The sequence below is a fragment of the Ancalomicrobiaceae bacterium S20 genome (assembly GCA_040269895.1).
GTDB lineage: Bacteria > Pseudomonadota > Alphaproteobacteria > Rhizobiales > Ancalomicrobiaceae > Methyloraptor > Methyloraptor flagellatus.
Window position 1 is genome coordinate 2916393 of the sequence record CP158568.1, and the last position, 56229, is coordinate 2972621.

At 69.3% G+C, this 56229-nt stretch carries 54 protein-coding genes, 3 pseudogenes and 1 riboswitch (2 of these 58 running past the window's edge); of the genes and pseudogenes, 25 read left to right on the forward strand and 32 right to left on the reverse strand.

Features of this window, described 5'->3' with window-relative positions:
• Window positions 1–777, reverse strand: the 5' end (the start) of a protein-coding gene (locus ABS361_13290) for a tetratricopeptide repeat protein (protein ID XBY43077.1). The gene continues 1038 nt to the left of window position 1, outside the view; the window shows 777 of its 1815 coding nt (coding positions 1–777); its start codon is at window positions 775–777; its stop codon lies beyond the left edge, outside the window.
• Between the two features lie 366 nt (window positions 778–1143).
• On the opposite strand from ABS361_13290, the gene ppdK reads away from it, so the two are divergent.
• The 3 genes from ppdK to ABS361_13305 all read left to right on the forward strand — a co-directional run bounded on the left by ppdK (window position 1144) and on the right by ABS361_13305 (window position 6776).
• The gene (gene ppdK / locus ABS361_13295; protein ID XBY43078.1) at window positions 1144–3816 is read left to right on the forward strand and encodes a pyruvate, phosphate dikinase; all 2673 of its coding nucleotides are present in this window, start codon (window positions 1144–1146) and stop codon (window positions 3814–3816) included.
• A gap of 233 nt (window positions 3817–4049) precedes the next feature.
• Entirely contained in the window at window positions 4050–4922 is an 873-nt protein-coding gene (locus tag ABS361_13300; GenBank protein XBY43079.1) for a methylmalonyl Co-A mutase-associated GTPase MeaB, read from the forward strand.
• Between the two features lie 675 nt (window positions 4923–5597).
• On the forward strand, window positions 5598–6776 hold the full coding sequence (locus ABS361_13305) for a cell wall hydrolase (GenBank protein XBY43080.1): 1179 nt from the start codon (window positions 5598–5600) through the stop codon (window positions 6774–6776).
• A gap of 19 nt (window positions 6777–6795) precedes the next feature.
• Here the strand turns inward: ABS361_13305 and ABS361_13310 are convergent, their stop codons facing one another.
• The 5 genes from ABS361_13310 to ABS361_13330 form a co-directional block, all read right to left on the reverse strand.
• Entirely contained in the window at window positions 6796–7791 is a 996-nt protein-coding gene (locus ABS361_13310) for an MDR family oxidoreductase (protein ID XBY43081.1), read from the reverse strand.
• A gap of 70 nt (window positions 7792–7861) precedes the next feature.
• Window positions 7862–8263 carry a hypothetical protein gene (locus tag ABS361_13315; GenBank protein XBY43082.1) on the reverse strand — a complete coding sequence of 134 codons (402 nt, stop codon included), beginning with the start codon at window positions 8261–8263 and terminating at the stop codon, window positions 7862–7864.
• Window positions 8264–8355: 92 nt separating this feature from the next.
• A complete protein-coding gene (locus ABS361_13320) occupies window positions 8356–9615 on the reverse strand; it encodes an MFS transporter (protein XBY43083.1) in 1260 nt (419 codons plus the stop codon).
• 122 nt (window positions 9616–9737) lie between these two features.
• On the reverse strand, window positions 9738–10028 hold the full coding sequence (locus ABS361_13325) for a type II toxin-antitoxin system RelE/ParE family toxin (GenBank protein ID XBY43084.1): 291 nt from the start codon (window positions 10026–10028) through the stop codon (window positions 9738–9740).
• Window positions 10029–10030: 2 nt separating this feature from the next.
• Complete coding sequence (locus ABS361_13330; protein XBY43085.1) at window positions 10031–10306, reverse strand: type II toxin-antitoxin system ParD family antitoxin; 276 nt, start codon at window positions 10304–10306, stop codon at window positions 10031–10033.
• 250 nt (window positions 10307–10556) lie between these two features.
• Between ABS361_13330 and nadA the strand changes: the two genes are divergently transcribed.
• Window positions 10557–11729 carry a quinolinate synthase NadA gene (gene nadA / locus ABS361_13335; GenBank protein ID XBY43086.1) on the forward strand — a complete coding sequence of 391 codons (1173 nt, stop codon included), beginning with the start codon at window positions 10557–10559 and terminating at the stop codon, window positions 11727–11729.
• A 138-nt stretch (window positions 11730–11867) separates the two neighbouring features.
• Window positions 11868–13514, forward strand: a complete 1647-nt coding sequence (locus ABS361_13340) for an L-aspartate oxidase (GenBank protein ID XBY43087.1) — start codon at window positions 11868–11870, stop codon at window positions 13512–13514.
• A gap of 136 nt (window positions 13515–13650) precedes the next feature.
• Here ABS361_13340 and ABS361_13345 read toward each other — a convergent pair whose 3' ends face one another.
• The 5 genes and pseudogenes from ABS361_13345 to ABS361_13365 all read right to left on the reverse strand — a co-directional run bounded on the left by ABS361_13345 (window position 13651) and on the right by ABS361_13365 (window position 15740).
• The gene (locus ABS361_13345) at window positions 13651–14043 is read right to left on the reverse strand and encodes a hypothetical protein (protein XBY43088.1); all 393 of its coding nucleotides are present in this window, start codon (window positions 14041–14043) and stop codon (window positions 13651–13653) included.
• 127 nt (window positions 14044–14170) lie between these two features.
• Window positions 14171–14539: a hypothetical protein gene (locus ABS361_13350; GenBank protein XBY43089.1), complete on the reverse strand. Its 369-nt coding sequence runs from the start codon at window positions 14537–14539 to the stop codon at window positions 14171–14173.
• A 166-nt stretch (window positions 14540–14705) separates the two neighbouring features.
• Entirely contained in the window at window positions 14706–14936 is a 231-nt protein-coding gene (locus tag ABS361_13355) for a hypothetical protein (protein XBY43090.1), read from the reverse strand.
• A 133-nt stretch (window positions 14937–15069) separates the two neighbouring features.
• Window positions 15070–15510, reverse strand: a pseudogene (locus tag ABS361_13360) (methyltransferase).
• Window positions 15507–15740, reverse strand: a complete 234-nt coding sequence (locus ABS361_13365; protein XBY43091.1) for a DUF2007 domain-containing protein — start codon at window positions 15738–15740, stop codon at window positions 15507–15509. Before ABS361_13365 ends, ABS361_13360 begins: the two are co-directional and overlap by 4 nt.
• A 312-nt stretch (window positions 15741–16052) precedes the next feature.
• Here ABS361_13365 and ABS361_13370 point away from each other — a divergent pair, with 312 nt between their 5' ends.
• Window positions 16053–17069, forward strand: a complete 1017-nt coding sequence (locus tag ABS361_13370; protein ID XBY43092.1) for a polyprenyl synthetase family protein — start codon at window positions 16053–16055, stop codon at window positions 17067–17069.
• An 88-nt stretch (window positions 17070–17157) separates the two neighbouring features.
• Here the strand turns inward: ABS361_13370 and ABS361_13375 are convergent, their stop codons facing one another.
• Window positions 17158–18105 carry a glycine--tRNA ligase subunit alpha gene (locus tag ABS361_13375; GenBank protein ID XBY43093.1) on the reverse strand — a complete coding sequence of 316 codons (948 nt, stop codon included), beginning with the start codon at window positions 18103–18105 and terminating at the stop codon, window positions 17158–17160.
• Window positions 18106–18318: 213 nt separating this feature from the next.
• Between ABS361_13375 and ABS361_13380 the strand changes: the two genes are divergently transcribed.
• Window positions 18319–18639 carry a hypothetical protein gene (locus ABS361_13380; protein XBY43094.1) on the forward strand — a complete coding sequence of 107 codons (321 nt, stop codon included), beginning with the start codon at window positions 18319–18321 and terminating at the stop codon, window positions 18637–18639.
• On the opposite strand, the gene ABS361_13385 is transcribed toward ABS361_13380, so the two are convergent.
• From ABS361_13385 to glyS, 6 genes and pseudogenes are all read right to left on the reverse strand, one after another.
• Complete coding sequence (locus ABS361_13385; GenBank protein XBY43095.1) at window positions 18624–19487, reverse strand: aminotransferase class IV; 864 nt, start codon at window positions 19485–19487, stop codon at window positions 18624–18626. The two genes, ABS361_13380 and ABS361_13385, sit on opposite strands and share 16 nt — an antisense overlap.
• Window positions 19484–20093 (reverse strand): annotated as a pseudogene (locus tag ABS361_13390) (aminodeoxychorismate/anthranilate synthase component II). The gene ABS361_13385 and the pseudogene ABS361_13390 overlap by 4 nt, the downstream one beginning before the upstream one ends.
• Window positions 20094–20231: 138 nt before the next feature.
• Window positions 20232–21614, reverse strand: coding sequence for an aminodeoxychorismate synthase component I (gene pabB / locus ABS361_13395; protein ID XBY43096.1), 1383 nt, complete (start codon window positions 21612–21614; stop codon window positions 20232–20234).
• Between the two features lie 149 nt (window positions 21615–21763).
• Window positions 21764–21952 carry a hypothetical protein gene (locus ABS361_13400; GenBank protein XBY43097.1) on the reverse strand — a complete coding sequence of 63 codons (189 nt, stop codon included), beginning with the start codon at window positions 21950–21952 and terminating at the stop codon, window positions 21764–21766.
• A 112-nt stretch (window positions 21953–22064) separates the two neighbouring features.
• Window positions 22065–22652 carry a 4-(cytidine 5'-diphospho)-2-C-methyl-D-erythritol kinase gene (locus ABS361_13405; protein XBY43098.1) on the reverse strand — a complete coding sequence of 196 codons (588 nt, stop codon included), beginning with the start codon at window positions 22650–22652 and terminating at the stop codon, window positions 22065–22067.
• A 285-nt stretch (window positions 22653–22937) separates the two neighbouring features.
• On the reverse strand, window positions 22938–25214 hold the full coding sequence (glyS, locus tag ABS361_13410) for a glycine--tRNA ligase subunit beta (GenBank protein ID XBY43099.1): 2277 nt from the start codon (window positions 25212–25214) through the stop codon (window positions 22938–22940).
• A 298-nt stretch (window positions 25215–25512) separates the two neighbouring features.
• On the opposite strand from glyS, the gene ABS361_13415 reads away from it, so the two are divergent.
• Complete coding sequence (locus ABS361_13415) at window positions 25513–25791, forward strand: hypothetical protein (protein ID XBY43100.1); 279 nt, start codon at window positions 25513–25515, stop codon at window positions 25789–25791.
• A gap of 118 nt (window positions 25792–25909) precedes the next feature.
• A complete protein-coding gene (locus ABS361_13420; GenBank protein XBY43101.1) occupies window positions 25910–26797 on the forward strand; it encodes a S49 family peptidase in 888 nt (295 codons plus the stop codon).
• Between the two features lie 16 nt (window positions 26798–26813).
• On the opposite strand, the gene ABS361_13425 is transcribed toward ABS361_13420, so the two are convergent.
• Window positions 26814–27497, reverse strand: coding sequence for a uracil-DNA glycosylase (locus tag ABS361_13425; protein ID XBY43102.1), 684 nt, complete (start codon window positions 27495–27497; stop codon window positions 26814–26816).
• Between the two features lie 89 nt (window positions 27498–27586).
• Between ABS361_13425 and ABS361_13430 the strand changes: the two genes are divergently transcribed.
• From ABS361_13430 to ABS361_13440, 3 genes are all read left to right on the forward strand, one after another.
• Complete coding sequence (locus tag ABS361_13430; protein XBY43103.1) at window positions 27587–27859, forward strand: hypothetical protein; 273 nt, start codon at window positions 27587–27589, stop codon at window positions 27857–27859.
• 125 nt (window positions 27860–27984) lie between these two features.
• Window positions 27985–29658: an electron transfer flavoprotein-ubiquinone oxidoreductase gene (locus ABS361_13435; protein XBY43104.1), complete on the forward strand. Its 1674-nt coding sequence runs from the start codon at window positions 27985–27987 to the stop codon at window positions 29656–29658.
• Window positions 29659–29868: 210 nt separating this feature from the next.
• A complete protein-coding gene (locus ABS361_13440; protein XBY43105.1) occupies window positions 29869–31365 on the forward strand; it encodes a diguanylate cyclase in 1497 nt (498 codons plus the stop codon).
• Between the two features lie 25 nt (window positions 31366–31390).
• Here ABS361_13440 and ABS361_13445 read toward each other — a convergent pair whose 3' ends face one another.
• Both ABS361_13445 and ABS361_13450 read right to left on the reverse strand, forming a co-directional pair.
• The gene (locus ABS361_13445) at window positions 31391–32338 is read right to left on the reverse strand and encodes an NAD-dependent epimerase/dehydratase family protein (GenBank protein ID XBY43106.1); all 948 of its coding nucleotides are present in this window, start codon (window positions 32336–32338) and stop codon (window positions 31391–31393) included.
• An 80-nt stretch (window positions 32339–32418) separates the two neighbouring features.
• Window positions 32419–33069, reverse strand: a complete 651-nt coding sequence (locus ABS361_13450; GenBank protein XBY43107.1) for a DedA family protein — start codon at window positions 33067–33069, stop codon at window positions 32419–32421.
• A gap of 220 nt (window positions 33070–33289) precedes the next feature.
• Here ABS361_13450 and ABS361_13455 point away from each other — a divergent pair, with 220 nt between their 5' ends.
• The 3 genes from ABS361_13455 to ABS361_13465 all read left to right on the forward strand — a co-directional run bounded on the left by ABS361_13455 (window position 33290) and on the right by ABS361_13465 (window position 35540).
• Complete coding sequence (locus tag ABS361_13455) at window positions 33290–33766, forward strand: type III secretion system chaperone (protein ID XBY43108.1); 477 nt, start codon at window positions 33290–33292, stop codon at window positions 33764–33766.
• A 17-nt stretch (window positions 33767–33783) separates the two neighbouring features.
• Window positions 33784–34974, forward strand: coding sequence for a hypothetical protein (locus ABS361_13460; GenBank protein ID XBY43109.1), 1191 nt, complete (start codon window positions 33784–33786; stop codon window positions 34972–34974).
• A gap of 173 nt (window positions 34975–35147) precedes the next feature.
• Window positions 35148–35540 (forward strand): metalloregulator ArsR/SmtB family transcription factor, encoded by a 393-nt coding sequence (locus ABS361_13465; GenBank protein ID XBY43110.1) that lies wholly within the window; start codon window positions 35148–35150, stop codon window positions 35538–35540.
• Between the two features lie 53 nt (window positions 35541–35593).
• Here ABS361_13465 and ABS361_13470 read toward each other — a convergent pair whose 3' ends face one another.
• On the reverse strand, window positions 35594–36181 hold the full coding sequence (locus tag ABS361_13470) for a hypothetical protein (GenBank protein ID XBY43111.1): 588 nt from the start codon (window positions 36179–36181) through the stop codon (window positions 35594–35596).
• Window positions 36182–36348: 167 nt separating this feature from the next.
• On the opposite strand from ABS361_13470, the gene moaB reads away from it, so the two are divergent.
• Window positions 36349–36912: a molybdenum cofactor biosynthesis protein B gene (gene moaB / locus ABS361_13475; GenBank protein ID XBY43112.1), complete on the forward strand. Its 564-nt coding sequence runs from the start codon at window positions 36349–36351 to the stop codon at window positions 36910–36912.
• Between the two features lie 58 nt (window positions 36913–36970).
• Here moaB and ABS361_13480 read toward each other — a convergent pair whose 3' ends face one another.
• Window positions 36971–37645 carry a glycosyltransferase gene (locus ABS361_13480; GenBank protein XBY43113.1) on the reverse strand — a complete coding sequence of 225 codons (675 nt, stop codon included), beginning with the start codon at window positions 37643–37645 and terminating at the stop codon, window positions 36971–36973.
• 202 nt (window positions 37646–37847) lie between these two features.
• On the opposite strand from ABS361_13480, the gene ABS361_13485 reads away from it, so the two are divergent.
• From ABS361_13485 to ABS361_13495, 3 genes and pseudogenes are all read left to right on the forward strand, one after another.
• Window positions 37848–39077, forward strand: coding sequence for a PA0069 family radical SAM protein (locus ABS361_13485; GenBank protein XBY43114.1), 1230 nt, complete (start codon window positions 37848–37850; stop codon window positions 39075–39077).
• A 48-nt stretch (window positions 39078–39125) separates the two neighbouring features.
• Window positions 39126–39551 (forward strand): VOC family protein, encoded by a 426-nt coding sequence (locus ABS361_13490; protein XBY43115.1) that lies wholly within the window; start codon window positions 39126–39128, stop codon window positions 39549–39551.
• Between the two features lie 116 nt (window positions 39552–39667).
• Window positions 39668–40350, forward strand: a pseudogene (locus ABS361_13495) (ribonuclease HII).
• Window positions 40351–40591: 241 nt separating this feature from the next.
• On the opposite strand, the gene ABS361_13500 reads toward ABS361_13495, so the two are convergent.
• The 8 genes from ABS361_13500 to ABS361_13535 form a co-directional block, all read right to left on the reverse strand.
• Window positions 40592–41083, reverse strand: a complete 492-nt coding sequence (locus ABS361_13500) for an ATP F0F1 synthase subunit B (GenBank protein XBY43116.1) — start codon at window positions 41081–41083, stop codon at window positions 40592–40594.
• Between the two features lie 10 nt (window positions 41084–41093).
• A complete protein-coding gene (locus ABS361_13505) occupies window positions 41094–41645 on the reverse strand; it encodes a F0F1 ATP synthase subunit B (protein ID XBY43117.1) in 552 nt (183 codons plus the stop codon).
• Window positions 41646–42013: 368 nt separating this feature from the next.
• Entirely contained in the window at window positions 42014–42238 is a 225-nt protein-coding gene (locus ABS361_13510; protein XBY43118.1) for a F0F1 ATP synthase subunit C, read from the reverse strand.
• 53 nt (window positions 42239–42291) lie between these two features.
• Window positions 42292–43050 (reverse strand): F0F1 ATP synthase subunit A, encoded by a 759-nt coding sequence (locus tag ABS361_13515; GenBank protein XBY43119.1) that lies wholly within the window; start codon window positions 43048–43050, stop codon window positions 42292–42294.
• A gap of 135 nt (window positions 43051–43185) precedes the next feature.
• A complete protein-coding gene (locus tag ABS361_13520; GenBank protein ID XBY43120.1) occupies window positions 43186–43611 on the reverse strand; it encodes an AtpZ/AtpI family protein in 426 nt (141 codons plus the stop codon).
• 320 nt (window positions 43612–43931) lie between these two features.
• Window positions 43932–47390 carry an AAA family ATPase gene (locus ABS361_13525; GenBank protein XBY43121.1) on the reverse strand — a complete coding sequence of 1153 codons (3459 nt, stop codon included), beginning with the start codon at window positions 47388–47390 and terminating at the stop codon, window positions 43932–43934.
• Window positions 47391–47494: 104 nt separating this feature from the next.
• Window positions 47495–48157, reverse strand: a complete 663-nt coding sequence (locus tag ABS361_13530; protein ID XBY43122.1) for a DsbA family protein — start codon at window positions 48155–48157, stop codon at window positions 47495–47497.
• Between the two features lie 191 nt (window positions 48158–48348).
• A complete protein-coding gene (locus tag ABS361_13535) occupies window positions 48349–48888 on the reverse strand; it encodes a DciA family protein (GenBank protein ID XBY43123.1) in 540 nt (179 codons plus the stop codon).
• A 214-nt stretch (window positions 48889–49102) separates the two neighbouring features.
• Between ABS361_13535 and mutY the strand changes: the two genes are divergently transcribed.
• Together mutY and ABS361_13545 are read left to right on the forward strand one after the other, a co-directional pair.
• The gene (gene mutY / locus ABS361_13540) at window positions 49103–50200 is read left to right on the forward strand and encodes an A/G-specific adenine glycosylase (GenBank protein ID XBY43124.1); all 1098 of its coding nucleotides are present in this window, start codon (window positions 49103–49105) and stop codon (window positions 50198–50200) included.
• A gap of 107 nt (window positions 50201–50307) precedes the next feature.
• Window positions 50308–51309: a hypothetical protein gene (locus tag ABS361_13545; GenBank protein XBY43125.1), complete on the forward strand. Its 1002-nt coding sequence runs from the start codon at window positions 50308–50310 to the stop codon at window positions 51307–51309.
• Window positions 51310–51405: 96 nt separating this feature from the next.
• Here the strand turns inward: ABS361_13545 and ABS361_13550 are convergent, their stop codons facing one another.
• A complete protein-coding gene (locus ABS361_13550; protein ID XBY46896.1) occupies window positions 51406–52470 on the reverse strand; it encodes a site-specific DNA-methyltransferase in 1065 nt (354 codons plus the stop codon).
• 432 nt (window positions 52471–52902) lie between these two features.
• Here ABS361_13550 and ABS361_13555 point away from each other — a divergent pair, with 432 nt between their 5' ends.
• The 4 genes from ABS361_13555 to gcvPA all read left to right on the forward strand — a co-directional run.
• A complete protein-coding gene (locus ABS361_13555; GenBank protein ID XBY43126.1) occupies window positions 52903–53562 on the forward strand; it encodes an HAD family hydrolase in 660 nt (219 codons plus the stop codon).
• 188 nt (window positions 53563–53750) lie between these two features.
• A riboswitch (glycine riboswitch) is annotated at window positions 53751–53852 on the forward strand.
• 184 nt (window positions 53853–54036) lie between these two features.
• Window positions 54037–55233 carry a glycine cleavage system aminomethyltransferase GcvT gene (gene gcvT / locus ABS361_13560; GenBank protein ID XBY43127.1) on the forward strand — a complete coding sequence of 399 codons (1197 nt, stop codon included), beginning with the start codon at window positions 54037–54039 and terminating at the stop codon, window positions 55231–55233.
• A 54-nt stretch (window positions 55234–55287) separates the two neighbouring features.
• Complete coding sequence (gene gcvH / locus ABS361_13565) at window positions 55288–55656, forward strand: glycine cleavage system protein GcvH (protein XBY43128.1); 369 nt, start codon at window positions 55288–55290, stop codon at window positions 55654–55656.
• Between the two features lie 32 nt (window positions 55657–55688).
• Window positions 55689–56229, forward strand: partial view of an aminomethyl-transferring glycine dehydrogenase subunit GcvPA gene (gene gcvPA, locus ABS361_13570; GenBank protein ID XBY43129.1) — the beginning only. It continues 806 nt past the right edge of the window; 541 of the gene's 1347 nt are visible here — the first part of the coding sequence; its start codon is at window positions 55689–55691; the stop codon falls past the right edge of the window.

A 56229-nucleotide genomic window follows, 5' to 3' on the forward strand; every position in this document is an offset into this window, starting at 1 on the left:
CGGATGGTCGGGGATCGTCTTCTCGAAGGTCTCGATGATCTGAACCGCCTCGTCGGGCTTGCCGTTGCGGGCGAGGTCGCGCGCCTGCGCCTCGACCACGCGCAGCGCGCCCTGATCGGCCTGATAGGCGGCGGAGAGCCGCTTGCCGGCTTCGATCTTGCGGTTGGACAGTTCGGCGATCAGGCCGGTGTGGAAGTTCTTGAAGACGCCGTACCACTCGAGCCCCGACAGTTTGTCGATGACCCGGAACGCGGCATCGGCATCGCCCTGGCCGGCGTAGGTCCAGCCGACCAGGATGCCGACGGTCAGGTCGGACAGCGGCCGGGTCTGGGTCGCCTGGAAGTGCGCGCGGGCGCGCTCGAACTGGCCCTTGCGCATCGCCTCGACACCGAGGGTCAGCCGCGCCAGCGCGTTGCCCTTGTCCTTGGCGATCAGCCGTTCGGCGAGCGGCACGGCTTCCTTGATTCGCCCGTCGGCGACGAGGAGCTGGAACGTGCGCTCGAGCAGGAACGGATTGCCCGGATCGGCCGACAGCGCCTCACGATAGAAGGCGGCCGCGCTGCCGATGTCGCTGACGGCGGAGGCCGCGCGGCCGGCGAGGTAGCTGCCGGCGAGCGTCGCCGGGGGCTCGAAGCTGAGCTGGTCCTGTACCTGCTTGGCCTGAAGCGGGGCGGCGCCGCCCAAAAGCGCGAGAGCGAGGGCGCCGAGGACCGCCGGGATGTGGCGGGACGGCCGGCGGCCGGGGCGCTGGCGGGACCATGCGGTACGACGTGTCATCGATCGGAGGCTCCGTTATCGGCCGGGCTCTCGCGATCCCGGCGCCGGCTCCGCCACGCATGGCGGCGCCGGAAATTCGGCCCCTCGGCGGACGGGGGCTCTTGTCTATGGCTGGCCAGCATGGCCGTTTTGCGTCGGGTTGTGAAGGATCGAAATCGGCCGCACAAGCCATCGCACGCCAGATCGCACAGGCTTGTCCATCCGTGATCGACCGGGGTTCCATTCCGGGCCGGATGGCCGCCATGCGATTGACCCCACGAGATTACGATCTTCGCAGCGTTGTGCTTGCAAGCCGCGGCGTGGCATTGCATTGCAGCGTGAACGGGCCGCCGCAGAACGACGCCCGCTGCCCCGGGAGAATGAAGCATGACGAAGTGGGTCTACACCTTCGGCGACGGCAAGGCCGAGGGAACCGCCGACATGAAGGCGCTGCTCGGCGGCAAGGGCGCCAACCTCGCCGAGATGTCCAACCTCGGCCTGCCGGTGCCCCCGGGCTTCACCATCACCACCGAGGTGTGCACCTGGTACACCGCCCATGCCAAGGCCTACCCGGACGAGCTGGCGCCGCAGGTCGACGCCGCGCTCGACCATGTCGCCAAGCTGACCGGCAAGCGCTTCGGTGCCGACCACGATCCGCTGCTCGTCTCGGTCCGCTCGGGCGCGCGCGCCTCGATGCCGGGCATGATGGACACGGTGCTGAACCTCGGCCTCAACGACCGCACGGTGATCGCCCTCGCCGCGGCGGCCGACGACGAGCGCTTCGCCTACGACAGCTACCGCCGCTTCATCCAGATGTACTCGGACGTCGTGATGGGTCTCGACCATCACGCCTTCGAGGAGATCCTCGAGCGGTTCAAGGAGGACAACGGTTACGTCCTCGACACCGATCTCACCGCCGCCGACTGGAAGGGCCTGATCGGTGACTACAAGAAGCTCGTCGAGGACGAGCTCGGCCGGCCGTTCCCGCAGGATCCGCGCGAGCAGCTCTGGGGCGCGATCGGCGCCGTGTTCGGCTCGTGGATGAACGCCCGCGCGATCACCTATCGCCGGCTCCACGACATCCCGGAGAGCTGGGGCACCGCCGTCAACGTCCAGGCCATGGTGTTCGGCAATCGCGGCGAGACCTCGGCGACCGGCGTCGCCTTCACGCGCAATCCCTCGACCGGCGACAAGCGCCTCTACGGCGAATTCCTGGTCAACGCCCAGGGCGAGGACGTCGTCGCCGGCATCCGCACGCCGCAGGATCTGACCGAGGAGGCGCGCATCGAAGCCGGCTCCGACAAGCCCTCGCTCGAGCAGCTGATGCCAGAGGCCTATGCGAGCTTCATCGACATCTGCGCGCGGCTGGAAAACCATTACCGCGACATGCAGGATGTCGAGTTCACCATCGAGCGCGGCAAGCTCTGGATGCTGCAGACCCGCTCGGGCAAGCGCACCACCAAGGCGGCGCTCAAGGTCGCCTGCGACATGGTCGAGGAAGGGCTGATCACGCCGGATGAGGCGGTGCTGCGCATCGATCCGGCCGGCCTCGACCAGCTCCTGCATCCGACTATCGACCCGAAGGCCGAGCGCCGCATTGTCGCCCAGGGCCTGCCGGCCTCGCCCGGCGCCGCCTCGGGCGAGATCGTGTTCACCTCCGACGAGGCCGAGGCCGCCAAGCAGGCCGGCCGCAAGGTGATCCTGGTCCGTATCGAGACGAGCCCGGAGGACATCCACGGCATGCACGCCGCCGAGGGTATCCTCACCACGCGCGGCGGCATGACCAGCCACGCGGCCGTGGTCGCCCGCGGCATGGGCAAGCCCTGCGTCTCCGGCGCCGGCCAGGTCCGCGTCGACGAGCACGCCGGCACGCTGACCGCCAGCGGCGAGGTGCTGAAGCGCGGCGACCGCATCACGATCGACGGCGGCACCGGCCAGGTGCTGCTCGGCGAGGTGCCGATGCTGAAGCCGGAGCTCTCCGGCGATTTCGCCAAGCTGATGGTCTGGGCCGACGCGGCACGGCGCATGAAGGTGCGCACCAATGCCGAGACGCCGGCCGACGCGCGCGCCGCGCGCGAGTTCGGCGCCGAGGGCATCGGCCTCTGCCGCACCGAGCACATGTTCTTCGACGAGGGCCGCATCGTCGCCGTGCGCGAGATGATCCTCGCCGACACCGAGGCCGGCCGGCGCACCGCGCTCGCCAAGCTCTTGCCGATGCAGCGTGCCGACTTCGTCGCGCTGTTCGAGATCATGCACGGTCTGCCCGTGACGATCCGCCTGCTCGACCCGCCGCTGCACGAGTTCCTGCCCAAGACCGAGGAGGAGATCGCCGAGGTCTCCGCAGCCATGGGCGTGCCGGCGTCGCGGCTGCGCGAGCGGACCGAGGCGCTGCACGAGTTCAACCCGATGCTCGGCCATCGCGGCGTCCGGCTCGCGATCTCCTATCCCGAGATCTACGAGATGCAGGCGCGCGCGATCTTCGAGGCGGCCGTCGAGGCCGCCGCCAAGACCGGCGCACCGGTGGTGCCGGAGATCATGATCCCGCTCGTCGGCATCAAGGGCGAGTTCGACTATGCCAAGGCGCGCGTCGATGCGGTCGCCAAGGCGGTCGAAAAGGAGAAGCGCATCCAGATCGCCTACTCGGTCGGCACGATGATCGAACTGCCGCGCGCGGCGCTGATCGCCGACAAGATCGCCGAGAGCGCCGAGTTCTTCTCCTTCGGCACCAACGACCTGACGCAGACCACCTACGGCCTGTCGCGCGACGACGCCGCCCAGTTCCTCGGCGCCTACCTGAAGACCGGCATCCTGGAACAGGATCCGTTCGTCACCCTCGACCAGGCCGGCGTCGGTTCGCTGATCGAGATCGCCGCCGAGCGCGGCCGCAAGACCCGCGCCGGCCTCAAGCTCGGCATCTGCGGCGAACACGGCGGCGACCCGGCCTCGGTCAAGTTCTGCGAGACGGTCGGGCTCGACTACGTGTCCTGCTCGCCGTTCCGCGTGCCGATCGCCCGGCTCTCGGCCGCGCAGGCGGCGCTGGAGGGCGGCAAGAAGGGGTGACGCGGGCCGCGCTTGCCGGCGCTGGCAAGGCCTCGTCCTTCCGCCGCATCGACGGACGCGGCGGGGATCGTTATTGAGAACGGGCGCCTTCGGATCATGCCGGGGCGCCCGTTTGCATTCTGCCTCGTTCGCCCTGCGATCGATCCGAAGACGAGCCTCCAGCCATGACCCGCCCCTCCCTCCCTCGACGACATCCGTGCCGGCGGCAAGCCGGCGGTGGCGCGGGGTTGTCGTTGATCGAGACGGCCGACGGGTCGGAGGCGCTCGCGCGCCTGCTCGACCGCGCGGCGGCCGAGCCGAAGGGCGACGTGCTCGGGCTGACCGGACCGCCGGGCGTTGGCAAATCCACGCTGACCAATGCGCTGATCCGGCGGGCGCGCGAGGCCGGGCGGACCGTCGGCGTGATCGCGATCGATCCGTCGTCGCGGTTCACCGGCGGCGCCCTGCTCGGCGACCGGACGCGGCTCCGGACCGATCCCGACGACCAGGGCGTGTTCGTCCGCTCGATGGCCGCGCGCGACCGGCTCGGCGGGCTGTCGGATCATGCCATCGCGGCGATCGTGCTGATGCGGGCCTTGTTCGACCTGACCATCGTCGAGTCGGTCGGCATCGGCCAGTCCGAGGGCGACATCGCCTTCGTCGCCGACACGGTGGTGCTGTGCATCCAGCCCGGTTCGGGGGACAGCCTGCAATTCATGAAGGCCGGCGTCATGGAATTGCCGGACGTCGTCGCCGTGACCAAGGCCGACATGGGCGAGCCGGCGCGACGCGCACGAGCCGATGTCGAGGGCGCGCTGACGCTGACCAGCATGGCGGCCGAGCAGTGGCGCGCGCCGGTCGTGCTGATCTCGGCCGCGACCGGCGACGGGCTCGACGCCCTCGGCGAGGCGGTCGCGGCGCATGGCGCGCATCTCTCCGCGGGTGGCCGCTCGACCCGACGCGCCGCGCAGGCGCGCGCCTGGATCGAGGACGCAATCCGGGTCCGGTTCGGCACCACGGGCCTCGCGGCGGTCGCGCCGCAGATCGGCGCCCAAGCGGAAACGCAGCCGTTTTCCGCCATTCTGGCCTTTGGTGCGACGCTGAAATCTCGCCTCGCCGGCGCCTGATCGCCGTCGCATTCGCCCCGTACCCAGGCCCGGCTTGCGAGACACGAAATCCCACTCAAGCGGGCGTTCGGGATCGGCACACGGCTTAACCAAGCATCAAGGTTACTGACCCATGATCGCTTCGGGAGCGACCGTGACCGCACGGGCGCGCCCGCGGGCCACCCGTCCCGACCCCGCCGACCGCTTTCGGCGGTGATCGAAGGGCGCTCGTTCGCAGATGGTTCGAGAGTTGCGATCGCGTATGCGCCAGAGTGCCCTGTTCCGGATCTTCCCCGCCGCCTCGCCGCCAAGCGGCTCCGCGCGGCCGACCGGCCGCCGTGCGCGCGCCCGGCTCTCCGCTGCCCTGCTCGCCAGCGCCGCGATGATGCTCGGCGCCGGCGGCGCCGCCGGCCAAGAGCGCCGGCCGGTGTTCGTGACGCAGTCGACCGACGGCTGGATGGCGGCGTTCGATGTGATTCGCCAGCAGGCGCCCACAGGCACGGCCACGACCGAAGCGACGCCGGCGGCCACCGCCCTTATGGAAACCGCCGCTCCGGTCGCCGCTGCACCGCGCCCGTCGTCGCCGTGCCGGCGAGCGTCGAACCCGCGACTGCACCGGTTGCGCCGGTCGCGTTCCGCGAGCCGCCCTCCGGCCCGGATGAGCGCGCGACGGGACGACCGGGCGACCCGATCCCTGTGCCCCCGGCGCGGCTGGCGCTCGATTCCGATGCAGGCGAGCCGCTGCGCGACACGCCGAAGGCCGTGCCCGCCGATAACGGCGCGCCGCCGGAGACGACCGGCACGGTGCCCTCCGGCGACGGTGACAGTGGCCAAGCCGGCCCGAAGGAGGATCGGCTGCTCGCGCCGAGGCCGCTTCAGACCATGAAGGACGCCGCACTGTTCGTCGCGCCGGACCTGACCGAGGCGGGTGCGGAACGCGCGACCGGATACTCGCTGTTCGACGCCTTCGACCTGACCGGCGAATTCGACGAAAAGGAAATGCCGCGGCTGGCCTTCGCGCCGGAAGCGGTCGCCGAGCCGGCGACCATGGTCGCGAGCGCCGATCCCGCGCCGGAACGCGAGCCGAGCATCGCCGCCCGCGCGGCCGTCCTCGTCGCGGAAGCGCGGGCCGCCGAGGCCTCGGGCGCGGCGGTCGCCTCGACGGCCAAGCCCGAGCCCATGCGTTTCGCTGCCCTGCCGCATCCGCGACCGCGTCCGGCGCTGCGCGGCACGATCGAGCCGGTGCGCACCGTCGCGGTCGCGACCTCGGCCGATGCTAGCGCCGTACCGCTCGGCTATGCCGGCGATGCCACGCGCACCGAAGCGCCGTTCAAGGCGCTCTTGGCGCCGAACCCGGGCGCGCCGGACGCCAGCCCGGCGCCGATCGCCCCGGAGGTCAAGCAGCTCCGCCTGCCCGAGCACATGCACGGCTGGGCCTACGATCCGCTGCCGCTGTCGGTCTGGGAGCCGCGCCAGCAGAAATGCTTGGCCGAAGGCATCTATTACGAATCACGCGGCGAGGCGGCCAAGGGCCAGGCGGCGGTTGCGCAGGTGATCCTCAACCGGGTCAAGAACCCGGCCTATCCGAACACGATCTGCGGCGTCGTCTACCAGAACGCCAACTGGCGCAACCGCTGCCAGTTCTCCTTCGCCTGCGACGGCACGCGCCGGGTGATCAAGGAGCCGGACGCGATGAAGCGCGCGGTCGAGATCGCCCGCGAGGTCACCGCCGGTCGCATCTATCTGCCGGAGGTCGCCGACGCGACGCACTACCACGCCTACTGGGTCGCGCCCGGCTGGCGCCGGCAGATGATCCGCCTGACCAAGATCGGCGTGCACAGCTTCTATCGCACCGTCCACGGCGGCTGGAGCTGAGCCGGTCGCGAGGCCGGCGTCATGCCACCTTCACGACCAGCCGCCCGCGCACCTTGCCGGCCAGGATGTCCTCGGCGACCGTGAAGACGTCTGTGAGTGCGATCTCGCGCGTCATCGCCTCGAGCGTTCCGAGGTCGAGATCGGTGACGAGCCTCGCATAGGCCGCTTCGCGCAGCGGCTTCGGCGCCATCACCGAGTCGATGCCGAGGAGCGACACGCCGCGCAGGATGAAGGGCGCGACCGAGGTCGGCAGGTCCATGCCGGCGGCGAGCCCGCAGGCCGCGACGGCGCCGCCGTATCGGGTCATCGACAGCACATTGGCGAGCACATGGCTGCCGGCCGCATCGATGCCCGCGGCCCAGCGCTCCTTGGCGAGCGGCTTCGCCGGGCCGGCGAGCTCGGCGCGATCGAGGATCTCGGCGGCGCCGAGGCTCTTCAGATAGTCGCCCTCGGTCTCGGCCCGCCCGGTCACCGCGATGACGTGCCAGCCGCGCTTCGCCAGCAGCGCGATCGCGACCGAGCCGACGCCGCCGGCCGCGCCCGTCACGACGGCCGGGCCATGCGCCGGCGTCACCCCGGCCTTCTCGAGCGCCAGCACGCTCAGCATGGCGGTGTAGCCGGCCGTGCCGATCGCCATGGCGGCGCGGGCGGAGAGCCCGGCCGGCCGTTTGATCAGCCAATCGCCCTTGACCCGCGCCCGCGCGGCATAGCCGCCGAGATGCGTCTCGCCGACGCCCCAGCCGTTCAGGATCACCGCATCGCCGGACGCGAAATCCGGGTGGGCCGAGGTCAGCACGGTGCCGGCGAAATCGATGCCCGGAATCATGGGGAAACGGCGGACCACCGGCGAACGCCCGGTCACCGCGAGGCCGTCCTTGTAGTTCACCGTCGACCACTCGACTGCGACCGTGACGTCGCCATCCATCAGCTCCGCCTCGGGGAAGTCGACCAGCGCGGCGGCGGTCTTCTTGGTCGCCTCGTCGCGGGTGATCCGGATCGCGGGAAAGGTCGTCATCGTGCACTGCCTCGCTGGGTCGGGACCGCGAAGCTGGCGCAAGGCTCGACCCGTTTCAAGCCACCGCGCGTCACTTGCCCGAGATGAGACCGCTCATCTTGTTGACGCCATAGGGGATGAAGGTCGCCGAGCCGGTCACGAGCGCGTCGAGCAGCCCCTTGATGTTGGTCTCCGCGGGGATGCCCATCGCGACATTGTAGATACCGATCGCCGCCACGAAGACCAACACCGTCGACATGATGGTCGCGCCGATGAAGGCGATGAAGCGGCTCGAACTCGCCACCAGGACCCAGCCTCGCGGGGTGCTCGGATCGGCGACATCCTCCGACAGCGCATCGGGGAAGCTCCAGTTGCTCCCCTTCAGCGCGCCGAGAACCGTGCGCATCACCACCACCATGGCCAGCAGGAAGCCGCCGGTCAGCAACAGCGCCAAGAGCTTCATGAAGCCGGGTTCGTTCAGGATCGCGAGCATGACACCCCTCCGTGTATCTGCGCCGAAAACAACTTGGCGCCGGAGAAGAGGTTATGCAACCAAAAAGCGCTTTCCGACCGGATGCCCGCGCCTCACTCGGCCGGTTGAGCGCGCGGGACGAGCGGCGCCGCCAGCCGCTCGACCGGCGCCTCGCGGATAGGCAGATGGACGATGCCGGCGAAGATGCCGAGCGCCACGCCGAGCCACCAGACCGGCGTGTAGGAGTGGTTGAGGTCGTAGAGCCGCCCGCCGAGCCAGACGCCGAGGAACGAGCCGACCTGATGGGAGAAGAATACGACGCCGCCGAGCATGGCGAGATAGCGCGTGCCGAACATCAGGGCGACCAGGCCGTTGGTCGGCGGCACGGTCGAGAGCCAGAGAATGCCGATGGTCGCGGCGAACAGGACGACGGTCAGCGGCGTCGGCGGGATCAGGATGAAGGCCGTGAACACGACCGAGCGCGCCAGATAGATGAACGACAGCATGTAGCGCTTGGAGAGGCGCATGCCGAGATAGCCCGAGGACAGCGAACCGACGATGTTGAACAGCCCGATCAGCATCAGGGCGATCACGCCCCACCTGGCCTCGAGACCGAGATCCTGAATGTAGGCCGGGAAGTGCGTGGTGATGAAGGCGACCTGGAAGCCGCAGACGAAGAAGCCGGCAACGAGCAGCAGATAGCTCCGGTGCCCGAAGGCTTCCGCCAGCGCGGCGCCGATCGTCTGATCGCGTTCGCCGGCCTGGCGCGGCGTCGGCCGGCCCTGCAGCGGGATCGCCAGCAGCGGGATCAGCATCAGCATGCCGGCGAGCGCGATCAGGCCGTCGTGCCAGCCGAAGTTCTGGATCAACGCCTGGCTGAGCGGAGAGAAGAAGAACTGGCCGAACGAGCCCGCCGCGGTGGCGAAGCCGAAGACCAGCGTGCGCTTCTCGGCCGAGACGACGCGGCCGAGGGCGGCCATGACGATGCCGAAGGACGAGGCCGCGACGCCGAGACCGACGAGCACGCCGCCGCCGACGTGCAGCCAGACCGGCGCCGGCGCCCAGGCCATGACCAGAATGCCGATCGCGTAGACGACCGCGCCGAGCGCCAGCGTCCGCGCCGTTCCGAACCGGTCGGCCGCCGCGCCGAACAGCGCCGCGCCGACGCCCCACATCAGGTTCTGGATCGCCATGGCGAGCGAGAAGGTCTCGCGGCTCCAGCCGTGTTCGCCGATCAGCGGCAGCTGGAAGAAGCCCATCGACGACCGCGGGCCGAAGTTGATCGCCGCCACAAGACAGCCGCAGATCACGATGGTGGCGAGGGAGAAACGCGAGCCCGCGGGACGCGCGGCAGCGGTGGAGGGCGAGGCCATGGCCGGGGCTCCGGAAAACGGTGTTGAAACGGTTCGCTTTCGGTCAGGATTGTCGGAATTTCTGATAGGCACCAGTCAATAGTTTGGAGCGGATCGATCTGGAATGTTGATGGTTGCCGGTCTTACCCGCCGAATTGGCGGCCGCCGTAGAGAATGCGAAGCACGACGACCTCGTCCGCCTCTACAACAAAGGCAACGTTCACACGCCGCTCGAAACCGATGATCCGAAGGCCCGGCCGAACGTCGTCCCGGATCGAGCCTCGTTCCGGCGTGTGGCCCAGACTTTCGAGGAAACCACCGATCCGATCGAGATATCGCCGTGCAATAATCGGTGACGCCCGGCGGGCAATGTAGCGATGAATCGCGAGAAGGTCGTCTTCGGCCTCGCGCCTCAGTCGAACCCGGCGAACCAAGATCAGTTCTCGTCGACTACGCGGTCCATACGTGCACGGAGACGAGCCATGACCGAGCCGATCGGCTCCGCGGCTTCGGGCTCCCGCCGATGTGCGTCATAGGTCGGGCCGACGGTCTCGTGGAGCCAACGCTCGGTCTCATCCTCGCGGTCCTGGAGCGCTCGAAGTCCGGCGACCACGACATCGCTCTCCGACCGGTAGGCACCGCTCGCCACCTTCTCCCGGACCGCGCGCACGACATCTTCCGAAAGATCGAGTTTGTTCAGCTGCTGAGCCATGATGGATGCTCCGATCTGACGGGGTTGGAGTTTAGGTGGACCCCGTCGCCTTTTCCAGCGGCAAGTACCGCGACAGACGCGCCGGCTGTGCCGCAGGGCTCCCCAGCCCTGCGACATCTGTTCATCCGCCCCGGCAGTTGCTATATGCCTCCTCGATCCGGGTGCGCCCGGATCGAACGCCGGCACGGGCCGGTGTTTTTCGGACCCTTCTTATGCTCAAGTTGAGCATAATACCGTCACGGAGGCGACGATGACGACGACGACCGAAACGGGGGCTCGGGCCCCGGCCCGCCGCAAGGCGGCCGGCACCGCAGGCCGGGCCGGGACCGCCTCGGCAGCCAAGCCGCGTCCCTCTCGCGCCCGCAAGGCCGGCCCGACCGCGGCCGGCTCGGTCGCAGCCGCGCGCTTCGCTCCGCTGCCCCGGCCGGACCTCACCTTCACGCCCGAGGTCGAGGCGGCGACGGCGCATCTCTACGAGCGCGTGCGCCACGTCGTGCCCGAGATCGAGTGGCCGTTCCATGCGCCCTATGTGAAGGCGATCCTCGACCTCAAGGCCGAGCGCAATGCCGTGCTGCTGGCGCACAACTACATGACGCCGGAGATCTACCACTGCGTAGCGGATTTCGTCGGCGACAGCCTGCAGCTCGCCAAGGAAGCCGCCAAGTCGACCGCCGACGTGATCGTGCAGGGCGGCGTGCATTTCATGGCCGAGACGTCGAAGATCCTGAGCCCGGACAAGACCGTGCTCATTCCCGACGCCCATGCCGGCTGCTCGCTCGCCAGCTCGCTCACCGGCGCCGACATCCGGCTCCTGCGCGAGCGGTTTCCGGGCCTGCCGATCGTCGCCTACGTCAACACCTCGGCCGACGTGAAGGCCGAGGTCGACATCTGCTGCACCTCGGCCAATGCGGTCGAGGTGGTCGAGAGCTTCGGCGTGCCGCGCGTGATCATGGTGCCGGACGAGTATCTGGCCCGCTATGTCGCCACGCGCACGGACGTGAAGATCATCGCCTGGAAGGGTCATTGCGAGGTGCACGAGCGCTTCACCGGCGACGAGCTCCGGCGCTATCGCGAGGCCGATCCGTCGATCCAGATCATCGCGCATCCGGAATGCCCGCCGGACGTGATCGCGGCGGCCGACTTCACCGGCTCGACCGCCAAGATGATCGACTGGGCGAAGGGCGCGGCGGCCGGATCGCGCGTGGTCATGGTCACGGAGTGTTCCATGGCCGACAACGTCGCGGCGGAGGCGCCTCAGGTCGAATTCGTGCGGCCCTGCAATCTTTGTCCGCACATGAAACGGATCACGCTGCCGAAGATCCTCGACGTGCTCCTCGACATGTCGGGCGAGGTCGTCGTCGATCCGGCGATCGCCGCGCGGGCGCGCCGCTCGGTCGAGCGGATGATCGCGCTGAAGAACTGACGGGAGAGGCGCGCGTCGGCTCGCCCGGCCCGGGCACCGCGCCGGCCCGCGCCCTCCCCGCCTTCCCCGGACAGGCTCCGGCCGCACGGCCGGAGCGCCGGTCGCGACCAGCGGCCGGCAAAGCGCGGAGCCGCGACCATGGCCCGTCTCAATTTGGATACCGCAGCGCCCCGAAGCCGTGACGGCATCGACGACGTGCTGATCGTCGGCGGCGGCCTCGCCGGCATCTTCACCGCGCTCAAGCTCGCCCCCCGGCCGGTCACGATCCTGACCGCCGCTCCGATCGGCGAAGGCGCCTCCTCGGCCTGGGCACAGGGCGGCATGGCGGCGGCGGTCGCGGAAGGCGACACGCCCGAAAAGCACCTCGCCGACACGCTCGCCGCGGGCGCCGGCATCGTCGACGAGGCGATCGCGCGGATCATGACGCGCGAGGCACGCGGGCGCATCGAGGACCTGCTCGGCTACGGCGTCCCATTCGATCGCGACCTGGCGGGCCGGCTGACGGTCGGCCGCGAGGCCGCACATTCCGAGCGGCGCATCGTCCATGTCCGTGGCGACATGGCCGGCCAGGCGATCATGGCCGCGCTGATCGAGACGGCGCGGCAGACGCCGTCGATCCGGCTGGTCGAAGGCTTCGTCGGCGAGACGCTCGTCACCGCCGACGGGCGCGTGACCGGCGTCGTCGCCCGGCCGGCCGTGGGCGGCGCAGCCGTCCTGTTCCCGGCCCGCGCGGTCGTGCTGGCGACCGGCGGCATCGGCCACCTCTATGCGGTGACAACCAATCCGCCGCAGGCGAACGGCCACGGCCTCGCCATGGCGGCGCGGGCCGGCGCCCGGCTCGCCGATCCGGAGTTCGTGCAGTTCCACCCGACCGCCGTCGCGGTCGGCCGCGATCCGGCGCCACTCGCGACCGAGGCGCTGCGCGGCGAAGGCGCGATCCTGATCGACGCCGCCGGCCGGCGCTTCATGCCCGCGATCCACCCGGACGCCGAGCTCGCGCCACGGGACGTCGTGGCACGCGCGATCCATGCCGAGCGCATGGCCGGTCGCGGTGCCTTCCTCGACTGCCGTGCCGCGATTGGCGCGCATTTCGCCGAGCGCTTCCCTACCGTATATGCGGCCTGCCTGTCGGCAGGCATCGATCCGGCGATCATGCCGATCCCGGTCGCGCCGGCCGCGCACTATCACATGGGCGGCGTCTGGACCGATGCGGATGGCCGCACCTCGTTGGAGGGCCTCTGGGCCTGCGGCGAGGTCGCCTCGACCGGCGCGCACGGCGCCAATCGTCTGGCCTCGAACTCGCTGCTGGAAGCGGTCGTGTTCGCCGCGCGCATCGCCGACGACATTCGCGGGCGCGGGCCAGCGCCGCGTGGGCCTGCCGCGGCCCAATCGAGTGGCTTCGATACCGACGCCGTCGGAGCCCTCGAGGCCTCGGCCCCGCGCTCTCCGGCCTCGGAGGTGCACCTCGTCGCCGAGATCCGCGAGGCGATGCAGGCGCATGTCGGCGTCTTGCGCGACGCCGAGGGCATCGCCAGGGCGCTGGCGATCCTGGATGCGGCGGAGCGGCGGGTGCGGACCCAGGCGACGCTCAACATGATCGTCGCGGCGCGGATCGTCGCGGCGGCGGCCTTCGCGCGGACCGAGAGCCGCGGCGGCCACTACCGCTCCGACTTCCCCGAGACCGATCCGGCACAGGCGCACCGGAGCCTGCTGACGCTCGACGACGCGCGCCGGGTCGCCGTGGAGGCGACGGCCGGCCACGGCCGCTCCGTCGCGGTCGCCTGAACCGAGCCGGATGCGGGCCCCGCCCGTCCACGACCCAAGGCGCCCGCCCGCGACAAAAGGCGCCGGAACCTCAAACAAAAGCGCCCCGAGCTCGGCTCGGGGCGTTGCGTTGTCCAGCTTTCCGGATCGAGACGGTTCAAAACGCCTCGGCCATGCCGCTGGCGATGGCGATCGTCTCGGCGCCGTCGCCACAGGTCAGGCGCAGCTTCGAGTTCGCGCCCGTCGGCACGTCGCGGGTCTCGTTGGCGGCGAGGACGACGCGGAACTTGCCCGAGTTGCGGATCATCACGCCGTTGTCGCCGGTGTCGAGCCGGGACAGGCTGGTGACGCAGCGTTGGCCCTCGCGCACGAAGAAGCCGAGCACCTGGGCGCTGCCTTCGGTGTGCACGAAGGACTCGGTCGGCCGGAACACGGCGCCCGCCGCCGGCACGCCGGCCGAACTCGCCGTCGCGTAATTACCGATGGCCGCGAGGCCGAGCACGACGGCTCCGATCGCCGAAAAAACCGCGGCGCGTACGTTGATGCTCATCACCAAGATCCTGGATTTATGCCGACCGGATCGGCCGCCGCGAAAGGTTCGTTCGACGTCGTAACGAACCATCGCATACTGAAGTTTCAGAGATGCTGCGAGGCGCGCAATTTTGCGCGCGGCAGCTTCAGCGCGACTGGAGGCTCAACGTGCCCGTGCAGGCCGGTCCCTTCCAGGTCGCGATCAGGTTCTTGCCCGAGATCTTGCCCGAATAGGCGACCGCGGCGCCGTCCTTGGTCGGCTTCGAGGCTGTGAAGCTGCCATCGGCCTTGACGGTGCCGTGACCGTCGGCGGCGACGCCCTCATAGGCCTGGCCCTGGATCGTGATGGCGTCACCATAGACCGTCGCGCGCGTGTAGGCGTTGCCGGTGCAATAGGCGGCGGTGCCGGTCGCGATCGACGAGGCGCCTTCGTAGGTCCCGTCGAAGGACGCGGCGAGGGCCGGCGCGGCCGAGGCCAGAACAGCGGCCGCGAGGACGAGAGAGCGAACGGACATCGCTGAGCTCCAGCACATTTCGTTGCGGCGCACCCTAGTCCCGGCGCGCCGGGAAAAAAACCGTCCGATCGGCTCCTCCACCGGTTCCGTTGCGCCCTGTGGCAGAGCTGCCGCGCTTCGGCGGCGGTGCGCCGTACGGGCGGCATCCACCTCGCGCAGACGTGATTCAGGCGAGCCCGACCCGGCCGCGCAGGATCGCTTCGGCACGCTCCAGATAGAGGCTCGATCCCGGCGGATGCAGCACCAGTCCGGGCGCGATTCGCGGGCGGCCGCGGGCACCCTTGCGGCCGATGGCGATCAAACGGTGCGCGGTCTGATCGGCGCGCGGATGGATCGGGATCAGCTCGACGCCGCCGACACGGCCCTCGAAGCGCGGCGATGAGTTCGGCGAGGCCATCGCCGTGGAAGATCAGCGCGAGGCGCCCGTCCGGCTTCAGGATCGACACCGCCGACCGGACCCACGCGTCGAGCCCGCCAGCCTCGAGCACGTGCGCCCGCGCCTTGGCGCCTTCAGGGGTCACGCGCACGTCACGCTCGGCCCAGAACGGCGGATTGCAGATCACATGATCAAAGCTCTCGCGCGCCAGGCCCGCCGCCTCGCGGAGGCTCGCCTTGGCCAGTACGTCGGTCTCGATCACCGTCAGGCGGCCATGCAGTCCCGCGTTGGCCGGCCGCGCGGCATTGGCGCGGGCGAGCGCCGCGGCGACGGGATCGTTCTCGACCAGCGCCACCGTGAGGTCAGGGGCCCGGGCCGCGGCGGCCAGACCCGCCGTGCCGACGCCCGCGCCGAGATCGGCCAGCCGGCCGCTCGCGGCCTCCGGGACCGTCGCCGCCAGCAGCAGCGCGTCAAGACCGGCGCGATGCCGGCTGCGCAGCGGCTGCTCGATCTCGATCAGGCCGCCCAACAGGCGATCGACGGAGGTCGCCGACACGATCTCGGCGCTCCCGGCGTCACCGTCCTCGGTCGTCACGGGCCGACCTCGGGCCGGAGTTCGTGACCGAGCCCGGCGTCGGTCAGCAACCGGCGGGCGCGCGGCAGGTCGTCCTCGGTGACGAGCACGCGGCGCGGCAGGATGCCGATCGAGCCTTCGAGCGCACTCATGTGCTGGTCGAGCACGAGACAGTCGATGTCGCGCCCGGCCAGCAGGGCTTCGACGGTGGCGATGACGACGAGATCGTTCGATCGCATCAGCTCTTTCAATCGGTGCTCCTCGCATCCTGCCGCTCGGCGTGCCCACGGCTCAGGCAGGAGTCTAACGCGGAGCGGCGAGATCGGTCCACTGCCGGCGGACAAGGCGCAAAGGGCGGAGACGCGAGGGAAGATCCCCCCGCTTCGGCGAACGAAGCGTCCAACCGAATAGGCTTTTCGCAGGCTTGCCCAGTCGGGACGGCATCCCTATTCTCCCGGCCGAAATCGGGGCATGCCGGGCAGCGCGGTCGCGCGCCGCGCGCGGAGCCGGCACAATCGGGCACGGCCGTCGGCATCGACGGCGCCACAATCAGGAGCATACCCATGGGCGTCGTCGTTCCGCTCGATGACCGGCAGAAGTCCGAACCCTCGGTCGAACCGCTGGTCGCGCTCGTCGCCGCCGACATGGAGCGCGTCAACCGGCTCATCCTGTCGAAGGCCGGATCCGACGTCGCCATGATCCCGGAGGTGGCGAACCACCTGATCTCGTCGGGCGGCAAGCGGCTCCGGCCGATGCTGACGCTCGCCGCCGCGCAGATGTGCGGCTACGAGGGCGAAGGCCACATCCGGCTCGCCACGGCGGTCGAGTTCATGCACACCGCGACGCTGCTCCACGACGACGTCGTCGACGAGAGCGACATGCGCCGCGGCAAGCTCGCCGCGCGCAAGCTCTGGGGCAACCAGGCGAGCGTGCTGGTCGGCGACTTCCTGCTCGGCCAGGCGTTCCGGATGATGGTCGAGGTCGGTTCGATGCAGGCGCTCGGCGTGCTCTCCGACGCGGCCGCGATCATCGCCGAAGGCGAGGTCATGCAGCTCGCCGCTGCCAAGAACATGGCGACCACCGAGGACGAATATCTCGCCGTCATCCGCGCCAAGACCGCGGCGCTGTTCTCGGCCGCGGCCGAGGTCGGCCCGATCGTGGCCGGCCGGCCGCGCGAGGACGAGGCGGCGTTCCGCAGCTACGGCGGCAATCTCGGCATCGCCTTCCAGCTGATCGACGATGCGCTCGACTACGGCGGCTCGTCGGCCAAGCTCGGCAAGAACGTCGGCGACGATTTCCGCGAAGGCAAGATCACGCTGCCGGTCGTGCTCGCCTATCGGCGCGGCTCCGACGAGGAGCGCGCGTTCTGGACCCGCTGCCTGCAGGGCGGCGAGATCCACGACGGCGACCTCGCCCGCGCGATCGAGCTCCTGAAGAAGCACGAAGCGCTCGAGGACACGGTCGAGCGCGCCCGCCACTACGGCAAGATGGCCAAGGACGCGCTCGCCCCGATGAAGGACAGCGCCCACAAGCGCGCACTGATCGAGGTCGTCGACTTCTGCGTGGCGCGCGCGCACTGACCCGACCGGTCCGAATGCGATCCAAAATGCAAAGAGCGGCCGACCGGCCGCTCTTTCGTTATCTGACGCGCATGCGGGAAACGGCCGCTCAGGCGGCGAAGTCGACGCCGCCCGAATCCGTGGCGCGCCACGCCTCGCCGCAGGCCTTGGCCAGTTCGCGGACGCGCAGGATGTAGCTCTGACGCTCGGTGACCGAGATCACGCCGCGCGCGTCGAGTAGATTGAAGACGTGGCTCGCCTTGATGCACTGGTCGTAGGCCGGCTGCGCCATCAGATGGCGCTGCTTGGCATCGCTCTCCCAACCGGCGTCGAGGTACTTCTTGCAGGCGGCCTGCGCCATCTCGAACTGGCGGAACAGCATCTCGGTGTCCGCGTGCTCGAAATTGTGCCGCGAATATTCCTGCTCGGCCTGCAGGAACACCTCACCGTAGGTGATCTTCTGATCGCCGTCGAAGCCGTTGAAGTTCAGGTCGTAGACGTTGTCGACGCCCTGAACGTACATGGCAAGGCGCTCCAGACCGTAGGTCAGCTCGCCCGAAACCGGCGAACATTCCTGACCGGCGACCTGCTGGAAATAGGTGAACTGCGACACTTCCATGCCGTCGCACCAGCATTCCCAGCCGAGCCCCCAGGCGCCGAGCGTCGGGCTCTCCCAGTCGTCCTCGACGAAGCGGATGTCGTGTAGGCCGGGATCGATGCCGATCGCATAGAGGCTCTGGAGATAGAGCTCCTGCAGATTCGGCGGGTTCGGCTTCAGGATGACCTGATACTGGTAATAGTGCTGGAGCCGGTTCGGGTTCTCGCCATAGCGGCCGTCCTTCGGGCGCCGGGACGGCTGCACGTAGGCGGCCTTCCAGGGCTTCGGCCCGAGCGCGCGCAGCGTCGTCGCCGGATGGAACGTGCCGGCGCCGACCTCCATGTCGTAGGGCTGAAGCACCACGCAACCGTAGTTCGCCCAGAACGTCTGCAGGGTCAGGATCAGCCCCTGGAACGAGCGATCGGGGCGGAGATGGGCGGGCGTCTTCGGATCGATCATGGCGGCTACCGACGGTTCGCGCGGCTCAGTTCGTCGCGCTTTGAAAGCGCGCCGGACCCTATCGACCGGGGCCCTGAGGGTCAACCGCGGAAGGCCCGAAGCTGTCGCGGAGCGCAACCGATATTTCAGCTCCCGTTCAGCTAGAGGGGTGCAGTCTGCCGAACATGGACGCCGGGCATTTGAAGCGGCGTCGTTTCGGGAAGGATCCCAGTCATGTCCAAGACGCTTTTCATCACCGCCTTGATCCTGTCGAGCCTGGTCGCGGGCGTCGGCGAGGCTGCCGCGCAGGCCGCGAACAACAGCCGCGGCCAGTCCTCGAACACCCCCGGCGGCGATCCGGGCACCGGCAGCGCGATCGTCCGCTACGGCTCGAACGGCAACTGCCCGCCGACCATCGCCTGCGCGCCGAACGAGCCGCGCCAGCCGAACCGCGAGCGTCATCGCCGCGTCCTGCCGACCAAGTGCCACCATCAGGTCCAGTACTGGGAAGGCGGTGTCCTGGTCCGCGCCTGCCGCGATCAGGTCGTGCGCTGAACCGTCGCCAGCGGATCGAGGCCGCAGTCGGCCTCGACCGCCGTCGCCATGAGATCGAGCGCCGCACGCGCCACCGCGTGATCGGCGAAAGGTCGGCTGTCGCATTCCGCGACCGGCAGCACGAAGCGCACGCTGTTGGTCAGGAACAGGGCCTCGGCGTCGCCGAGATCCTCCGGCGAGAGGTCGGCCTCGACGACCGGCCGCCCGGCGATCGAGCCGGCGCCGAGCACCAGCGCCCGCGCGATGCCGGGTAGCACGCCGGCCTCGACCGGCGGCGTGACGATACGATCGCCGAACACAGCGAAGACACTCGCCATCGCCGTGCAGGCCATACGGTCGGCCGTGTTCAGGAACAGGGGCTCGCTCGCGCCCTTGGCCTCGGCTTCGGCGAGGCCGAGAATCGCGTCGAGATAGCCGAGCGCCTTCAGCCGTGACACCGGCGAGCGGTCGTTGCGCCGGATGCTCACGGTCGCGAGACGGACCGTCTGGAACACGATTGCCGGTGACCAGGGGGCGAGCGTGCCGATCACGGTCGGCCGCGGCTCCGCCGGTGGCTTCACGCCGCGCGGACCGGGGCCGCGCGTCACCGTCAGGCGCACCACCCCACCGGCCGGATCGGCGCTCGCCGCGAGCAACGCGATCGTCTCGGCCCAGCGCGCGCGCTCGACCGGGATGCCGAGCACCGCGCAGGCGCGCGCCAGCCGATCGAGATGATCCTCCAGCCGGAAGGCGATGCCACCGAACACCGGCAGCGTCTCGAACAGGCCATCGCCGAGCAGCAGCCCACGATCGGCCGGGTCGATCGCCGCCTCGCCGGCGGCGAGACGGCGGCCGTTGACGACGATCATGTCGCGGTCTTGCGCAGACCGCCCCAGAACTGGTCGGCGAGCGCGAGGAAGTTGCCGAACAGCGCGTGGCCATGTTCGGTCAGGATCGATTCGGGGTGGAACTGCACGCCGTAGGTCGGGTCGCTGCGATGGGCGAGCGCCATGACCTCGCCCTCGTCGGAGCGCGCGGTCACCACCAGCGGCACCGACGCGTCGGCGTCGTCGAGTTCGACGATCAGCGAATGGTAGCGGCCGACGGCGATGCGCTCCGGCACGCCGGCGAACAGGCCGGAGCCGTCATGGGCAATGCGCGAGGCGCGGCCGTGCATCGGCCGCGCGGCCCGGGGTCACGCGCGCGCCGAACACGTCGCCGATGCACTGGTGGCCGAGGCAGACGCCGAGGATCGGCACGCGGCCGGAGAGTGCTGCGATCGCGGCATTCGACACACCGGCCTCGCGCGGGCCGCAGGGGCCCGGCGACACGACGATCGCCTCCGGCGCCATGCGGCGGATCTCGTCGACCGAGACGGCATCGTTGCGGACGAGCCGGGTCTCGCGGCCGAGTTCGCGCAGGTAGCGCGCCACGTTGGCGACGAAACTGTCGTAATTGTCCAGGATCAGGATCACGCGACCTCCCACGCAGCCTCTGCGGCGCGGTTCATTGTCCCAAGATGTCGGGCGTCCGGACGATGCGTCAAGGGCTTGGGCCCCGGCGATGCTGCGTCGCATCGATGCGGCGCCGAGCGAGACCTCGGCGGCGGTCACTCACCGGTCCGGTTCGAAAGCGCGGAACAGGCGTTCGGCCTTGGCGAGCGTCTCGTCATATTCGGCCGCGGGATCCGACAGCGCCGTGATGCCGCCGCCGGCGTGGAACACCGCTTCGCCGTCCCGGAACGTTACGGTGCGGATCGCGATGTTGAGGTCCATCGCGCCGTCGAAGCCGAGCCAGCCGATCGAGCCGCAATAGACGCCGCGGGCGTTGCCTTCGAGTTCGGTGATGATCTCCATGGCGCGGATCTTCGGCGCGCCGGTGATCGAGCCGCCGGGGAAGCTCGCCGCGATCAGGTCGAGCCCGTCGCGGCCCGGCTGCAGCCGGCCGGTCACGACCGAGACGAGGTGATGGACGCTGGCGTAGGATTCGAGCCCGCACAGCACCGGCACCTCGACGGTGCAGTCGGCGCAGACGCGCGACAGGTCGTTGCGCAGCAGGTCGACGATCATGACGTTCTCGGCGCGGTCCTTCTCCGAGCCTTCGAGCGCGGCCGCGCGGGCCGCATCCTCGGCCGGATCGGGCGAGCGGCGGATCGTGCCCTTGATCGGCCGGCTCTCGACCCGGCCGCCGGCGAGTTCCAGGAAACGCTCGGGCGAGGACGAGGCGATCTGCACGGCGTCGAAATCGAGGAAGGCGGCGAAGGTCGCGGGGTTCGCCTGCCGGAGACGGCCGTAGAAGGCGAAAGGATCGAAGCCGTCGGGCAGTGCGGCGGAGAAGCGCTGCGCCAGATTGGCCTGGAAGATGTCGCCGGCGAGGATGTAGTCGACCACCTTGGCGACCGCCGCCTCATAGGCCGGGCGCTCGAAATTCGACCGGAACGCCAGCTTAGCGGCGCCGCGGCCGCTCGGCGCCGGGGCCTGCGCCAGACGCTCCAGAAACTCATCGGCACGCACGCGGGCGCGGTACATGCGCGCTTCCGGATTGCGTTCCGGCAGGCCGGTCGAGACGAGCCGGGTCACGCCCGTCTCGTGATCGAACACCACGACGACGTCGTAGAAGCCGAGCATCAGATCGGCGATCGCCGGCTCGGGGATCGCGGGCGCCGGCAATTCTTCCAGGCTGCGGCCGAACTCGTAGCCGAACCAGCCGATCGCGCCGCCGGTGAAGGGCGCGATGTCGGGGCGGGGCTCGTGGCGGAACACGTCGAAGGCGCGGCGCAGTGCTTTCAGCGGCTCGCCGGGCACGTCGATACCGTTCCAGGCGGCGCGGCCATCGCGGGCGGAAAACACCGCGAAGGGATCGGCGGCGAGATAGGACCAGCGGCCGAGTCGCGCGTCGCGCATGGCGCTTTCGAGCAGCGCCAGATGCGGCAGATCCTTCAGCCGCGCGGCGAGCGCGTAAGGATTGTCGCCGCCGTGGAGATCGATGACCAGCATGAGTGTCGTTCCGGGCGCCGGCCGGGCCGGCGGACTTGCCTCTCGGTGGCCATCTTACGCGGCGCGGGCGGCAATGGACGTGCGGCGTGGTGGCTCGGCGTCGTGATTGTTTACCCACATGGCGGCTCTGGCGCCGTTCGGGCGGGCGATCAGTCGCGGCGATGGTCGGGCCGATAGACGCCGTCGTCGCCGCGCACGAGGCGGCCGGCCTCGACCGGTTCGCGCACCGCGCGCGCCTCTGCGAGCGTCGCGCCGACGCGGTCCATCTCGCGACGCAGCAGCTTGTAGCCGGCGACGACCGCCGCACCGGCGGCGGCGAGGATCAGGAACTGCGGCATGGGCAAACCCTCCTGGGCCAATCGGAACCGAAGCTTAGCACGGATTGCGGCGATGGCGGGGCGAGACCAGTTCTCGCGCCGTGACCTGCACCGAACGTCGACGCGAGGCCGATCAGAAATCCGCGGCGATCCACCAGTCCGGATGCCGGACCGCCAGCCGGCGGCCGGCTTCGATCGCGGCCTGCCGGCTCGGGAACAGGCCGAAAGAGGTCGCGCCGGAGCCGGACATGCGCGCGAACAGGCAGTCCGCCTCGGCCGCCAGCGCGGCATGGACCGCGGCGACAACCGGCACCAGCCGGATCGCCGGCGGTTCGAGATCGTTGCGGGTGTCGGCGAGCCAACGGGCGAGATGCATACAATCGGCAAAACGCTCCGGCAGCAGTGGCAGGCGCGGATTGTGCCGGCTTTCGAGGATCTTGAACACGGCCGGGGTGGCCAGCGCGACGCCGGGGTTGACCAGCAGCAGGCCGAACTCCGGCAGCGGCGCCAGATGCTGCACGTCCTCACCGATGCCGCCGACGCGCGCGGTCGCGCCGTGCAGGCACATCGGCACGTCGGCGCCGAGCGCCAACCCCAAGCGACAGAGCACCTCGAGCCCGAGATCGAGGCCGAGCAGATCGTCGAGCAGGCGCAGCGTCGCAGCGGCATCGGCCGAGCCGCCGCCGATGCCGGCGGCGACCGGCAGGCGCTTGTCGAGCACGATGCACAGGCCCGGCCGGCCGCGGCCGCGCTCTCGGCCTCGGCCTGCACGAGCTTGGCGGCACGCACGACCAGATTGTCGGCATCCGGGCCGATCACGTCGGCGAAGGGACCCTCGGCCGCGAAGGCGACTTGGCCGGGCGCGTCGATCGTCTCGGCGGTGACGCGGTCGCCGAAATGGGCGAAGGCGACCAGGGTATCGAGCAGGTGATAGCCGTCGCTCCGGCGCCCCACGACGTGGAGCGCCAGGTTCACCTTCGCGGGTGCGACGGCCGAGCGGGACACGTCATCCGCCGATCTTGCCGAAATCGGCGACCGTGTGACAGGCGGCGCGGATTTCCGAGAGCAGCTTCAGGCGGTTCTCGCGCACCGCGGCATCCGGCGCATTGACCAGCACCTTGTCGAAGAACGCGTCGACCGGCGCCCTGAGCCCCGCAAGCGCGGCCATCGCGGCTTCGAAATCCTCGGCCTCGACGGCGCGGGCGGCGGCGATCTTGGCGGTCTCGACCGCGTGGGAGAGCGCCTTTTCCTCCTCAACCTCGAAGAGATGCGCATGCGGCAGACCGGTGTAGGTCTCGCCCGCCTTCTTCTCCTCGGCGCGCAGGATGTTGGCGGCGCGGTTGTAGCCGGCGAGCAGGTTCTTGCCGTCGTCGGAGGCGAGGAATTTGGCCAGCGCATCGACGCGCTTGACGATCAGGACGAGGTCGTCCTGGCCAGAGAATGAAAGTACAGAATCAACAAGGTCGTGCCGAGCGCCGGAGTCCCTTAGTTGAACCTTGAGCCTCTCATGAAAGAAGCTGACGAGGCTGTCGATCGGGTTCGTTAGATGGTTCTCAACGATCCAATTCGGGTTAATTCCATAGTCGGAGAGCTTGCTCATAATGGCCAGTGCAGCCTCCGCCGTAGGAGGCGCCTGCCATAATTGCGATCGAATTGTTCTTGCTTGCTCCGCATTTGTCAGGATCACGTGCCTGTCGAGAACGCGCATGCCGGCAGAGATTAGGCGACGGGTGAGCTTAAGCCGCACCCCATTCTCCAGCACGATCCGGATCACACCCAGCGCCGCACGACGCAGCGCGAACGGGTCTTTCGACCCCGTCGGCTTCTCGTCGATGGCCCAGAAACCCACCAGCGTGTCGAGCTTGTCGGCGAGTGCCACCGCGATCGCGACCGGGTCGGTCGGCACGCGGTCGGACGGGCCCTGCGGCTTGTAGTGATCTTCAATGGCGGTCGCGACCGAGGCGTCTTCGCCCTGGCGCAGCGCATAGGTGCGGCCCATCAGGCCCTGCACTTCCGGGAACTCGCCGACGACTTCGGTCATCAGATCGGCCTTGGCGAGCATCGCGGCGCGCTCGGCCTTGACCGGATCGGCGCCGACGACCGGCGCCAGTTCGACCGCCAGCCGCGCGATGCGCTGGATGCGGTCCCACTGCGTGCCGAGCTTCTCGTGGAAGACGACCTTGAGCGCCTTCAGCTTTTCCAGCCGCTGGTCGAGCGGCTTGGTGGCCCGATGCGCGTAGTCGGGCAGGTCGGCGAGGTCGGTCAGCCAGAAATGGCGCGCGTCGGAGAGACGGGCGCGGATGACGCGGCCGTTGCCGGCGACGATCGCCTTGCCGTCATCCTTGGCGACGATGTTCGAGATCAGGATGAACTTGTTGGCGAGCTTGCCCTCGCCACCGCCCGGCTGGTGGTGATGCGAGCGGAGAACAAAACACTTCTGGTTGGCGCGGATGGTGGCGCGGATCACCTCGCCCGGCACTTCGAGGAATTCCTCCTCGAACGAGCCCATCAGCACCACCGGCCACTCGACGAGGCCGGCGACTTCCTCGAGCAGGCCCTCGTCCTCGATCAGTTCGAGCCCTTGCGCGAAGGCCAGATCCTTGGCGTCGTGCAGGATCATGTCCTTGCGGCGATCGGCGTCGAGCACGACGAAGGCCGACTGGAGCTTCGCCTCGTAATCCTCGAAGCGCTTCACGGTGATCGCCTCGGGCGCCATGAAGCGGTGGCCGTAGGTGACGTTGCCCGAGCGGATGCCTTCGACCTCGAAGGGCACGATCTCCGGCTCCTCGGTCTCCGGACCGAAGGTGCAGACGATCGAATGCAGCGGGCGCACCCAGCGCAGGCTGCCGGTGCCCCAGCGCTGGGACTTCGGCCAGGGGAACGAGCGGATCACCTGCGGCACCAGCTCGGCGATGATCGCGACGGCGTCGCGGCCCGGCTTCGTCACGGTGGCGACGTAGAAGTCACCCTTCTTCGGGTCGGAGACGATCTCGGCCTCGGCGAGCGAGGCGATGCCGGCGCCCTTCAGGAAGCCCTGGATCGCCTGCTCGGGCGCGCCGACGCGCGGGCCCTTCTTCTCTTCCTTGAGATCCGGCGAGCGGACCGGCACGCCGGTCACATGCAGCGTCAGCCGGCGCGGCGTCGCGAAGGCCTTGGCGCCCTCGTAGACGAGACCCGCGCCGACGAGACCGTCCGTGATCATCTTCTTCAGGTCGTCCGCGGCTTTGCGCTGCATGCGCGCGGGGATCTCTTCGGAGAAGAGTTCGAGAAGGAGGTCGGGCATGGCTCTCGGCTCGGGCAAATGAGGTGGGCGAGGGCTTAACAAGCTCGCCCCGGTTTGTCAGCCCTGTTTCCAAACTGGAAACGGCAAAAGGCTGCGATGCCCGCACGGCGGGCGTCCGCCCGCGCGGGCATCGGAGCCGGTATCGTGAGCCGGTATCCGGCCGATCGGTCGAATTCGAACGATCCCATTCAGGCTTCGGCGAGCCGCGTCTGCGACACTGCCCTTGGGACAGGGAAAGGGACGACGATGACACGGCCGGGCGCGACGAGCGCCCGAAGGCACGGAAAGGCGATACCCCATGGCGATCGGATCGATCGGATCCTCCTTCGGCACCATCGCGCCGCAGACCGCGGTTCGCGAGACGGCGCAGTCCGCGCGCGCCGAAGAGGCGAGCGCCGCCACCGACGAGGCCGAGGCGTCGCGTTCGCGCGAGCCCGCGCCAGCCGGCCAGCCGACGCAGTCCGCGCCGGTCGAGCGCCTGTCGAGCGGCGCGGCGCATGCCGCCATCGCCGCGCAGGAAGCCGGTCGGCGCAACACCTCGCACCAGGAAGCCTCGCGCGCCTACAGCCGAGGCTGACGGCCCCCCTTCTCTTGGCTGACCTCGGCACCGGCCCCCGCTTTGCGGGACGGCCGGCGCGTGCCTATGTTCGGTATTCGAACGCTCAGAGCTCGAACACCAGATGGAGGCCGACGGCATGGCGCGCGACACGGCGAAACGGGGCGGCTGGCGGGACTGGATCCCGGCGCGGTTCAGACGCGATCTCGTCACCGTGCCGGTGGTGCTGCTCGACGGCGCGATCGGCGTGCGCCAGCCGTTCCGCGGCTCGCTGTCGATCGAGAGCGTCGCCGACACGCTGGAGACCGCCTTCGAGATGAAGCGGGCGCCGGCGGTGGCGATCGTGATCAATTCGCCCGGCGGCTCGCCGGTGCAGTCGCGGCTGATCTTCGAGCGCATCCGCGCGCTCGCTGAGGAGCACGACAAGAAGGTCCATGTCGTGGTCGAGGATGTCGCGGCCTCGGGCGGCTACATGATCGCCTGCGCCGGCGACGACATCATCGCCGATCCGTCGTCGATCGTCGGCTCGATCGGCGTCGTCTCGGCCGGCTTCGGCTTCGTCGAGCTGATCGCCAAGCTCGGCATCGAGCGGCGCGTCCATACCATCGGCGAGCAGAAGGCGATCCTCGATCCGTTCCGGCCCGAAAAGCCCGAGGAGGTCGCCCATCTCGCGGCGCTGCAGCGCGACGTGCACGAGATCTTCGTCGATCTGGTGCGCGAGCGGCGCGGCCAGCGGCTGAAGCACGACGAGGATCTGTTCGACGGCCTGTTCTGGACCGCCCGGCGCGGGCTCGAACTCGGCCTCGTCGACGAACTCGGCGACCTACGCTCGGCCATGCGCGCCCGCTACGGCGACGACGTGCGGCTGAAGCTCGTCGACGAGAAGAGTGGGTTCTTCCTGTTCCGGGGCAAGAAGCCGGGCATCCGCGGCTTGGGCGCGGCCGGCGGCGCGATCGGGCTGGTCGATCCGGAGGCGGCGATCGCGGCGGTCGAGCGGCGCCTGATGTGGTCGAAGTACGGATTGTGAGCGAGGGCAACTGCCCTCACCCGCCCTTGGCGAGCGCCGCCTTCAGCTGCCGGAAGTCGCGCCAGGCGAACTTCTTCTGCAAGGGCTGGCGCAAGAGATAGGCCGGGTGCAGCGTCGGCAGCGCGTCGATCTCGCGGCCGTTGACCTGGTGCTTGAGCCAGCGGCCGCGCAGCTTGGTGATGCCCTCGGTCGTGCCGACGATGGCGCTCGCCGCCGCGCCGCCGAGGAAGACCAGCACATCCGGGTTGGCGAGTTCGATCTGGCGCAGCACGAAGGGCTTGCAGATCTCGGTCTCCTGCGGCGTCGGCGTGCGGTTGCCCGGCGGGCGCCACGGGATGACGTTGGCGATATAGGCGCCGGTCCGGTCGAGACCGATCGAGGCCAGCATGCGGTCGAGCAACTGGCCGGAGCGGCCGACGAAGGGGACACCCGCCTCGTCCTCGTCGCGGCCGGGTGCCTCGCCGACGAACATCACGCGGGCCTCCGGATTGCCGTCGGCGAAACAGAGCCGCCGCGCGGTCTGGCGCAGGTTGCAGCCCTCGAAGCGCTCCAGAATGGCGCGGAGCTCGTCGAGGCTCGCGGCCGAGCGCGCGGCCTCGCGGGCGGCGACCACCGCCTCCTCGCCGGGCAGGGCGGCCATGCCAGCCGGCCGCGCCGCCGGCTGCGGCGCGGGCTCGAAGCGCGGGCGCTCGGCCGGCATCGGCACGTCGCGGCGCGGGGCGGCGCGGTCGGGCGACGGGTCGACCGGACTTTGATTGTAGGAACGAGCCGCCGGCGGCTGGCCCGGCGATGGGGGAGCCCACGTCCGCGCGGATCGCCGCCTTGCGATGCACCGCCCTGCGGCGCGGCGCCGCGTGCGGCGATCATCGCGGCGCGTGCTTCGGCCGCCCGTTCGAGCTCCAGACGCGATTCCTCGAAGCGATCGACCGGCGTCTCGCCGAGCGCGAGGTCGACGCCGGACGCGGCATACCAGTCGAGGACCGCAGCGAGCGCATCCACGTCCGAAAATCCGCGCGACATCGAACCTTCCGCCACCTTGGCCGAACCCTGGAAGTCGTCTAAGGGACAGTCATCATAAAGGAGATGCGCTAGCGGTGCGACTCCGAAGCCCGCACGGAACCGCCCTTCGAGGGCAGCGTTCCGATTGCGGGCCACGCGCGCCGCAAACCCGAGGAACGGAGCGACCCATGGCCGAGACCGATCTGCCCGAACGCGAGAGCATGGAATTCGACGTCGTCATCGTCGGCGCCGGCCCGGCCGGCCTTGCCGCGGCGATCCGGCTGAAGCAGATCGCCGCCGAGAAGGGCGAGGACATCTCGGTCGTCGTGCTGGAAAAGGGCTCCGAGGTCGGCGCCCACATCCTGTCCGGCGCCGTGGTCGACCCGGTCGGCGTCGACCGGCTGCTGCCGGGCTGGCGCGAGGAGAGCGATCATCCGTTCAAGACGCCGGTGACCGAGGACCGCTTCCTGTTCCTCGGCCCGGCCGGCTCGATCCGGCTGCCGAACTTCGCCATGCCGAAGCTGATGGACAACCACGGCAACTACGTCGTGAGCCTCGGCAATGTCGCGCGCTGGCTCGCGCAGAAGGCCGAGGCGCTCGGCGTCGAGATCTATCCGGGCTTCGCCGCCTCGGAAGTACTCTACGACGATCAGGGCCGGGTCATCGGCGTCGCGACCGGCGACATGGGCGTCGGCCGCGACGGCGCCCCGAAGGACAGCTTCACCCGCGGCATGGCCCTGATGGGCAAGTATGTGCTGATCGGCGAAGGCGCGCGCGGCTCGCTCGCCAAGCAGCTCATCGCCAAGTTCGGCCTCGACAAGGGCCGCGAGCCGGCCAAGTTCGGCATCGGCCTCAAGGAGCTGTGGACCGTCGACCCGGCCAAGCACAAGCCCGGCCTGGTGCAGCATTCGTTCGGCTGGCCGCTCGACGGCAAGACCGGCGGCGGCTCGTTCCTCTACCACCTCGAAGACAACCAGATCGTCGTCGGCTTCGTGGTGCACCTGAACTACAAGAATCCGTGGCTGTCGCCGTTCGAGGAGTTCCAGCGCTTCAAGACGCATCCGGCGATCCGCGACGTGTTCGAGGGCGCCAAGCGCGTCTCCTACGGCGCGCGTGCCATCACCGAGGGCGGCTTCCAGTCGGTGCCGAAGCTGACCTTCCCGGGCGGTGCCCTCATCGGCTGCTCGGCCGGCTTCGTCAACGTGCCGCGCATCAAGGGCTCGCACAACGCCGTGCTCTCCGGCATGCAGGCGGCCGAGGCCGTCGCGGAAGCGCTGGCCGCCGGCCGCGCCAATGACGAGCCGATCGCCTACGACAAGGGCTGGCGCGGTTCGGACATCGGCAAGGACCTGCACAAGGTCCGTAACGTCAAGCCGCTGTGGTCGAAGTTCGGGACGCTCCTCGGTATTCCGCTCGGCGGCCTCGACATGTGGACCAACGAGCTGTTCGGCTTCTCGCTGTTCGGCACGCTGAAGCACGGCAAGCCGGACCATGCGAGCCTGGCGCCGGCCAACCTGATGAAGCCGATCCAGTATCCGAAGCCGGACGGCAAGATCTCGTTCGACCGCCTGTCGTCGGTGTTCCTGTCGAACACCAACCACGAGGAGGATCAGCCGATCCACCTCAAGGTCAAGGACATGTCGACCCAGATCGCCGACGAGTACGGCACCTATGCCGGCCCGTCGCAGCGCTACTGCCCGGCCGGCGTCTACGAGTGGGTGATCAAGGACGAGCGACCGACCTTCGTGATCAACGCGCAGAACTGCGTGCACTGCAAGACCTGCGACATCAAGGATCCGAACCAGAACATCAACTGGACGACGCCCGAGGGCGCCGGCGGTCCGAACTATCCGAACATGTGACGCGATGCAGGGAGCGGCCGGGGCCCGGCAAGGCACCGACCGCTCCCTGCTCACGGCGCCCAATGCCGCTAACGCATCACCGGGCGATCAAAAACTCGGACTTAATCGATGCAGATCGCCGATGCATGCAATGCGATCGGCCATCGTCATCCTTTATTGACCGGCGCCGCGCACATCTTCTCGTGCACCTATTACGCAAGAGGATGACGTATGCGTTGGGGGATCCGCATCCCCGAGAAGCCGAACGGAGCCGCGCTCGCTGCTCTGCTGCTCACGCACGTCACGGCCACTGTGCTGACCTACATGTGCACGGTCACGACGCTCGGCGAGGTCGTGATCTGGCTGCCGAACGCCGTCCTGCTCGCAGCACTCCTGCACTTCAAGGGTGAGCGCGCCTGGACGATGGCGGCGATCACCTTCGCGTCGGACTTCTTCATCGGTGCCGTCCGTTTCACCGTCGTCGAAGGAGGCTTCTACGGCCTGACCAACCTCGTCGAGGTCGCGATCGCCTATCAGCTGATGGCGCGTTTCGGCGCCTCGGCCCGGCTCGACAACATCGCCTCGTTCGGACGCTTCGTGGTCGCCGGCCCGCTGGTCGCGCCGATCGCCAGCTCGATCGCGGCAGCGCTGGCCATCCATTTTTCCGGCCGGGTCGATCTGCCCGTCGCCTCGCTGACGCTGCTGTGGTGGTACGGCGACGCGCTCGGCCTGCTGATCGTCACGCCGCTGCTGCTCGCGGTCCTCGATCCGCCAGAGACCGAGCCGAGCACCACCGCCTTCGATGCGGTGGTGGTGGTCGCGACCTGCGGGGTCGCGGTGCTGATCCTATCGGGTCTACCGACGCGGATCATCGGCGACGTGTCGCCGACCCCGACCGCGCTGCTGCCGGCCGTGCTGTTCATCGCGGCGCGCTACGGGCCGCGCGGCACGGCGCTGCTCGTCGCGGCGCTGTCGGTCGGCACGGCGTGGTCGCAAGCGGCCGGACACGCGCCGTTCGGGCCCGGCGAGACGCATGCGACGGTCCTGCGCATTCAGGAGTTCGTGGTCACGCTGTCGATCGTCGGCATGGGCTTCGCCCTGCTGCTCGCCGAGCAGCGGGGGCACGCACGGGTGCTCGAGGAGCACGTGCGCGAACGCACGGCGGCGCTCGAGGAGACCAACCGCAAGCTCTCCCGGCTGAGTGCGACCGACGGCCTGACCGGCCTCGCCAACCGGCGCCGCTTCGATCAGACGCTGGCCGAGGTCTGCGCGGTCGGCCGCGCCGACGGGGAGCCCGTCGCCGTGGCGCTGATCGACGTCGACCACTTCAAGGCCTACAACGACACCTATGGCCACCTCGCCGGCGACGACTGCCTGCGACGCATCGCGGAGGATCTGGCTGCCGCCGCGCAGATGCACGGGGGGCAGGCGGCGCGTTTCGGCGGCGAGGAGTTCGCCATCGTGTTCAGCGGGCTTTCCGGCGAGACGGCGGCGATGATCGCGGTCGATCTCTGCCGCGACATCCGCGCCCGCGCAGACGTGCATCGGGCCTCGGCCTTCGGCGTCGTGACGGTCAGTATCGGCGTGGCGGCCGCCATCGGCAGTGCGGCGAGCCCGGCGCGGCTGCTCGAGCGCGCCGATGCCGCGCTCTATCGGGCCAAGAGCGCCGGCCGTAGCCGCGTCGAGATCGACCGCGGGGCGCAGCCCATGCTGATCGTCCAGGCGTGAGTGCAGTCGAGACGCTGAACCCGTTTCAGGTCCGCACGCGGTGGCGGAACCACGCGGCCGTGGTCCGCAGCCCGGTCTCGAACGGCGTCGGGTCGTTCCAGAAGTGCCGGGCGAACTTCGATCCGTCGACAATCAGCGGCTCGCGGAACTGGTGTCGCAGTTCCTCGATCTCGGCGAGATCGGGCCTGAACAGACCGGCGATCGGCAGCAGGAAGGCCGGCAGGCTGCGGACCCGCGCGGGCACGCCGAGGATCTCGGCGGTCAGCGCGATCAGTTCGCGCGAGGTGCGGGTCGGCGCGTTGGGCACGTGCCAGGCCTGACCGTAGGCGCTGTCCGGCGCGCCGAGCAGGCTCTCGAGCGCGCGAGCGAAATCGGCGACATAGGCGTAGTCGTGGGGCACGTCGGGCGAGCCGATCCACTGGGCCGCCCTGCCCTGCGCGAGGCGTCCGACGGTCGGGTCGCCGAGCCAGGACGACAGGGCGAACGGGCCATAGAAGTCCGGCGCCCGGACCGCGGTCGCGAGCACCCGGCCCTTGGCATGGGCCTCCTGCCACATCTCGGTGATCTCGGCGCGGACGCGCCCCTTCGGGCCGACCGGCCGCATCGGCAGATCCTCCGTCAGCGGACCGTCGAAGGGGCCGTACATGTAGAGATTGTCGGCGAAGATGAAGCGGGCGCTCGCGGCCTCTGCGGCCTCCAGCATCGCCTCCATGGCCTTCGGCCACTGCGTCTGCCAGATCGCGGTGCGGTACGGCAGGCCGATGGTCGAGATCAGCGTATCGGCACCCTTGGTCGCCGAACGCAGCGATGCCGCGTCGAAGACATCACCCTTGCGATAGGTGACGCCGCGCGGCAGTCCTTCCGGCGAGTGGCGCTGCACCACGGTGACGCGCGCGCCGACCGCCGCGAGTCGTTCGGTCAGCGACCGTCCGACCGGGCCGTAACCGAGCACCACCACGCCGACGCCTTCCATGAATCCTCCGAAAGAACCGCTCTCGCCGATCGCGCCCGCGTCCTATAGCTCCTGCCATAGCACGGCCGACGCGCCGGTGATCAGCGACCGTTCGTCTCGTCTTGTTCTCCACGCGCCAAGGCGGGCGCCTTTCGGCGGATCAGCCACCAGGCAGCGGCGAGGCCGACGAGCAGCAGAATGCCGATCGTGCCGGCCTCCCAGACATGGCCCTCGCCGACCAGCTGGTAGACGATGCTCGCGGCGGCCCCCGGCGCGACCAGCACGGGGATCCACGCGATCGCCGAGAGCGTGTTGAAGAACTGGAACGGCCAATGCGGCATGGCCAATATGCCGGCGGCGAGCGGCACGCTCGCCCTGAGCGGGCCGATGAAGCGGCCGAAGAACACCGCCGCCCAGCCCCAGCGCGAGAATACGCGCTCGCCGGCGGCGAGCAGCTCCGGATGGCGGCGGAACGGCCAGATGTCATGCGCCCGGGGTCCGAGCCAGCGGCCGACCCAGAACGAGATGCCGTCGCCGAGTACCGCGCCAATGGTGCCGCCGACGAAAACGTCGAAGAACGGCAGCACGCCGGTTCCGACCAGCGTGCCGGCGGCGATCATGACGGTGGTCGCGGGGATCAGCACGCCGATGAAGGCGAGCGACTCGCCGAAGGCCATCAGGCCGAACACCACGCCGGCCCACTCGTGATGGGCCTCGATGAACTGCAGAATCGAATCGACGGAGATATCCAAGGTCGGCTCCGGTTCCGGCCGGACGATCGCGCCGACCGCCGCCAACATAGGTGCTCGACGGAAGATCGGACAGGGGCGCGAATGCGGATGGCCTCCCGACAGGCCGACCGCGACGCGCTAGCGCTCGGGACTTGTGCCGTAGGTCACACGGCGGCTGCGGCGGCACGCTAGAGTGCAACGGATGTCGCCGCCGCGACGTCATCACGGTCCCGGGTGTTCCATGAGCAGCAAGAAGCCACGATCGGTCGCTGTCGATCTGCTGATCCAGGACTATGGCGCCTTTCTCGGGATCGACAATCTCGCTTTCGATGACGAGAATCTGCTCGCCTTCAACATCGAAGGCAGCGAGATCACGCTCGATTGCCGATCCGAATCGATCGGCATCTTGCTCAAATCCCTGATGGCGATCCCGACCGACAGGGTCACGCCCGATCTGCTGTTCGCGCTGCACGGCATCAACTACGTGGCAGCGTCGCGGGGCATGGGTTCGGTGCTGCTCGACCAGGACTTCGGCGCCTGGGTCTGGATCGACCGGATCGACCCGCGCAGTCTGACGGCTGCCACTTTGCACGAGGTCCTCAATCGCGCGGCGAGCGCCGTCGCGTTCTGGAACCGCGAGATTCCCGATCTGCTCGGCCGTCTCGAAGCGCAGACGCCATACGAGCCGGCGGCCGACTTTTCAATGATCCGCGTCTGACCGGAGGGGGAACGGCAATGAGTGGGGTGTCCTCGACCAACGTCTCCGGCCTGTCGCGCGGGCTCGATCAGATCCTCAAGTCCTCCGGCGAAGGCACGGTCGGGGCGACCTCCGGCTTCGGCGTCACGGTGCAATCGCCGAACTTCCCCGGGATCTCCAAGGTCGAGAGCCCGTTCAGCCAGGCGTCGCGCGAGCAAGCGCTCGACGCCAAGCTCAATTTCAGCATGGCGCTCAAGGGCGAGTTCGGGCTCAGCGAGAAGGTGATCAAGTACATCGAGACCAAGATCGACATTCACAGCGACGCGCCGCTCAAACTGTCCGACGCCAAGGAGATCCTGTCCGAGCTGCACGTTCTGAACCAGGTCAAGAACGGCACGCTCGACAAGTCGCACATGCAGGGGCTCAAGCACTTCACCCTCGTGCCGAAGCCGAAGGAACAGGTGCAGGAGGCGATGTCCTACACCTCGCGCCGGTTTGCCGAATTCGGTCTCGACGCGTCGAAGGACGACACGCAGATCGATACGTTCGACAGCTCGTCGAGCTTCGGCCTGATCGACGACGAACCCTTGACATCGACGTCCCGGCGCGAGCGGCGTTCCGAGAGCGAGACCATCGTGCCGCAGGGCGGATCGGAGCCCCGGAAGCCGCCGGCCCCGCCGATGCTGAGCGTCGGCAACACCGGCCTGCAGGACTTTCTGAACAAGATCGGCGGCGACGACAAGGAAACCCGTGAGCCGTCGGACCGGCTGCCGGACCTCGGCATCGCGCCGAAGGAAGAGCCGAAGCCGAAAGACGCCGGCCCGGTCGTCGTTCCGACGACCTCGCGCGAAGGTCTGTCGCAGCTGGTCGAGGAACTGCGCAAGCGCGATGGCGAACCGGAGACGAAGACATCACAGCCGGAAACGCCGGACGAGATCCCGCCCAAGTCCGATCCGGTCGCCGAGAAATCCGGCAAGACCTCTGAGCCGCCGCCGATGCTGAGCGTCGGCAACAGCGGCATGCAGGACTTCCTGAACAGGATCGGCAACGAAGACAAGGTACCCCGCGAGCCCACCGACAAGCTGCCGCGCCTCGGCATCGCCCCCAAGGAAGAACCCAAGCCGAAAGACACGGGCCCGGTCACTATTCCGAAGAGCTCGAGCGAAGGCCTGTCGATGCTGGTCGACGAGTTGCGTAAGCGCGACATTGAAACCGGTGGCTCGCGATAGTCGAGTGACGCCCCGGAGCACCGATCACATTTGCTCGAAGTGGCCGGAAGAGGCGCGCTGCGGCGCGGCCGGCCGGGACGTCTCAGCGCTGGATGATTGAATTGGCAGGTGCTATCGCCCACATTAACGTCATCGCCTCGAATGTTCCCAGAGAGCCCAGCCCCCGAAGTGCCATGCGCCCTATCGCCCATCCCACCACAGACGAGATCAGCCTAGCGGGTCTGCTGCATGCGCTCGCGGATCCGATCCGTCTCGATATCGTGCGGCGCCTGTGCACGGCCGGATGCGAGATGAATTGCATCACTTCGGCCGCCGACTTGGCCGGCCTGTCCAAATCGACACTGTCGCACCATTTCCGCATCCTGCGCGAGGCCGGTCTGGTGCGCAGCGAGCGGCGGGGCGTCGAACTGCTCAACAAGTTGCGCCTCGACGAGATCGAGGCCCGTTTTCCGGGCTTGCTGCGCAGCATCCTCGCCGCCCGCGATGCGGAGGCTTGTTGCGGACGGAAGAGCGCAACCGTCGAAGACAGCGTGCAGGTGCGGTCGGAGATCGTGCTGACGACGTGACGGAGCACGGGACGATCGGGCCGGGAAAGCACCCGGATCGGAAGATCCCCGGATCAGGCGACCGCGCGATCGGCACGTCCCGCCTCGACGTGATCGGCGACCTGATCGACTCGCGTCCGGAGCCCGGCGAGCAGACGACGCCCCAAGGCGGGCGCGCGCAGCGACAGATCGTTGATCGCCGTGCGCGGCGCCAGCAGCAAGCGGCTCAGCACTTCAACGCGGACCTCGCATGGCGCGAGCACGTCCAGCATGTCGAGGCCGCCGCCCTGCCACGAGCCGGGTCGATCCTCGACGATCGTCAGAGGCTCGGACGGGTGCTGCGGAAAACGGAACACCGACCAGCGGCCGACCAGCAGGAACACGAAGTGATTCGGCCGGACCACGCGCGAGATCACGACATCGCCGGGATCGACGGTGACGAGGCGCGACCGGTCGAGCAGCCACGCGAGATCGCGATCGGTGACGCCCGCAAAGATCGGGAGTTCGCGGATCTCTTTCACCGTCATCGGCGCGCCTCCTCGTTCGTCCCGAAGCATCGGCCGCGCAAGCGCGCGTTCGACCTCCCCTAGTGTCGGGCTGGTGTGTAGTTTCCGCAATGCACAATTTGGCTCAAGACGAAAAGTTGCGACGTCCACAGGCAAGACCTATTCAATTTCCGCCATCCGTCGGACGCTGATCCATCGCCGCGGTCGCCGCCGCGCGGGACGTCCCGGAGTTTCGCTCGCGCGCCGGTGCGGCTAAGGTCGTCCGACCGCGCCGGGGCCGGCGCCCGTCTCGCTTCTTCCTCACGACCTCGGAGGTTCGCCGCATGTCCCGCATCGACGGATCAAAACCGTTCATTCCGGTCCGGATCGCCGTCCTGACGATTTCCGACAGCCGCACGCTCGCGGAGGACCGCTCCGGTCAGGCTCTCGCGGATCGGATCGCCGAGGCCGGTCACGAGCTGGTCGAACGGGCGATCGTGCCCGACGAGATCGAGGAGATCCGGCTCGTGGTGAAGGCGTGGATCGATGATCCGGCGATCGATGTGGTGATCACCACGGGCGGCACGGGCTTCACCGGGCGCGACGTGACGCCCGAGGCGGTCGAGCCGCTGTTCGAGAAGCGCATGGAGGGTTTTTCGGCGATCTTCCATCGGCTTTCGTTCGAGAAGATCGGCACCTCGACGATCCAGTCGCGCGCCACCGCCGGTGTCGCGCGATCGACCTTCATCTTCGTGCTGCCGGGTTCGCCCGGTGCCTGCAAGGACGCCTGGGACGGCATCCTGAAGGCACAGTTCGACTATCGGCATCAGCCCTGCAATTTCGTAGAGATCATGCCGCGGCTCGACGAGCATCTGAAGCGCGGCAAGCTCAAGCCGACGGCAGGCTGAGAACCCCGCCCCCCGATATCGCCGCGGGATATCGCCCCATCGTCTCCGCGGCGCCCCGTCAGAGCCAGCGCGACCGGACCGGCAGGCCGAGACCGTCGCCGAGCATGGCGAGCACCTCGCGGAAACTCGGCACGACATCGGCCGAGCCGGGACGGGTCAGCACGACCGCGTTGGCGCGGAGCTTCTGGATCGACCGGCGCGCGATGCGCCGCACCAGTTCGCCATGGCTTCGCGGCGTCGCGGCGCCGCGGATGCGATCCCAATGCCGGCGCGAGACGACCAGCGCCTGATCGCGCACGGGCCGACCGAGCAGCCGGCCAACGACGCGGATCGCCCGCTCGACCACGCGCGGGCGCCAGCCGTATTCATCGAAGACGAGTTGGAATGTCGCCGCCTGCCGCTCGGCGCGGCCGCCGCGCTCCGCCCGTTCGATGAAGCCCGCGACCTCGCGGAACCAGTCGCCCTCGAGGATCACGCCCGGCGACAGGATCATCAGCCAGGGCCCGCGCCGCGCCGCCTCGGCACCGGCGGTCGCCAGCGTGCCCCAATCGCGCGCCGCGATCACCACGGTACAGCCGGCCGCCTCCGCCACGACGCGCGTGCCGTCGGTCGAGCCGCCGTCGGCGACCACGACCTCGCGGACAATGCCTTCCGCCGCCGCCGGGACGAGCGCGGCGAGCGTGCGGGCGAGGCCCTCTTCGGAATCGTAGGTCGGAATGACGACGGAGAGCATCCGGGGATCTTGATCCAGGCCTCGGGAGGTCGGAGGCTGCGCTTCGCGCGATGCGCCGATCGCTTTGCCGGGAAACGTCAGATTTCGCCGAAAGCTGCCTCTATCACGGCCCGACGCCGCCACGCCAGCCCAATGGTGCGGCGCTTTGGCAAATGTTCTTGTTTTGTTCGAGGTTTTTGTCTAGCCTGGGGGCATGGCTCAGATGACTCGAACCCCATTTGCCGGACGACACCCCGTCTACGACGGGACGGCCGCCGCGGTCCAGGCCTTCGATCCGATCGCGGCGGAGGCCCCGCCGACGGAGGTCGGCGTCGAGGCCCCATCGACGGAGATCGGTGTCGAGGCACCGCCGACGGAGGTCGGCATCGAGGCCGGGCGGCGGCGCGGGCGCGGCGCGAGTTCGAACCGCAGCGGGCGCTACGAGAGCGAGGCGCGGGTCGCCGTCGACGACGGCTGGGACAGCCTCGACGACCTGCCGCCGCTCGCCACCCATGTGCAGATCGAGAAGCCGAAGAAGATCATCACCCGGAATTCCTCGCCGGACATCTCCTTCGATCGCTCGATCAACCCCTATCGGGGCTGCGAGCACGGCTGCTCCTACTGCTTCGCCCGCCCGACGCATGCCTATATGGGCCTGTCGCCGGGTCTCGATTTCGAGACCAAGCTGTTCGTCAAGCCGAACGCCGCCGACCTGCTGGCGCGCGAGCTCTCGGTCGCAGGCTACGAACCGAAGACGCTGGCGATCGGCACCAACACCGATCCCTATCAGCCGATCGAGCGGCGCTACCGCATCATGCGCGAGGTGCTCGAGGTGCTCGAACGCGCGAACCATCCGGTCGCGATCGTGACCAAGTCGGCGCTGGTCGCGCGCGACCGCGACATTCTCGGCCGCATGGCCGCGAAGGGTCTCGCCAAGGTCGCGCTGTCGGTGACGACGCTCGACCGACATCTGGCGCGGGCGATGGAGCCGCGGGCCTCGACGCCGGACAAGCGGCTCGCGGCGATCCGCGACCTCGCCGAGGCCGGCATTCCGGCCGCGGTGATGGTCGCACCGGTGATCCCGGCGCTCAACGATTCGGAGCTCGAGCGCATTCTCGAAGCCGCCCATGCCCATGGCGCACGCGAGGCCGGCTATGTGCTGCTCAGGCTGCCGCTCGAGGTCTCGGAGCTGTTCAAGGAGTGGCTGCTCGAACATTGCCCGGATCGCTATCGGCACGTGCTGTCGATCCTGCGTTCGATGCGCGACGGCAAGGATTACGACGCGACCTGGGGCAAGCGCATGAGGGGCACCGGCCCTTATGCGCAGACCATCGCCAAGCGGTTCGAGGTCGCGGCGCGGCGGATCGGGCTCAACAAGGGCGGCCGCACCAAGCTGCGCACCGACCTGTTCGAGCCACCGCTGACCACGGGCGTGCAACTGAAGCTGTTTTGACGGCCGGAGCGGAAAGGCCGCCAGTGACCGAAATCGGGGAGACGCGAGATGCGCGGACGTTTGACGGTGGTGACGCTCGGGGTCGGCGATCTGAAGCGCTCGACGGCGTTCTATGCGGGGCTCGGGTTCTCGATTTCGAGCGAGAGCCAGGACGCGGTGACCTTCATCGATGCCGGCGGCGTCGTGCTGTCGCTGTTCGGCCGGGTCGCGCTCGCCGAGGACGCCCACGTTCCGGCCGAGGGCAGCGGCTTCGGCGGCATCACGCTCGCCTGGAACGTCGGCAGCACGGCCGAGGTCGACACGGTGATCGCGGCCGCGGTCGAAGGCGGAGCACGCCTGCTGAAGCAGCCCGGTGAAACGTTCTGGGGCGGCTATTCCGGCTACTTCGCCGATCCGGACGGCTACCCCTGGGAGGTCGCCCACAATCCGTTCTGGCCGCTCGATGCCGACGGCACCGTGGCGCTGCCGGCCTGACGTCGGTCCTGCCCGCGCCCTTGGCGAAGGAGCGCGACCCATGCTGCCTTGGCAGCGACCGTGCCCACCCGATCGCGTGACTTGATTCCGGGCGGCGCGGCGGGCACGGTCCAGCCATGCGCAAAAGCGACTCGACCCTCCTGTTCGATCTCGACGCCGGCCCGGATTTCAGCATGGAGATCCGCGCCGGGGCACGCCGGGCGCCGGTCGCCGGCGTCGACGAGGCCGGCCGCGGCCCCTGGGCCGGGCCAGTGGTGACGGCGGCGGTCGTGCTCGACGAGGCGAAGATCCCGCGCGGCCTCGATGATCTGAAGGCGCTGACCGAAGCGCGGCGCGAGGCGCTCTACGACCTGATCTGCGCCGATCATCTGGTCGCGGTGACCTTCGCCTCGGTCGACCGGATCGACCGCATGAACATTCGCGGCGCGACGCTCTGGGCGATGGGCCGGGCCGTGCGCGCGCTCGGCGTCCTGCCGATCCACGTGCTCGTCGACGGCAGGACGTGCCGCCCGGCCTGCCCTGCCCCGGCGAGGCCGTGGTCAAGGGCGACGCACGGGCGCTGTCGATCGCGGCGGCGTCGATCGTCGCCAAGGTCACGCGCGACCGCATGATGGTGCGGCTCGCGCGCGAGTTCGACGGCTACGGCTTCGACCGTCACAAGGGCTACGGCACGGCCGAACACCAGCAGGCCCTCGACCGGCTCGGCCCCTGCGTGCTGCACAGGCGCTCGTTCGAGCCGATCCGGGTCAAGCTCGGCGACGCCGTGACGGTGCCGGAGCGGCGCCCAGCCCTGCTCTGAATGGCCGCAGATCGACCCGACAAGGCCCAACCCGGCCGACCCCGCCGGCGCACTCGGCCCCGGACCGCAACGAAGCGCCAGGCGCCCTTCCAAGCGCAAGGCTCCCGATCGGGGGCGCCGGTAGCCTGACTGCGTCTTGTCGGTATCCATCCGACCAGCCTCGATAGCAAAAGGCCCGCAGGGATCACCCGCGGGCCTTTGTTTATTGGTCTTGTTCTGGCCGTGCGTTCGGGCCGGACGATCAGTTCAGCTTGGCGCGAACCGTGGCGATGCCCTGGTCGACCAGCGCCGCGGCGGTCGCGCCCGGCACCTTGGCGGCGAGCAGCTTCTCGGTCGCGGACACCGCGACGTCGGCGGCGCGCGCGCGGACCTCGGCGATCGCCTGGGTCTCGGCCTGAGCGATCTTCGCCTCGGCCGCCTTGGTGCGGCGGGCGATCATCTCCTCGAGGGCCTTGTTGGTCTCCTCGGTGAGACGCTCGGCCTGCGCCTTGGCCTCGGTCACGATGGCCGCGGCCTCGCGCTCGGCCTCGCCGGCCTTGGTCTTGTACTCGGCGAGCAGAGCCTGGGCCTCTTCGCGCAGGCGACGGGCCTCGGTCAGCTCGTGCTCGATCTCCGTCGACTTCTTGTCCAGCGCCGCGCCGACCTTGGCCGGAACGCCGATGTAGAAGAGGATGGCGAAGAAGATCAGAAGGGCGACGAAGACCCAGAATGTAGCGAGAGATGTCGCGTCCATGAGAGCCTCCTCACTTCGTCAGGCTGGCGGAGACCGCGGCGGCGACCTCCTCGCGGCTGACGCCGGTGCCGATCAGGGTCGAGACGAGCGTCTCGGCGGTGTCGATCGCGATCTGATCGACGTCGGCCATCGCCTTGGCCTTGATGTCGGCGATCCGCGCCTCGGCGTCCGTGAGCTTCGCGGTCAGCGAGGCTTCGGTCGCCGCACGCTTCGCTTCGGTCGCGGCGGTCAGCTCGGCATGGGTGGCGGCCGCGATGCCCTGCGCCTTGGCGCGGGCCTCGGCGAGCGCCTTCTCATAGGCCGCGACGGCGGCGTCGGTCTCGGCCTTCAGGCGCTCGGCCTCGCCGAGATCGCGGACGATCCGGTCGCGACGGGTCTCGATGATGCCGCCGATGCGCGGGACCAGCAGCTTCGAGACCAGCAGAAAGAACACGCCGAAGGTCAGCGCGAACCACAGGATCTGCGAGGGAAAGGTCGACGGGTCGAAGGGCGGGAAGGCACCGCCGTGCTGGGCGGCCCCACCGTGGGCTTCGGTCGACGTGGTGTGTGCGGTCTCGGCCATGGGGCTACTCGATCTGGCGATCCGATCCGACCGGTCGCCCGTGCCGTCGAGGTTCCGGCTGCCCGAAACGCTCGCCCACACGGAGCCGGTCCGTGATTCGATCTTTCGGCCGGATCGCGGCGAACGGCGGGCCGTTCACCGCTGCGATCCCGACCATCGACAGGGCGACCCGCATCCCCGAAGGGTGCGCGGCGAACGCCCGGTCCCGGCACCCGCCCCTGAAACCGCCGACCGGCCGACCTCTCAACCAGAGAGGCGACCGGCGCCGGATCACGGGATAGCACGGGTGCCCGTGCAGCCGCTGCAGTCGGTCGGCGCCTCGATCGCTCGGGCGCGCCGACCGGACCTTGCGGCCGCTCCTTCGCCGATCAGGTGAACAGGACGATCAGCGCGACGAGGAGCGAGAAGATGCCCAGAGCTTCGGTCACGGCGAAGCCGAGGATCAGGCGGCCGAACTGGCCGTCGGCGGCCGACGGGTTGCGCAGGGCGCCGGCGAGGTAGTTGCCGAAGATGGTGCCGAGGCCAATGCTCGCGCCGGCCATGCCGAGGCAGGCGATACCGGCACCGATGTACTTCGCAGCTTGAGCGTCCATGGGAATTGCTCCTTGGTGGGATGGTTCGAACAGCGTGACCGATCCGCCCCGGCTCAGTGGCCGGGATGGATCGCGTCGTTGAGGTACATGCAGGTCAGCACCGTGAAGACGTAGGCCTGCAGGAAGGCGACGAGGAACTCGAGCGCGGTCATGGCGACCGTCATGCCGAGCGGAAGGATCGAGCCGATCGTGCCGATGCCGCCAGCGGCGCCGAGCATCACGACGAAGCCCGCGAAGACCTTCAGCGTGATGTGACCGGCGAGCATGTTGGCGAACAGACGGACCGAGAGGCTGACCGGACGCGACAGGAACGAGACGATCTCGATCGCCGTCACGAGCGGGATCAGCAGGGCCGGCACGCCGGAGGGCGCGAACAGGCCGAAGAAGTGGAAGCCGTGCTTCCAGACGCCGTAGATCACGACCGTCAGGATCACGATCAGCGCCATCATGAAGGTCACGATGATCTGGCTCGTCACCGTGAAGAAGTACGGGATCAGGCCCAGCATGTTCGCGACGAAGACGAACATGAACAGCGAAAACACGAGCGGGAAGAACACCATGCCCTGCTTGCCGGCGGCGTCGCGCAGCGTGCCGGCGACGAACTCGTAGGCCATTTCGGCAAGGAGCTGGCGCCGGCCCGGCACCAGGGCACGCGGCGAGGCGGCCCAGGTCAGAAACAGCGTCGTCACCGCGACGACCACGACCATGAACAGGGCCGAGTTGGTGAAGGACAGATCGTATTTCCCGATATGAATCGGGATGATCGGATTGATGTGGAACTGATGGATCGGATCGACCTTATCGCCAGCCACCTGTCCGTCTCCGCCGTCCTACGTCGCCGACCATGATGGCCGGACCGTCCCCACACATGATGCCGTCTCAAGGCGTCACCACCCCGACCGCACCCCGAATTCCCTGCCGCCGTCAGGCCATCGAGGCGGAACGCCTCAGATCCCCGGACCGCGACCGTCGCCCGACCCGGATCCAGACTTGGATCCCGGCTGAGTGACCATCCCCTGGGCGCGCAGGACGTTCAGGACGCCAGCCGCAAAGCCCAGGAGCAGAAACACAATCAGCCCCCAAGGGGCCGAACCGAACATCCGATCGATGAACCAACCGAGGCCGGCTCCCACGACCACACCGCCGACGAACTCGGATGCGAGTTTCACCGCCAGGGCGTAACCGGCCTTGGGCTCGTCACCCCGGACCCGCTCCGCTTCCGCGCGCCGCTTGTCCTGGAGCGTCTTCTCCAGTCCTTCGAGGCGCTCGGCCAGTCTTGCTTCATCGGCGGCGGAGCGTTGGGCGGCGCCGCCACCGGCAGCGCTCGACACATCGTTCCGGATCGGCTGCTGGTTGCTGTCGTCGCCGGTCATGACCACGTCCCTCGCTCGAAAACCCCTCGGTCAACTCGGTCTGACGTCCTCGGTTTCCCGAGGGCGTCCCTGATCGATGTCGATCGACGGGAAAACGGCCGGATCGCGGCGAACCGGGACGCGGCGTCCAAACCCCACCCCCCGAAGCCGGGCGCACCATAGTGGCGCGTCAGGAGTGTGTCAAGAAGAGGTGAATTTCGGCCATCGCTTTGAACATAAACGTTTTTCGGCGATTTCGAACACAGGCTGCACGAAGGTCGCAGCCGCGATGCCGCGGTGCAGCGCCGATCGGCCCGACGATGGCCGGTCCGCGGCGGATTTCAGACGGCCTCGAGGATTCGCTCGGCCGCCTCCAGATCGACCGAAACCAGCATCGAGACACCGCGCTCGGCCATGGTCACGCCGAACAGCCGATCCATGCGCGCCATGGTGATCGGATTGTGGGTGATCACCACGAAGCGGGTCGCGGTCTGCCGGGTCATGTCGACCAGCAGATCGCAGTAGCGCTCGACATTGGCGTCGTCGAGCGGCGCGTCGACCTCGTCGAGCACGCAGATCGGCGCCGGATTGGTCAGGAACACCGCAAAGATCAGCGCCATGGCCGTCAACGCCTGCTCGCCGCCGGAGAGCAGCGTCATGGTCGAGGGCTTCTTGCCGGGCGGGCGCGCCATGATCTCCAGACCGGCCTCGAGCGGATCGTCGGAGGCGACGAGCTGGAGTTCGGCGGTGCCGCCGCCGAACAGCAGCGTGAACAGCGCCTGGAAATGGTTGTTGACCGTCTCGAAGGCCGCCATCAGGCGCTCGCGCGCCTCACGGTTCAGATTGTAGATGCCCTGGCGCAGACGCTTGATCGCCTCGATCAGGTCGTCACGCTCGGCGGTCAACGCGCCGCGGCGCTCGTCGATCTCACGCGCCTCGTCCTCGGCGCGCAGGTTGACGGCGCCGAGCCGCTCGCGCTCTTGCCGGACGCGTTCCAGCCGGCGCTCGATGCCGTCTACGTCGGGGAGCGGCGCGCCTTCCTTGAGTTCGGTCAGGCCGACGAGGCCTGGCGGCGCGACGTCGAAGGCCTCGCGGATGCGGGCCTCGATCTCGATTCGGCGGTTGCGCGCGGCCTCGTAGCGCTCCTCGGCGCGGACCTTGGCCTCGCGGGCGCCGGACATGCTCTCGAGCGCGCTGCGCGCCAGCCGGTCGGCCTCGGCCTGGGCGCGCTCGGCGACGGCGAGGGCATCGGCGGCTTCGGCGCGCGCCTTCTCGGCTTCAGCGATGGCATTGACCAAGCGGCGCTGTTCGAGGGCGATCTCGCCCGGCCGCTCCATCAGCGCCGCCCGCTCCTCCTCGGCCTCGAAGGCGCGATCGGCGAGCACGGCCAGTTGTGATTCGGCATTGGTCGAGCGCGACAGCCAGCTCTCGCGTTCGCGGGCGATCGCCTCGATGCGGCGGACGCGCATCTCGGCTTCGCGCGATGCGCCCTGCAGCGCGGCACGGGCCTCGGCGACGCCGGCGCGATCGAGCGCGACCGCGGCGCGAGCATGGGCCAGCGCCTCCTCGAGGCCGACGACCGGCGGCAGGTCCTCGCGCGCCATCTCGGCCTCGACACGGGACGCGGCGATCTCCTCGGCGCTCGCGGCGAGCCGATCGCCGGCCTCGCGCAAGGCCGACAGGCGGGCCGCGACCTGGCCGGCCTCGCGTTCGATCCGGCCGAGCGCTTCGCGCGCATCGGCCTCGCGCTTCTGCGCGGCGCGGTGCGCCTCGCGGGCGAACCGTTCGGCCGCCTCCGCATCGGTCAGCGTCCGGCGCTTCGCCTCCGAATCGGCCCGGCGGTCGGCGACGATCTCGCGCGCCACCTCGACCTGGGTTTCGAGCTCGATCAGGCGGTTGCGGCTGGCGAGGCGCTGGGCGGCGGCGGTCGGCGCCTCGGCGGCGGCGGCGAGGCCGTCCCAGCGCCAGAGGTCGCCTTCGCGCGACACCAGCCGCTGGCCGGCGGCGAGGCGCTTCTGCAGGGCCGGACCGTCGGCGCGTGCGACGAGGCCGATCTGCGCCAGCCGGCGCGCCAGCACCGGCGGCGCCTTCACATAAGTCGCGAGCGGCGCGATGCCGTCGGGCAGCTTCGGGTCGGCATCGGCCGGTCCGGCGTCGCGCCAATGCACGGGCGCGGCCTCGTCGGCCGAGGCTTCCAGATCGTCCCCGAGCGCGGCGCCGAGCGCGGCCTCGAAGCCGGCCGCGACCGTGATGCGGTCGATGACCGGCGGCCACAGGTCCGCGGCACCGACGTTCAGGATCTTGGAAAGCGTCTTCGCCTCGGTCTCCAGCCGCTGCAACTCGCGCTCGGCCTCGGCCAGCGGTCCGCGCGCGGCGTCGGCGGCCGCGCGGGCGTCGCGATGGGTCTCCTCGGCGAGCGTGGCCCGGCTCTCGGCCTCCTCGGTCTCGATCGCGGCATCTTCAACAGCGACGCGCGCCTCTTCGAGTTCGGAGCCCTCGCCGAGCCGTTCGGCGAGCTCGGCCTCCTCGCGGGCGATGGTGGCGCGCTCGACCTCGGTCTTGCGGGCGCGCTCGGCGAGATCGGCCAGCGTGCGGTCGATCGCCTGCCGCGCGGCGATCGTCGAGGCGATCTCCTGCTGACGCTCCGACAGGTCGCGTTCGGAGGCAGCGAGCGCGGCCTCGCGTTCGGCGAGCGTTGTGCGCAGATCCTCGGCCTCGGTCTCGACCTCGGCATTGGCGGCGGCGAGCTCGCGCTCCTCCTCGTCGAGTTTGGCGAGCGCGGCGGCCATGTCGCGGGCGATGTTCTCCTCGCGGACGCGGTCCTGCGCCAATTGGGCGAGCCGGCGTTCGAGCTCGGCGATGCGCTCGCGGATGCGGCGCTCATCGGCCTCCAGCTCGCCGGCGCCGAGCCGCAGCCGCTGCAGGGCGGCGGCGCAGGCGGCCTCCTTGTCACGCAGGCCCGGCAGCGCATGGGCGGCGAGCGCCTGTTCGCGGGCGGTGCGCGCCTGCACCTCGGCCGTCATGGACACCGCCTTGTCGGCGTCGAGCAGTTGCGCCTCGGCCTCCGCGACCTGATCGCGCGCGGCGAGCCAGCGCAGATAGACGATGGTCGCCTCGGCGGAACGGATCTCGGACGACATGATCCGGTAGCGCGTCGCCTGCCGGGCCTGACGCTTCAGGTTTTCGAGCTGGCTCTCGATCTGAACCAGCACGTCCTCGAGCCGCTCGAGGTTCTGCTCGGCGGCCTTCAGCCGGATCTCGGCCTCGTGGCGGCGCGAATGCAGGCCGGAGATGCCGGAGGCCTCCTCGAGGATCGCGCGGCGCTGGGTCGGCTTGGCGGCGATCAACTCGCCGATCTGGCCCTGACGCACCATAGCGGGCGAGCGCGGGCCGGTCGAGGCGTCGGCGAACAGGAGCTGGACATCGCGGGCGCGAACGTCGCGGCCATTGATCCGGTAGACCGAGCCGGCCTCGCGCTCGATACGGCGCGTCACCTCCAGCGCGTCGGTGTCGTTGAAACCGGCGGGGGCGCGGCGCTCGCGATTGTCGAGGAAGAGCGTGACTTCGGCCGTGTTGCGCGACGGGCGATGGCCGGAGCCCGCGAAGATGACGTCGTCCATGCCGGACGCGCGCATGTTCTTGTAGGAATTCTCGCCCATGACCCAGCGCAGGGCCTCGACGAGGTTCGACTTGCCGCAACCGTTCGGCCCGACGACGCCGGTCAGCCCCGGCGCGATCAGGAACTCGGTCGGCTCCACGAAGGTCTTGAAGCCGAGGATGCGGAGCTTGTCGAATTTCACGAGGACAGGCCCTGGTAAGCGATGGCCGGGCCGCCCCGATCGTCATCGACCCGGTCTCGGGAGGGCTCAAACGAGCGATCCCGAGAGCGAGCCGCAACGAAGGATCAGCTCTTCACGAGCGGACCGAGCACCTGATCGACCTCGTCGGGGGTCGAGAAGCCCTTCTGCTTCTTGCCGTTGACGAAGAAGGTCGGCGTCGCGTCCACACCGAACTTCTCGTCGGCGCGCGCCCTGCTCTCCTTGACACCATCGAGCAGGGTCTGATTCGTCAAGCAAGCCTTGAACGAATCCTGTGTGAAACCGACCTGCTTCACCAGGTTGAACAGCGCCGAGACCGGATCGTCGACATGGGCCCAGGTGCGCTGCTGGTCGAAGAACATCGACGTCATGTCGAAGTACTTGTCCTGCGGCGCGCAGCGCGCCAGCATCGAAGCGGCGGCGGCGAGCGGATCGAGCGGGAATTCGCGGAAGATCAGCTTGACCTTGCCCGGCTCGATGTACTTCTCCTTGATGTGCGGCAGCACCGTCTTGTGCCAGTTGGCGCAATGCGGGCAGGTCATCGAGGCGTATTCGACGATCGTGACCGGGGCATCGGCCTTGCCGAGCACCATGTCCGGCAGGGTGCCGGGCTTCATCAGTTCGGCCTCGATCGCCGACTGGGCGAGGGCGCGCTCGGGCGCGACGCCCGCGGTGGCGCCGACCAGCGCGAGCGTGGCGGCGGTCGACAGCATGGTGCGGCGGGAGAGCGTCGCGGAGAATTCGGTCACAGGGGCGATCCTTCGATGGAGGCCGTCACGGGTGAGATGGCGGGTCGCGGAACGACGTGTCCGGCCGCTCGCGTGCGGCCGGCAGTTTGCTCATTCCTGACCGGGACGCAACAGGAGGATTGTGGCGGCACCGCGCCGCGACCGATCGCAGTTGCGTGAAGAGGCCCGCCCAAACGGCCTTTTCAGCCGTTTCAAGTCGTGCCGCGATCGGCCTTGCGCCCGATCAGCCCACGGCCGAGCCGCTCGAGCGCGGCGCGCAGGCCCTCGTCCTCGATACCTTCGACGGCGCGGGCGATGCGCCGTTCCTCGGCGATTGAAAGCGCGCGCAGACGCGGCGCGCGCTGCACCGCCGGCCGGGCGATCGGCCGCTGGACGATGCGGATGCGGTCGACCGCGGCATAGCCGAACATGGCGTTGATGCGCTCGACCAGCACCGGCAGCTCGTGCTGGAGCAGGAGCGCGCGCGGCCCTTCACAGCGCACGACCAGCGTCGCGGGGACAAAACCGTCCTCGCCACCGTCCTCCAGCCGCCGCGACCAGAGCAGCCGCTCGGGCTGCGTCACGTCGGCATAGGCCGGGCCGACGATCTCGGCCCAGTGCGCGATGATGTCGACCGAGGCGAAGCCGCGACGGCGCGCGGCCGGCGACAGGACGTCGCCGAGCAGATCCCCGACGGCGCGCGCGCCTCTCGGGCCCTTCCGGATCTCACGGTCGGAGCGTCCGCCGTTCATCGCTTCCTCGCCCTCGCGCTCCCGCGGCGCGTGATTGCCGCTGCTGTTCTGACACTCCCGATGGCCTGCGAGCAATCCGTGCCGTCGCGCCGTCCCCGCAATGCCCTGCCCGGACCACCGCGCGGCTCGTGGCTGCGCCGCGTTCCACAGACCACGGCGGTTTCGCCGCGGTGCAGACTTCCAACAGCGGCTCGGCTCGGCCATGGTCCCATCCATGTCCGCTCGCCCCGCCTCGCCCGATTCCGTGCCGCCCGATCCCGGTGCGCTGCTCGCCTGGTACGACCGTCACCATCGCCGCCTGCCCTGGCGGGTGACGCCGGTCGACCGCGAGAGCCATGGTCTGCTGCCCGATCCCTACCGGGTCTGGCTGTCGGAAATCATGTTGCAACAGACGACCGTGGCCGCGGTCAAAGGCTATTTCGAGGCATTCACGCAGCGTTGGCCGACCGTCGAGGCGCTCGCCGCCGCCGACGAGGCCGATGTGATGAAGGCCTGGGCCGGGCTCGGCTACTATTCGCGCGCCCGGAACCTCAAAGCCTGCGCGGAGACGGTGGTGGCGCAGCACGGCGGACGCTTTCCCGCCGAGGAGAGTGCGCTTCTCGATCTGCCCGGCATCGGCGCCTATACGGCGGCGGCGATCACCGCGATCGCCTTCGACCGCAAGGCGACGGTCGTCGACGGCAATGTCGAGCGGGTGGTAACGCGGCTGTTCGCGATCGAGGAGCCGATGCCGGCGGCCAAGCCGGCGGTGAAGCGCCAGGCCGCGACGCTGACGCCGGACCGGCGGCCGGGCGACTTCGCGCAGGCCATGATGGATCTCGGCGCGACGATCTGCACGCCGAAGAAGCCGGCTTGCGCGCTCTGCCCATGGGAGCGCTCCTGCGCCGCGCGGGCAGCAGGGACGCAGGAGCTCTTTCCGGTCAAGGCGCCGAAGGCCGAGCGGCCGACGCGCTATGGCACGGCCTTCGTCGCGATCCGCGCCGACGGCGCCGTGCTCGTGCGCCGGCGGCCGCCCAAAGGCCTGCTCGGCGGCATGACCGAGGTGCCGTCCGGCGCCTGGACCACCGCGAAGAGCGCGGCCGACGATTTGTCCGCCGCGCCGTTCGAGGGACCGTGGCGGGTGCTGCCGACGCGCGTCGAGCACACCTTCACGCATTTCCACCTGATCCAGACCGTGCGGGTGCTCGACGTGCCACAGGATCGCGCGGCACCGGCCGGCATGTGGTGGTCGCCGCCGGCGGAACTCGGCGGCGAGGCGCTGCCGAGCGTGTTCCGCAAGGTCGTCTCGGCGGCGCTGGGGCGGCCGGTTTGAGATTGGCGCCCCCACGCCCGATCTAACGAAAAGCTGTCCGCCGTCATCGGCCCGTCACCGGGCCTATGCAGCTTCGCGCCATCCCTGACGTCGGAGGAGAATTTTCAATGACGCGTTTCGTGACGCAGGCCCTCGCGGCCGCTCTCGCCACCGCCGTGCTCGCCGCCCCGGCCGCGCAGGCCGTCGAAATCGGCGGCCCGAAGGCCTTCGCCTTCGTGGCGCTCGGCGACATGCCCTACAAGATCCCCGAGGACTATGCCCGGTTCGAGGCGCTGATCGGCGAGATCAACAAGCTGAAGCCGGCGTTCTCGGTCCATGTCGGCGACATCAAGGCCGGCTCGACGCCCTGCACGGACGAGAACATCCTGAAGGTCAAGGGCGAGTTCGACCTGTTCGAGCAGCCGCTCGTCTACACGATCGGCGACAACGAATGGACCGACTGCCATCGCGAGAAGGCCGGCAAGTTCAATCCGGTCGAGCGGCTGAACAAGCTGCGCGAATGGTTCTTCGCGGAGCCGAAGAGCCAGGGCAAGACCAAGCTCGCGCTCGAGCGCTTCGCCGACGTCTTCCCGGACACGAAGTCGTTCGACGGCAAGGGCTTCGTCGAGATCACCCGCTTCGCCCACGGCGGCGTCCTGTTCGTGCAGCCGCACATTCCCGGCTCGAACAACAATTTCGAGACCCGGAGCCTGGAGAACGTCCAGGAGTTCTTCGCCCGCGACAAGGCGAACAACCTGTGGATCGAGGACAGCTTCGCCAAGGCCAAGAAGGACGGCGCCGGCGCGGTCGTGATCTCGATCCAGGCCGACATGTGGGACATCAAGCAGACCGAGACCGACATCCCCCTCGCCTCGGGCTTCGTCAAGACGCTGAAGACGATCGAGAAGGGCGCCAAGGACTTCGGCAAGCCGGTGCTCGTGATCTACGGCGACGCCCATCACCTGATGATCCAGCCTTTCCTCGGCACCGACGGCAAGCCGGTCGCCAACGTCACCAGCATGATGGTGCCGGGCGAGAAGGTCATCGGCGCGGTCCGCGTCGTGGTCGATCCGGACAACGCGGCGATGCCGTTCGTCTTCCAGCCGATCAACGAGACCGCCGCGAAGTGAGGCTTCTCCGGCTCGACTGAAACGGGAAACGCCGGGCTCGTCGCCCGGCGTTTTGCGTTTGGAGGCCGCTCGCGGCGGCGGGCTCGTCGGCCGGCTTCAGCCCGGATTGCCCATCATCTTGCGCACGGCCTGCCGCAGATCGTCGATCACCACTGGCCGGCCTTCGCGGAAGACGTGCCAGAAGGTCCAGCCGTTGCAGGCCTCGGCCGACTGCGCTGCCGCGCCGACGCGGTGGATCGAGCCGGTGATGCCGTTCCAGTCGAGCGAGCCGTCGGCGCGGACCACCGCGGCGACCGTGCCCTTGGCATCCGACAGCGTCTCACCGGGCGCGAGCAGGCCGCCTTCGATCAGCGAGCCGAACGGGATGCGCGGCTCGGCCTTCTTGCCGAGTGTCAGCGCCAACGCCTCGGCCGAGGCCGGTTCGACCGCGGCGATGCGCGCCTCGGCATGGGCGGCATAGGTGCGGTCGCGCTCGACGCCGACGAAGTGCCGGCCGAGCCGCCGGGCGACCGCGCCGGTCGTGCCAGTGCCGAAGAACGGGTCGAGCACGACGTCGCCGGGCTTGGTCGACGAGACCAGCACGCGGTGCAGCAGACCTTCCGGCTTCTGGGTCGGGTGAACCTTGTCGCCGGCGTCGTCCTTCAACCGCTCGCCGCCGGTGCAGATCGGGATCAGCCAGTCGGAGCGCATCTGAAGGTCCTCGTTGAAGGCCTTCAGGGCGTCGTAGTTGAAGGTGTACTTGCGCGCGTCCTTGTCGCGGGCCGCCCAGATCAGCGTCTCGTGCGCGTTCTGGAACCGGCGACCCTTGAAGTTCGGCATCGGGTTGGTCTTGCGCCAGACCACGTCGTTGAGGATCCAGTAGCCGAGATCCTGCAGGATCGCGCCGACCCGGAAGATATTGTGGTAGCTGCCGATGACCCACAGCGTGCCGTCGGGCTTCAGCACACGGCGCGCGGCGAGCAGCCAGGCGCGCGTGAAGGCGTCATAGGCCTCGAAGCTCGCGAACTGGTCCCAGGCGTCGTCGACCGCGTCGACCAGGCTCTGGTCCGGCCGATGCAACGTACCCTCCAACTGCAGATTGTAAGGCGGATCGGCAAAAACGACGTCGACCGAATGGGCCGGGAGCTTCGAGAGCTCCGCCACGCAGTCGCCGACGAAGATGCGATCGAGGAAGGCGGACCGATCGACCTCGCCACCCCTAGGCGTGCGCCCGCGGCGGCCGGCGACGGCCGGCGCCTCCGGGACGGGGGAACCCGAGGCAGGGAAAGCCGCCGCATCCGGCGAGGACCGCTTACGCAAAACTGACATGACGCCACTCGAAACAGACGCGTACGGCCTGAATCGTGGGCGATCAGGGTAAAGGGCGCGTTAAGCCCGGATCACGAAAACAACTCGGTTACTCAATACCTTATTTACCATGTTCGCAGCTTTTTGCTCTGCTTCGGGAACCCTTTTCAGCGCCCCGCCGGACGACGGCGGCAGGCCGCCACGAGCCCGGGGCGAACACGAGCCATGCCGTCCGGGCCCTAGCCGGCCGGGGCGCCGCCGTATAGGTCGGAGCGCGAAACGCGACGGCCGAGGGAGGGCCCGACCATGCTGGTGATCTTCGACTGCGACGGTGTGCTGATCGATTCGGAGATCATCGCCTGCGCCCACGACGCCGAGGCGCTGACGAAGCTCGGGCGACCGACGACAACCCTGGAGTTCGCCCGCCGCTTCACCGGCGTGCCCTTCATCGACAGCTGGCGCACGCTGGAAGCCGAACTGGGCACGCCGCTGCCCGAGAATTTCTTGAGCGACCACCGCGCGGCGCTGAGCGCGCGCTTCCTCGAGGAACTGCGCGCCATCGAGGGTGTGCGCGAGGCGCTCGAGGCCATGGACGTCGCGCGTTGTGTCGCCTCGTCGACCGGGCTCGCGTCGTTGCGCACCAACCTCCAGACGACCGGCCTGATCGACCTGTTCGACCCGCACATCTTCTCGGCGAGCCAGGTGAAGCGCGGCAAGCCGGCGCCGGACGTGTTCCTGCACGCCTGCTCGCAGATGGGCGTCGACCCGGCCGACTGCCTGGTGGTGGAGGATTCGGTCGCGGGCGTCACCGCGGCGCGGCGCGCCGGCATGAAGGTGGTCGGCTTCATCGGCGGCGGCCATGCCGACGACGATCTCGGCGACCGCCTGACCAGCGCCGGCGCGCGGACAACCTTCAAGGCGATGAGCGACCTGCATGCCGTCGTCGCCGCTCATCTGGCGGCGTGATCAGCCTTTCAACCCACGAAGCCATTCCCTCGCCGCTCTCGCCATGACAGCGGCATTCCCAAAACCGACCACCACATTTCCCTCCGCGCCGAATTGACGCATGCGAGGCGTCGGGGTATGCGTCGTCGTGAAGGGAAAATTTGTCGCACCCCTTCTGCTTCGGCCGACCCGACAGGGCGGCCTTGGCATACGCCGTAGCGGGAGAGCCCGGTCGACCGATGTGACGTCGACCGGCGCCGAAGGAGAAACCGCCCCGGAAACTCTCAGGCTGCAAGGACCGCAGCGGCGAGCGACACTCTGGAAAGCAGCGCCCGGCGACCGGCCGTGCGCTCACCGAAGGAGTAACCGGCCGGCACCCCGTTGAATGGAGAACGGGACCGACACGGGAAACTCTCAGGTTCTCGGACAGAGGGGGCGCGAACGGACCGACATCGGGCCGATTGCGTCTCCACATGTCCGGTATGGAACCGACGGATGAGCGCCGCCACCGACACCGCATCCCACGCCCCTGCTTCCGATCCTCACGCCGACGCCGACCTTCTATACACGCCCCTGCACGACCGCCACGTCGCGGCCGGCGCACGCATCGTGCCCTTCGCGGGTTATGCCATGCCCGTGCAGTACCCGCAGGGCATCCTCGCCGAGCACAAGTGGACGCGCGAGAAGGCCGGTCTGTTCGATGTCTCGCACATGGGCCAGGCCGTGCTGGTCGGTCCGGACCACGCCACGACCGCCCTTGCGCTCGAGGCGCTGATCCCCGCCGACATCCTGAACCTCGCGCCGGGCAAGCAGCGCTATTCGCAGCTCCTCGCCGACGACGGCGGCATCCTCGACGACCTGATGGTGGCGCGCTCGGCCGATCCGGCCGACGAGGGCGGGCTGATGCTGATCGTCAACGCCGCCTGCAAGGCGGCCGACTACGCCCATATCGCGGCGCGACTGCCGGGGAACGTCAAGCTGCACGTCGCTGACGACCGCGCGCTGATCGCGTTGCAGGGGCCGGCATCGGAGGCCGCGCTGGTCGATCTCGGCGCGACCTCCGTCGCGGCGATGACCTTCATGGACGTCGGCACGACCACGATCGCCGGCATCGAGGTGGGCATCACGCGCTCGGGCTACACCGGCGAAGACGGTTTCGAGATCTCGGTCTCGGCCGATCACGCGGTCGCGGTCTGGGACGCACTCGTCGGCCATCCGGACGTCGAGCCGATCGGCCTCGGCGCGCGCGATTCGTTGCGGCTCGAAGCCGGGCTCTGCCTCTACGGGCACGACATCGACACGAGCACCTCGCCGGTCGAGGCCGGGCTCGTCTGGTCGATGCAGAAGCGGCGGCGCGAGGAAGGCGGCTTTCCGGGCTATGAGCGCATCGCCCGCGAGCTCCGCGACGGGCCGTCGCGACTGCGCGTCGGCTTGAAGATCGACGGCCGCATGCCGGTGCGCGAGGGCGCGCCGATCCATCTTCGCGGCGCGGCCGAGCCGATCGGCATCGTCACCTCCGGCGGCTTCGGCCCGAGCGTCGGCGCGCCGGTCGCGATGGGCTACGTGACGCGCAGCCATTCCGCGATCGGCACCGAGCTCGACCTGATCGTGCGCGGCAAGGCCGTCGCCGCGACCGTCACCGCCCTCCCCTTCGTGCCGGCCCGGTTCCGCCGCGCCGGCGCGCGCGCCTGATCGCGCCTTTCCGTCTTCCCCGTTTCCCTTTCCCCGAGACCCGAGAGCCTTCCAATGACCCTCTACACCAAGGACCACGAGTGGATCCGCATCGACGGCAACATCGCGACCGTCGGCATCTCCTCCCATGCGCAGTCGCAGCTCGGCGACGTCGTGTTCGTCGACCTGCCGGAGGTCGGCAAGGCGATCGCCAAGGGCTCCGAAGCGGCCGTCGTCGAGTCGGTCAAGGCCGCGAGCGAGGTCTACGCGCCGATCTCCGGCACCGTCGTCGAGGTCAATGCCCAGCTCTCCGAAAATCCGGCGCTGGTCAACGAGGATCCGGAAGGCGCCGGCTGGTTCGTCAAGTTGCACGTCCCGCAGGGCACGGACGTCTCCGAGCTGATGGACGCGGCGGCCTACGCCGACTTCGTCGCGTCGCACTGACCGCCCGCCCCGCCATCCGAGGACACGCGCCCATGCGCTACATTCCGATCACGGACGCCGACCGGGCCGAGATGCTCGCCCGTGTCGGCGTCGCCGACGTCGACCAGCTCTATGCCGACGTGCCCGCCGGCAAGCTCCTCGACGGTCTTCTCGACCTGCCGCGCGCCAAGGGCGAACTCGAGGTCGAGCGCCATCTCGCCCGACTGGCGGCGAAGAACGTTTCCGCCTCGTCGGTGCCGTTCTTCGTCGGCGCCGGCGCCTACAAGCACCATGTGCCCGCGACGGTCGACCACCTGATCCAGCGGTCGGAGTTTCTGACCTCCTACACGCCTTATCAGCCGGAGATCACCCAGGGCACGCTGCAGGTGCTGTTCGAGTTCCAGACGCAGGTCGCGCATCTGACCGGCATGGAGGTCGCCAACGCCTCCATGTACGACGGTTCGACCGGCACGGCGGAAGCCGTGCTGATGGCGCACCGGATCACCCGGCGCACCAAGGCGGTGCTGTCGGGCGGGCTGCACCCGCACTACGCCGAGGTCGTGAAGACCACCTCGGACATGGCCGGCGACACGG

Bases quoted from the DNA above. Each gene is read 5' to 3' on its own strand.
- ABS361_13500 (XBY43116.1), bottom strand. From the start codon at position 41,083: ATGGACGCGACATCTCTCGCTACATTCTGGGTCTTCGTCGCCCTTCTG.
- ABS361_13400 (XBY43097.1), bottom strand. From the start codon at position 21,952: ATGCCGCAGTTCCTGATCCTCGCCGCCGCCGGTGCGGCGGTCGTCGCC.
- ABS361_13425 (XBY43102.1), bottom strand. From the start codon at position 27,497: ATGCCGGCCGAGCGCCCGCGCTTCGAGCCCGCGCCGCAGCCGGCGGCG.
- ABS361_13440 (XBY43105.1), top strand. From the start codon at position 29,869: ATGCGTTGGGGGATCCGCATCCCCGAGAAGCCGAACGGAGCCGCGCTC.
- ABS361_13430 (XBY43103.1), top strand. From the start codon at position 27,587: ATGGGGGAGCCCACGTCCGCGCGGATCGCCGCCTTGCGATGCACCGCC.
- ABS361_13445 (XBY43106.1), bottom strand. From the start codon at position 32,338: ATGGAAGGCGTCGGCGTGGTGGTGCTCGGTTACGGCCCGGTCGGACGG.
- ABS361_13370 (XBY43092.1), top strand. From the start codon at position 16,053: ATGGGCGTCGTCGTTCCGCTCGATGACCGGCAGAAGTCCGAACCCTCG.
- ABS361_13490 (XBY43115.1), top strand. From the start codon at position 39,126: ATGCGCGGACGTTTGACGGTGGTGACGCTCGGGGTCGGCGATCTGAAG.
- ABS361_13485 (XBY43114.1), top strand. From the start codon at position 37,848: ATGACTCGAACCCCATTTGCCGGACGACACCCCGTCTACGACGGGACG.
- pabB (XBY43096.1), bottom strand. From the start codon at position 21,614: ATGCTGGTCATCGATCTCCACGGCGGCGACAATCCTTACGCGCTCGCC.
- ABS361_13555 (XBY43126.1), top strand. From the start codon at position 52,903: ATGCTGGTGATCTTCGACTGCGACGGTGTGCTGATCGATTCGGAGATC.
- ABS361_13355 (XBY43090.1), bottom strand. From the start codon at position 14,936: ATGGCCTCGCCGAACTCATCGCCGCGCTTCGAGGGCCGTGTCGGCGGC.
- ABS361_13505 (XBY43117.1), bottom strand. From the start codon at position 41,645: ATGGCCGAGACCGCACACACCACGTCGACCGAAGCCCACGGTGGGGCC.
- ABS361_13435 (XBY43104.1), top strand. From the start codon at position 27,985: ATGGCCGAGACCGATCTGCCCGAACGCGAGAGCATGGAATTCGACGTC.
- ABS361_13345 (XBY43088.1), bottom strand. From the start codon at position 14,043: ATGAGCATCAACGTACGCGCCGCGGTTTTTTCGGCGATCGGAGCCGTC.
- ABS361_13340 (XBY43087.1), top strand. From the start codon at position 11,868: ATGGCCCGTCTCAATTTGGATACCGCAGCGCCCCGAAGCCGTGACGGC.
- ABS361_13535 (XBY43123.1), bottom strand. From the start codon at position 48,888: ATGAACGGCGGACGCTCCGACCGTGAGATCCGGAAGGGCCCGAGAGGC.
- ABS361_13315 (XBY43082.1), bottom strand. From the start codon at position 8,263: ATGCTCGCGATCCTGAACGAACCCGGCTTCATGAAGCTCTTGGCGCTG.
- gcvH (XBY43128.1), top strand. From the start codon at position 55,288: ATGACCCTCTACACCAAGGACCACGAGTGGATCCGCATCGACGGCAAC.
- ABS361_13375 (XBY43093.1), bottom strand. From the start codon at position 18,105: ATGATCGATCCGAAGACGCCCGCCCATCTCCGCCCCGATCGCTCGTTC.
- ABS361_13520 (XBY43120.1), bottom strand. From the start codon at position 43,611: ATGACCGGCGACGACAGCAACCAGCAGCCGATCCGGAACGATGTGTCG.
- ABS361_13350 (XBY43089.1), bottom strand. From the start codon at position 14,539: ATGTCCGTTCGCTCTCTCGTCCTCGCGGCCGCTGTTCTGGCCTCGGCC.
- ABS361_13460 (XBY43109.1), top strand. From the start codon at position 33,784: ATGAGTGGGGTGTCCTCGACCAACGTCTCCGGCCTGTCGCGCGGGCTC.
- ABS361_13310 (XBY43081.1), bottom strand. From the start codon at position 7,791: ATGACGACCTTTCCCGCGATCCGGATCACCCGCGACGAGGCGACCAAG.
- nadA (XBY43086.1), top strand. From the start codon at position 10,557: ATGACGACGACGACCGAAACGGGGGCTCGGGCCCCGGCCCGCCGCAAG.
- ABS361_13420 (XBY43101.1), top strand. From the start codon at position 25,910: ATGGCGCGCGACACGGCGAAACGGGGCGGCTGGCGGGACTGGATCCCG.
- ABS361_13455 (XBY43108.1), top strand. From the start codon at position 33,290: ATGAGCAGCAAGAAGCCACGATCGGTCGCTGTCGATCTGCTGATCCAG.
- ABS361_13545 (XBY43125.1), top strand. From the start codon at position 50,308: ATGACGCGTTTCGTGACGCAGGCCCTCGCGGCCGCTCTCGCCACCGCC.
- ABS361_13465 (XBY43110.1), top strand. From the start codon at position 35,148: ATGCGCCCTATCGCCCATCCCACCACAGACGAGATCAGCCTAGCGGGT.
- ABS361_13415 (XBY43100.1), top strand. From the start codon at position 25,513: ATGGCGATCGGATCGATCGGATCCTCCTTCGGCACCATCGCGCCGCAG.
- ABS361_13480 (XBY43113.1), bottom strand. From the start codon at position 37,645: ATGCTCTCCGTCGTCATTCCGACCTACGATTCCGAAGAGGGCCTCGCC.
- ppdK (XBY43078.1), top strand. From the start codon at position 1,144: ATGACGAAGTGGGTCTACACCTTCGGCGACGGCAAGGCCGAGGGAACC.
- ABS361_13510 (XBY43118.1), bottom strand. From the start codon at position 42,238: ATGGACGCTCAAGCTGCGAAGTACATCGGTGCCGGTATCGCCTGCCTC.
- ABS361_13330 (XBY43085.1), bottom strand. From the start codon at position 10,306: ATGGCTCAGCAGCTGAACAAACTCGATCTTTCGGAAGATGTCGTGCGC.
- ABS361_13320 (XBY43083.1), bottom strand. From the start codon at position 9,615: ATGGCCTCGCCCTCCACCGCTGCCGCGCGTCCCGCGGGCTCGCGTTTC.
- mutY (XBY43124.1), top strand. From the start codon at position 49,103: ATGTCCGCTCGCCCCGCCTCGCCCGATTCCGTGCCGCCCGATCCCGGT.
- ABS361_13380 (XBY43094.1), top strand. From the start codon at position 18,319: ATGTCCAAGACGCTTTTCATCACCGCCTTGATCCTGTCGAGCCTGGTC.
- glyS (XBY43099.1), bottom strand. From the start codon at position 25,214: ATGCCCGACCTCCTTCTCGAACTCTTCTCCGAAGAGATCCCCGCGCGC.
- gcvT (XBY43127.1), top strand. From the start codon at position 54,037: ATGAGCGCCGCCACCGACACCGCATCCCACGCCCCTGCTTCCGATCCT.
- moaB (XBY43112.1), top strand. From the start codon at position 36,349: ATGTCCCGCATCGACGGATCAAAACCGTTCATTCCGGTCCGGATCGCC.
- ABS361_13385 (XBY43095.1), bottom strand. From the start codon at position 19,487: ATGATCGTCGTCAACGGCCGCCGTCTCGCCGCCGGCGAGGCGGCGATC.